Annotated in this window: 50 protein-coding genes (2 of these 50 cut by a window edge); 23 read left to right on the forward strand and 27 right to left on the reverse strand. The window is 40.0% G+C overall.

The features are described from left to right. Nucleotides 1–1,532, forward strand: partial view of a phosphoenolpyruvate synthase gene (ppsA, locus tag AC2IOM_RS14470; protein ID WP_336436871.1) — the 3' portion only. Its footprint begins 841 nt before the window's first position; the window shows 1,532 of its 2,373 coding nt (coding positions 842–2,373); its start codon lies off the left edge, out of view; it ends in the stop codon at nt 1,530–1,532. Nucleotides 1,533–1,625: 93 nt separating this feature from the next. On the opposite strand, the gene ykgO is transcribed toward ppsA, so the two are convergent. Further along, nucleotides 1,626–1,769, reverse strand: a complete 144-nt coding sequence (gene ykgO / locus AC2IOM_RS14475) for a type B 50S ribosomal protein L36 (RefSeq protein WP_010559268.1) — start codon at nt 1,767–1,769, stop codon at nt 1,626–1,628. Continuing rightward, nucleotides 1,769–2,020 (reverse strand): type B 50S ribosomal protein L31, encoded by a 252-nt coding sequence (locus AC2IOM_RS14480; protein WP_010559267.1) that lies wholly within the window; start codon nt 2,018–2,020, stop codon nt 1,769–1,771. The genes ykgO and AC2IOM_RS14480 overlap by 1 nt, the downstream gene beginning before the upstream one ends. Before the next feature lie 193 nt (nt 2,021–2,213). Between AC2IOM_RS14480 and AC2IOM_RS14485 the strand changes: the two genes are divergently transcribed. Further along, nucleotides 2,214–2,789 (forward strand): HAD family hydrolase, encoded by a 576-nt coding sequence (locus AC2IOM_RS14485; RefSeq protein ID WP_486360178.1) that lies wholly within the window; start codon nt 2,214–2,216, stop codon nt 2,787–2,789. Between the two features lie 111 nt (nt 2,790–2,900). Here AC2IOM_RS14485 and AC2IOM_RS14490 read toward each other — a convergent pair whose 3' ends face one another. Continuing rightward, on the reverse strand, nt 2,901–3,113 hold the full coding sequence (locus AC2IOM_RS14490; protein WP_486360179.1) for a PGPGW domain-containing protein: 213 nt from the start codon (nt 3,111–3,113) through the stop codon (nt 2,901–2,903). Nucleotides 3,114–3,287: 174 nt separating this feature from the next. Between AC2IOM_RS14490 and ydiJ the strand changes: the two genes are divergently transcribed. The 4 genes from ydiJ (at nt 3,288) to AC2IOM_RS14510 (ending at nt 10,281) form a co-directional block, all read left to right on the forward strand. Continuing rightward, nucleotides 3,288–6,329 (forward strand): D-2-hydroxyglutarate dehydrogenase YdiJ, encoded by a 3,042-nt coding sequence (gene ydiJ / locus AC2IOM_RS14495; protein ID WP_486360180.1) that lies wholly within the window; start codon nt 3,288–3,290, stop codon nt 6,327–6,329. Between the two features lie 31 nt (nt 6,330–6,360). Then, entirely contained in the window at nt 6,361–6,954 is a 594-nt protein-coding gene (locus AC2IOM_RS14500) for a GDSL-type esterase/lipase family protein (RefSeq protein WP_486360181.1), read from the forward strand. 101 nt (nt 6,955–7,055) lie between these two features. After that, nucleotides 7,056–8,030: an acetoacetate decarboxylase gene (locus AC2IOM_RS14505; RefSeq protein ID WP_486360182.1), complete on the forward strand. Its 975-nt coding sequence runs from the start codon at nt 7,056–7,058 to the stop codon at nt 8,028–8,030. Nucleotide 8,031: 1 nt separating this feature from the next. Further along, nucleotides 8,032–10,281 (forward strand): NAD(P)-binding protein, encoded by a 2,250-nt coding sequence (locus tag AC2IOM_RS14510; protein WP_486360183.1) that lies wholly within the window; start codon nt 8,032–8,034, stop codon nt 10,279–10,281. Between the two features lie 157 nt (nt 10,282–10,438). Here the strand turns inward: AC2IOM_RS14510 and AC2IOM_RS14515 are convergent, their stop codons facing one another. The 6 genes from AC2IOM_RS14515 to AC2IOM_RS14540 form a co-directional block, all read right to left on the reverse strand. After that, nucleotides 10,439–10,885: a hypothetical protein gene (locus AC2IOM_RS14515; RefSeq protein WP_486360184.1), complete on the reverse strand. Its 447-nt coding sequence runs from the start codon at nt 10,883–10,885 to the stop codon at nt 10,439–10,441. A gap of 110 nt (nt 10,886–10,995) precedes the next feature. Beyond that, a complete protein-coding gene (locus tag AC2IOM_RS14520; protein WP_486360185.1) occupies nt 10,996–11,547 on the reverse strand; it encodes a hypothetical protein in 552 nt (183 codons plus the stop codon). 880 nt (nt 11,548–12,427) lie between these two features. Further along, nucleotides 12,428–13,030 carry a response regulator transcription factor gene (locus tag AC2IOM_RS14525; RefSeq protein ID WP_486360186.1) on the reverse strand — a complete coding sequence of 201 codons (603 nt, stop codon included), beginning with the start codon at nt 13,028–13,030 and terminating at the stop codon, nt 12,428–12,430. Then, on the reverse strand, nt 13,027–14,106 hold the full coding sequence (locus AC2IOM_RS14530) for a sensor histidine kinase (protein WP_486360187.1): 1,080 nt from the start codon (nt 14,104–14,106) through the stop codon (nt 13,027–13,029). Before AC2IOM_RS14530 ends, AC2IOM_RS14525 begins: the two co-directional genes overlap by 4 nt. Next, nucleotides 14,099–14,683: a DUF7010 family protein gene (locus AC2IOM_RS14535; protein WP_486360188.1), complete on the reverse strand. Its 585-nt coding sequence runs from the start codon at nt 14,681–14,683 to the stop codon at nt 14,099–14,101. Before AC2IOM_RS14535 ends, AC2IOM_RS14530 begins: the two co-directional genes overlap by 8 nt. A gap of 57 nt (nt 14,684–14,740) precedes the next feature. After that, a complete protein-coding gene (locus AC2IOM_RS14540) occupies nt 14,741–15,445 on the reverse strand; it encodes a tetratricopeptide repeat protein (RefSeq protein WP_486360189.1) in 705 nt (234 codons plus the stop codon). 245 nt (nt 15,446–15,690) lie between these two features. Here AC2IOM_RS14540 and AC2IOM_RS14545 point away from each other — a divergent pair, with 245 nt between their 5' ends. Next, on the forward strand, nt 15,691–16,065 hold the full coding sequence (locus tag AC2IOM_RS14545) for a hypothetical protein (RefSeq protein WP_105172951.1): 375 nt from the start codon (nt 15,691–15,693) through the stop codon (nt 16,063–16,065). 3 nt (nt 16,066–16,068) lie between these two features. Next, nucleotides 16,069–17,448, forward strand: a complete 1,380-nt coding sequence (locus AC2IOM_RS14550) for a class II fumarate hydratase (protein WP_486360190.1) — start codon at nt 16,069–16,071, stop codon at nt 17,446–17,448. An 83-nt stretch (nt 17,449–17,531) separates the two neighbouring features. Here AC2IOM_RS14550 and AC2IOM_RS14555 read toward each other — a convergent pair whose 3' ends face one another. The 3 genes from AC2IOM_RS14555 to AC2IOM_RS14565 form a co-directional block, all read right to left on the reverse strand. Beyond that, nucleotides 17,532–20,297 (reverse strand): methyl-accepting chemotaxis protein, encoded by a 2,766-nt coding sequence (locus AC2IOM_RS14555; RefSeq protein WP_486360191.1) that lies wholly within the window; start codon nt 20,295–20,297, stop codon nt 17,532–17,534. Nucleotides 20,298–20,543: 246 nt separating this feature from the next. Then, nucleotides 20,544–21,647, reverse strand: coding sequence for a branched-chain amino acid aminotransferase (locus tag AC2IOM_RS14560; protein ID WP_486360192.1), 1,104 nt, complete (start codon nt 21,645–21,647; stop codon nt 20,544–20,546). 240 nt (nt 21,648–21,887) lie between these two features. After that, nucleotides 21,888–23,888 carry a S9 family peptidase gene (locus tag AC2IOM_RS14565; protein ID WP_486360685.1) on the reverse strand — a complete coding sequence of 667 codons (2,001 nt, stop codon included), beginning with the start codon at nt 23,886–23,888 and terminating at the stop codon, nt 21,888–21,890. Nucleotides 23,889–24,055: 167 nt separating this feature from the next. On the opposite strand from AC2IOM_RS14565, the gene AC2IOM_RS14570 reads away from it, so the two are divergent. The 3 genes from AC2IOM_RS14570 (at nt 24,056) to AC2IOM_RS14580 (ending at nt 25,744) form a co-directional block, all read left to right on the forward strand. After that, nucleotides 24,056–24,496 (forward strand): hypothetical protein, encoded by a 441-nt coding sequence (locus AC2IOM_RS14570; protein WP_486360193.1) that lies wholly within the window; start codon nt 24,056–24,058, stop codon nt 24,494–24,496. Nucleotides 24,497–24,662: 166 nt separating this feature from the next. Beyond that, the gene (locus tag AC2IOM_RS14575) at nt 24,663–25,061 is read left to right on the forward strand and encodes a YacL family protein (RefSeq protein WP_486360194.1); all 399 of its coding nucleotides are present in this window, start codon (nt 24,663–24,665) and stop codon (nt 25,059–25,061) included. 173 nt (nt 25,062–25,234) lie between these two features. Next, nucleotides 25,235–25,744, forward strand: coding sequence for a hypothetical protein (locus AC2IOM_RS14580; protein ID WP_486360195.1), 510 nt, complete (start codon nt 25,235–25,237; stop codon nt 25,742–25,744). Nucleotides 25,745–25,806: 62 nt separating this feature from the next. On the opposite strand, the gene AC2IOM_RS14585 is transcribed toward AC2IOM_RS14580, so the two are convergent. From AC2IOM_RS14585 to AC2IOM_RS14595, 3 genes are all read right to left on the reverse strand, one after another. Continuing rightward, nucleotides 25,807–28,083 (reverse strand): S8 family serine peptidase, encoded by a 2,277-nt coding sequence (locus tag AC2IOM_RS14585; protein WP_486360196.1) that lies wholly within the window; start codon nt 28,081–28,083, stop codon nt 25,807–25,809. A gap of 125 nt (nt 28,084–28,208) precedes the next feature. Beyond that, on the reverse strand, nt 28,209–29,381 hold the full coding sequence (locus tag AC2IOM_RS14590) for a cation:proton antiporter domain-containing protein (protein WP_486360197.1): 1,173 nt from the start codon (nt 29,379–29,381) through the stop codon (nt 28,209–28,211). A 2-nt stretch (nt 29,382–29,383) separates the two neighbouring features. Next, entirely contained in the window at nt 29,384–30,319 is a 936-nt protein-coding gene (locus AC2IOM_RS14595) for a hypothetical protein (RefSeq protein WP_486360198.1), read from the reverse strand. Nucleotides 30,320–30,367: 48 nt separating this feature from the next. Between AC2IOM_RS14595 and AC2IOM_RS14600 the strand changes: the two genes are divergently transcribed. Both AC2IOM_RS14600 and AC2IOM_RS14605 read left to right on the forward strand, forming a co-directional pair. Then, nucleotides 30,368–31,774 (forward strand): protein adenylyltransferase SelO family protein, encoded by a 1,407-nt coding sequence (locus AC2IOM_RS14600; RefSeq protein ID WP_486360199.1) that lies wholly within the window; start codon nt 30,368–30,370, stop codon nt 31,772–31,774. 74 nt (nt 31,775–31,848) lie between these two features. Further along, a complete protein-coding gene (locus AC2IOM_RS14605) occupies nt 31,849–32,538 on the forward strand; it encodes a diguanylate cyclase domain-containing protein (RefSeq protein ID WP_486360200.1) in 690 nt (229 codons plus the stop codon). Between the two features lie 58 nt (nt 32,539–32,596). Here AC2IOM_RS14605 and AC2IOM_RS14610 read toward each other — a convergent pair whose 3' ends face one another. Continuing rightward, nucleotides 32,597–32,836 (reverse strand): hypothetical protein, encoded by a 240-nt coding sequence (locus AC2IOM_RS14610; protein ID WP_486360201.1) that lies wholly within the window; start codon nt 32,834–32,836, stop codon nt 32,597–32,599. A 232-nt stretch (nt 32,837–33,068) separates the two neighbouring features. Between AC2IOM_RS14610 and bfr (AC2IOM_RS14615) the strand changes: the two genes are divergently transcribed. From bfr (AC2IOM_RS14615) to AC2IOM_RS14635, 5 genes are all read left to right on the forward strand, one after another. After that, nucleotides 33,069–33,539, forward strand: a complete 471-nt coding sequence (gene bfr / locus AC2IOM_RS14615; RefSeq protein WP_054979786.1) for a bacterioferritin — start codon at nt 33,069–33,071, stop codon at nt 33,537–33,539. Between the two features lie 3 nt (nt 33,540–33,542). Continuing rightward, nucleotides 33,543–34,025 (forward strand): bacterioferritin, encoded by a 483-nt coding sequence (gene bfr / locus AC2IOM_RS14620; RefSeq protein ID WP_475154553.1) that lies wholly within the window; start codon nt 33,543–33,545, stop codon nt 34,023–34,025. 270 nt (nt 34,026–34,295) lie between these two features. After that, nucleotides 34,296–36,536 (forward strand): acyl-CoA dehydrogenase, encoded by a 2,241-nt coding sequence (locus tag AC2IOM_RS14625; RefSeq protein ID WP_486360202.1) that lies wholly within the window; start codon nt 34,296–34,298, stop codon nt 36,534–36,536. A 299-nt stretch (nt 36,537–36,835) separates the two neighbouring features. Then, a complete protein-coding gene (locus AC2IOM_RS14630) occupies nt 36,836–37,213 on the forward strand; it encodes a cytochrome b562 (RefSeq protein WP_486360203.1) in 378 nt (125 codons plus the stop codon). A gap of 176 nt (nt 37,214–37,389) precedes the next feature. Further along, nucleotides 37,390–38,031 (forward strand): outer membrane beta-barrel protein, encoded by a 642-nt coding sequence (locus tag AC2IOM_RS14635; protein WP_486360204.1) that lies wholly within the window; start codon nt 37,390–37,392, stop codon nt 38,029–38,031. 42 nt (nt 38,032–38,073) lie between these two features. Here the strand turns inward: AC2IOM_RS14635 and AC2IOM_RS14640 are convergent, their stop codons facing one another. Next, entirely contained in the window at nt 38,074–38,676 is a 603-nt protein-coding gene (locus AC2IOM_RS14640) for a DUF6058 family natural product biosynthesis protein (protein ID WP_054979791.1), read from the reverse strand. Nucleotides 38,677–38,822: 146 nt separating this feature from the next. On the opposite strand from AC2IOM_RS14640, the gene dapA reads away from it, so the two are divergent. Together dapA and AC2IOM_RS14650 are read left to right on the forward strand one after the other, a co-directional pair. Then, nucleotides 38,823–39,737: a 4-hydroxy-tetrahydrodipicolinate synthase gene (gene dapA / locus AC2IOM_RS14645; protein ID WP_105172936.1), complete on the forward strand. Its 915-nt coding sequence runs from the start codon at nt 38,823–38,825 to the stop codon at nt 39,735–39,737. Nucleotides 39,738–39,843: 106 nt separating this feature from the next. Beyond that, nucleotides 39,844–41,109, forward strand: a complete 1,266-nt coding sequence (locus AC2IOM_RS14650; RefSeq protein ID WP_054979793.1) for a DEAD/DEAH box helicase — start codon at nt 39,844–39,846, stop codon at nt 41,107–41,109. A 136-nt stretch (nt 41,110–41,245) separates the two neighbouring features. Here AC2IOM_RS14650 and AC2IOM_RS14655 read toward each other — a convergent pair whose 3' ends face one another. Together AC2IOM_RS14655 and AC2IOM_RS14660 are read right to left on the reverse strand one after the other, a co-directional pair. Then, nucleotides 41,246–42,835 (reverse strand): AbgT family transporter, encoded by a 1,590-nt coding sequence (locus AC2IOM_RS14655; RefSeq protein WP_100915145.1) that lies wholly within the window; start codon nt 42,833–42,835, stop codon nt 41,246–41,248. A 104-nt stretch (nt 42,836–42,939) separates the two neighbouring features. After that, nucleotides 42,940–43,725 carry a Rossmann-like fold-containing protein gene (locus tag AC2IOM_RS14660; protein ID WP_486360205.1) on the reverse strand — a complete coding sequence of 262 codons (786 nt, stop codon included), beginning with the start codon at nt 43,723–43,725 and terminating at the stop codon, nt 42,940–42,942. 118 nt (nt 43,726–43,843) lie between these two features. On the opposite strand from AC2IOM_RS14660, the gene rluF reads away from it, so the two are divergent. Then, a complete protein-coding gene (gene rluF, locus AC2IOM_RS14665) occupies nt 43,844–44,725 on the forward strand; it encodes a 23S rRNA pseudouridine(2604) synthase RluF (protein ID WP_100915147.1) in 882 nt (293 codons plus the stop codon). Nucleotides 44,726–44,920: 195 nt separating this feature from the next. Continuing rightward, nucleotides 44,921–45,901, forward strand: a complete 981-nt coding sequence (locus AC2IOM_RS14670; RefSeq protein ID WP_486360206.1) for a hypothetical protein — start codon at nt 44,921–44,923, stop codon at nt 45,899–45,901. Here AC2IOM_RS14670 and AC2IOM_RS14675 read toward each other — a convergent pair. From AC2IOM_RS14675 to AC2IOM_RS14695, 5 genes are all read right to left on the reverse strand, one after another. Then, on the reverse strand, nt 45,898–46,263 hold the full coding sequence (locus AC2IOM_RS14675; RefSeq protein WP_486360207.1) for a hypothetical protein: 366 nt from the start codon (nt 46,261–46,263) through the stop codon (nt 45,898–45,900). The two genes, AC2IOM_RS14670 and AC2IOM_RS14675, sit on opposite strands and share 4 nt — an antisense overlap. Before the next feature lie 50 nt (nt 46,264–46,313). Beyond that, a complete protein-coding gene (locus AC2IOM_RS14680) occupies nt 46,314–47,057 on the reverse strand; it encodes a hypothetical protein (protein ID WP_486360208.1) in 744 nt (247 codons plus the stop codon). 127 nt (nt 47,058–47,184) lie between these two features. After that, nucleotides 47,185–47,988, reverse strand: a complete 804-nt coding sequence (locus AC2IOM_RS14685) for a 2-oxoadipate dioxygenase/decarboxylase family protein (protein WP_486360209.1) — start codon at nt 47,986–47,988, stop codon at nt 47,185–47,187. A gap of 74 nt (nt 47,989–48,062) precedes the next feature. Then, nucleotides 48,063–49,085 carry an arginine N-succinyltransferase gene (gene astA / locus AC2IOM_RS14690; protein ID WP_486360210.1) on the reverse strand — a complete coding sequence of 341 codons (1,023 nt, stop codon included), beginning with the start codon at nt 49,083–49,085 and terminating at the stop codon, nt 48,063–48,065. Nucleotides 49,086–49,099: 14 nt separating this feature from the next. Continuing rightward, nucleotides 49,100–50,305, reverse strand: a complete 1,206-nt coding sequence (locus tag AC2IOM_RS14695) for an aspartate aminotransferase family protein (protein ID WP_486360211.1) — start codon at nt 50,303–50,305, stop codon at nt 49,100–49,102. A gap of 138 nt (nt 50,306–50,443) precedes the next feature. On the opposite strand from AC2IOM_RS14695, the gene AC2IOM_RS14700 reads away from it, so the two are divergent. Continuing rightward, nucleotides 50,444–50,872: an Lrp/AsnC family transcriptional regulator gene (locus AC2IOM_RS14700; RefSeq protein WP_010559222.1), complete on the forward strand. Its 429-nt coding sequence runs from the start codon at nt 50,444–50,446 to the stop codon at nt 50,870–50,872. Nucleotides 50,873–50,911: 39 nt separating this feature from the next. Here the strand turns inward: AC2IOM_RS14700 and AC2IOM_RS14705 are convergent, their stop codons facing one another. The 3 genes from AC2IOM_RS14705 to AC2IOM_RS14715 all read right to left on the reverse strand — a co-directional run. Further along, nucleotides 50,912–54,214 (reverse strand): methyl-accepting chemotaxis protein, encoded by a 3,303-nt coding sequence (locus AC2IOM_RS14705; RefSeq protein ID WP_486360212.1) that lies wholly within the window; start codon nt 54,212–54,214, stop codon nt 50,912–50,914. A gap of 133 nt (nt 54,215–54,347) precedes the next feature. Further along, complete coding sequence (gene nudB, locus AC2IOM_RS14710; protein ID WP_486360213.1) at nt 54,348–54,803, reverse strand: dihydroneopterin triphosphate diphosphatase; 456 nt, start codon at nt 54,801–54,803, stop codon at nt 54,348–54,350. Nucleotides 54,804–54,951: 148 nt separating this feature from the next. Further along, on the reverse strand, nt 54,952–57,671 hold the 3' portion of the coding sequence (locus AC2IOM_RS14715; protein ID WP_486360214.1) for an efflux RND transporter permease subunit. It continues 358 nt past the right edge of the window; the window shows 2,720 of its 3,078 coding nt (coding positions 359–3,078); its start codon lies off the right edge, out of view — the gene reads right to left on this strand; its stop codon occupies nt 54,952–54,954.

A 57,671-nucleotide genomic window follows, 5' to 3' on the forward strand; every position in this document is an offset into this window, starting at 1 on the left:
AAACCCGCTCAAATCAATTCTCGATTACTGATGAAGAAGTAATGGAACTTGCTAAACAAGCAGTGATCATTGAAAAGCATTATGGTCGCCCAATGGATATTGAATGGGCTAAAGACGGTAATGACGGCAAGCTGTATATTGTACAAGCGCGTCCTGAAACTGTGCGTTCTAACGAAGACGCTAATGTAATGGAACGTTTTCAACTAAATGGTTCGTCAAACGTGTTATGCGAAGGCCGTGCTATTGGTCATAAAATTGGTAAAGGTGTAGTACGCGTACTTAACTCAATTGATGAAATGGATAAAGTACAGCAAGGTGATGTACTAGTAACCGACATGACCGACCCTGACTGGGAACCGATTATGAAGCGTGCCGCAGCGATTGTTACAAATCGTGGTGGCCGTACGTGTCACGCAGCAATTATTGCACGTGAGTTAGGTATTCCTGCAGTAGTTGGTTGTGGTAACGCAACTGACACCATTGAAAATAACGCAGAAGTGACAGTTTCTTGTGCTGAGGGCGACACTGGCTACATTTACCAAGGTTTACTTGATTATGAGGTATTAACATCTCGCGTTGATGAAATGCCTGAACTACCAATGAAAATTATGATGAATGTGGGTAACCCAGACAGAGCATTCGACTTTGCGCGATTACCACATGCAGGCATTGGTTTAGCGCGTGTTGAATTCATTATTAACCGCATGATTGGTGTACATCCGAAAGCACTACTTAACTATGATGCTCAGTCTGACGACGTAAAATCTGATATTGATTTTATGATGGCAGGTTACGAAAGTCCGGTTGAATTTTATATCAGCAAACTTGTTGAAGGTATTTCAACACTAGGTGCAGCATTTGCGCCAGAGCGTGTAATTGTGCGTATGTCTGATTTCAAATCAAACGAATACGCGAATTTAGTGGGTGGTGAGCAATATGAACCGGAAGAAGAAAACCCAATGATTGGTTTCCGCGGTGCATCACGCTATATCTCAGAAGATTTCCGCGATTGTTTTGCCCTTGAATGTGAAGCGATTAAACGTGTTCGCAACGATATGGGTCTGACCAATATCGAAATCATGATCCCATTTGTGCGTACGTTAGAAGAAGCAGCGCGCGTAATTGAGCTACTTGAAGAGCACGGGTTAAAGCGCGGTGAAAACGGCTTAAAAGTAATTATGATGTGTGAGCTGCCATCTAATGCATTATTAGCAGATGAGTTCTTAGAGTATTTCGATGGTTTCTCTATCGGTTCTAATGACTTAACTCAGTTAACGCTTGGCTTAGACCGTGACTCTGGATTAATTGCCCATTTATTTGACGAGCGTAATCCTGCGATTAAAAAGCTATTAGAAATGGCAATTCAAACAGCTAAAGCTAAAGGTAAATATGTCGGTATTTGTGGTCAAGGTCCATCAGATCACGAAGACTTTGCAGCTTGGCTTGTGGATCAAGGTATTGATTCTGTGTCGTTAAACCCAGACACAGTGCTTGAAACTTGGTTATACCTAGGTGAGAAGCACGCTAAATAAATTGTATTAACCAGTTCCTTTAACTGATATGTCATCAGTATAAAGCTGACAAAACAAAAGGCGCTCAATGCGCCTTTTTTTCGTTTCATAAAACTATTTTTTCTTTTTCCCTTTGCCTTGTACAGCTTTAAAGCGTGGGTTTGATTTACAAATTACAAATAATCGACCGCGACGCTTTACGATTTGGCAATCAGGGTGGCGTTTTTTCGCGCTTTTTAAAGAACTTAAAACTTGCATTATTTGCTTCCTAATTTACCAAAACGCTTATTGAACTTCGCAATACGGCCGTCAGATTGAGCAGCGCGTTGCTTACCTGTGTAAAACGGGTGCGATTCACTCGATACATCTATCGCCACATAAGGGTATGTTTTACCTTGATAATCGATTGTGCGATCGGTCTTGATGGTTGAACCAACTAAAAAATATGCATCTGCTGCTGTGTCGTGAAAAACCACTTTTCCGTAATCAGGGTGGATACCAGGTTTCATATAAGCTCCAATTGATATGTTACAACATCACACAATATAAAGTGTTATATTGTAACAATCAATATCAAATGATAATTATTATCAAAAAAAATAACAAATTAGTTAGCTAAGAATTTTAATTAATTCATTTACAACCTAATCTGTTAGCGTATTTTTGTTGTATAACGTTAAAAGCAAGTAACACAGAGGCAGTATGAAACACATCAAAGGCGTAATTTTCGATTTAGACAGTACATTGGTTACGTGCAAATTGTGTTTTAAAACTATGCGAACGGAAATTGGCTGCCCATTAGAGCAAGACATATTGCAGTTTGTTGATGCGTTAGATGAGCCTAAACAGGCTATCGCGAATCACACAATAAAGCGTTTAGAACTTGACGATGCCCACAGTGCAAAGTGGATTGAAGGGGCTGAGCACTTCGTGCAGTATTTAATTAATAAAAACTATCCCACCGCGATTATTACGCGAAACAGTGTTGAAGCAAGTTCTATAAAAATAGCCAACAATCAAATTCCAATAAATACTGTAATAACTCGCGAAGATGCACCGGCAAAACCCGACCCTACAGCGTTACTTATGCTGGCAGAAAAGTGGAATATTGCACCTGCTAACTTGTTATATATAGGGGATTATCTTCACGACATTAACATTGCTAAAAATGCAGGTGTAGAAAGTGCGCTGTTTTGCGAGTTCGAAACTCCAGATTATGCGCATCAAGCAGATTATGTATTTGAGACCTACGCTGAGTTACTGCAGCGTTTCGCTTAACTTATTTCTAAGTAGTGTAGGATGAGTTTAATCTTAGATGGATTACAGTGCGACCGTTACGCTGCTAGTTAAGCTAGCAGCATGAATGTATGTTTTAAAACCGATTTTAACTTAACGCCTTGCTAATTTTTTATCGATAAACTGGCAAGATGATTTAAGCGCTTTTTGAAAATGGCTTAAATAGCGTCTTGCCCAAGGATAGTAAAACGCCAATAACAGTAAACCTGCAATAAAAAAGATCAGTGATGGGCCTGGCACCACCATAAAAAGCAAGCCAAGCGCCAGAAACATTGCTGCAAACACATGGTTTATCATTTTTTTCATCTGTAGCATCCTAAACGCATAAATTTACGTATAAACACGATATTTATTCATAGTATAAAAAATTTGGTTTAGTGCGCGAATAAATGATGTTACAAACTGTAAATATGAAGCAAAACTCGCTGTATTTCTTTGATATAATGAGTGCAAACCCTGTTCCCCGTCACCGAGCAAGTAATGATTGAAGTAATAGATCAAAAAGATACCTTATCGCCCTTAGCTGATGCGTTTTTAGCTGAGTTAAAAACGACACACTACAGTGGCGAAATTGACACCAGCTATGCAACGCGCATTGTAACCGCAACTGATAACAGTATTTATCAGGCGTTACCGCAAGGTATTTTATTCCCAAAAACAAGCCAAGATATTCAACTGATTTTTTCTCTTGCAAATCAAAGCAAATATCAGCAAATCAAATTTACACCGCGTGGGGGCGGTACAGGCACCAATGGTCAATCGCTAACGCATAGCATGGTGATTGATTTATCGCGCCACATGCGTGAGATTTTAGAGATTAATGTTGAAGAAAAGTGGGTGCGTGTACAAACCGGTGTGATTAAAGATCAGCTTAATGATTTTCTACGTCCTTATGGTTTTTTCTTTGCGCCAGACCTTTCGACCAGTAACCGTGCAACGGTTGGCGGTATGATAAATACCGATGCGTCAGGTCAGGGCTCGCTTGTTTATGGTAAAACATCCGATCATGTACTTGGCTTAAAAACCATGCTGGTGGATGGCACTGAACTCGATACCGCACCCGTTGCTGTTAATACCGCTAAAACATACGCCGAAGAACAATCAACACGGGGAAAGATTTATGAGCAATTACTCGATACCGGCATAAATTTACGCGACCAAATTAAAGCGAAATTTCCCCGCTTAAACCGCTTTTTAACAGGTTATGATTTAGAAAATATTCTCAATGACGAACTAACAACATTAGATGCAAGCCGCATTATTACGGGCTCAGAAGGTTCGTTAGGGGTTGTTTGTGAAGCCAAACTCAATATTACGCCGATTGCCGAATTTAAAACGCTGATCAATATTAAATACGATAGCTTTGACTCAGCGCTTCGTAATTCCCCGTTTTTAGTGGACGCCAAAGCGACTTCGGTTGAAACCGTTGATAGCCGTGTACTTAATCTTGCCCGAGAAGACATAATTTGGCATTCAGTTTCAAGCTTGATTGAGGATGTGCCGGGTAAAGATATGCAGGGTCTCAACATGGTTGAGTTTAATGCGACAAATCAGGCGGATATCGATGATAAAGTAAATGGCTTATTGGCAAAGCTGGATAGCTTAATGGCAAATAACCAAGCTGGGATCATTGGTTATCAGGTAACCCATTCTAAGGCCGATATTCTAAAAATTTATGCCATGCGTAAAAAAGCGGTAGGCTTGCTTGGCAATGTAAAGGGCAAAGAAAAGCCATTGGCATTTGCCGAAGATACGGCAGTACCACCAGAAGCACTTGCAGACTTTATTGCTGAATTTAGGCAATTACTTGATTCACACAACTTAAACTACGGCATGTTCGGCCATGTCGACGCTGGTGTATTGCACGTAAGGCCTGCTCTTGATATGTGCGACCCAACTCAAGAAAAATTACTACGTCATATCTCCGATGAAGTGGTAAAACTAACCGCTAAATACGGTGGTTTAATGTGGGGTGAACACGGAAAAGGTTACCGTAGTGAATATGGCCCAGAATTCTTTGGCGATACCTTGTTTACTGAACTTAGAAAGATCAAAACAGCATTCGATCCGCTTAATCGGTTAAACCCAGGTAAAATTTGTACGCCACTCGACTCAAAAGAGCAGCTTGTTAGTGTTGACGATGCTAAGCGTGCACATTTCGATAAACAAATCCCGATCACCATTAAAGACAGCTTCGATAATGCCATGGGGTGTAATGGTAACGGTCTTTGTTATAACTATGATAGCCACTCACCTATGTGCCCATCGTATAAAGTAACAAAAGACAGACGTTATTCACCAAAAGGGCGTGCCAGTTTGATGCGTGAATGGATGCGTTTACAAAGTGAAAAGGGCATAGAACTACTCGAAAGCGAAAAAGCGATAGCGAAAGGCGAGACTAAGTCATGGTGGGAAAAACGCATTTTCGCAAAACAAAAAGCCAAAGGTGCGTACGATTTTTCGCATGAAGTGAAAGAATCGATGGATGAATGTTTGGCATGTAAAGCGTGTACTACGGCATGCCCAATTAAAGTGGATGTACCTACCTTCCGTGCGCGCTTTTTAAATTTATACCATGCCCGTTATAAACGCCCACTTAAAGATTACTTAGTGGCTAATATTGAATCGCAAGCGCCGCTTTTAAGCAAAATACACTTTCTAGTAAACCCTATTTTAAAATTAGGGTTTATAGAACGCTTTTTGAAAAACCAAATCGGTTATGTGGATTCACCATTATTAAGCGACAACGCCATTATAAAACGCGTGTCGAAGCAGTTTGCGTTTAATCTAAATCAGCTTAAAACACTGGATGAATCACAAAAAAAGCAAACTGTTTTAATTGTACAAGACCCATTTACTAGCTTTTATGAAGCTGAATTAGTGGAAGATTTTTGCCAGTTACTGGTAAAACTTGGAAAAACGCCAGTGCTATTGCCGTTTAAACCAAATGGTAAGCCACAGCATGTAAAAGGCTTTTTAAACGAGTTTGCAAAAACAGCGAAAAACAGTGCTGCATTTTTAAACCAGATAGCGGAACTGGATATTCCTATGGTAGGGTTAGATGCATCGCTTGTTATGTGTTATCGCGACGAATATAACCAAGCACTTGGCCAGCAGCGTGGCGATTTCCATGTGTTATTGGCCCACGAGTGGTTTGAAACGCAGCGCTTTGAGCAAAAAGAAGCAAACACTGATAATCATTTTGTGTTACTTAATCACTGCACTGAAACCACGGCAATGCCAAATGCCAGTAAGGTGTGGCAAAACCTGTTTGCTAATTTTGGTTTAACACTCAATGCTAAAGCTACGGGCTGTTGTGGTATGGCGGGCACTTATGGCCATGAAACGCAAAACTTAGATAAATCTCGTGCGCTTTATGAAATGAGCTGGCAACAAACGGTTGATAACACACCAATTGAACAGCTTGTTGCAACTGGGTTTTCGTGTCGCTCGCAAGTTAAACGTTTTAATAACGGCAACAAACCCAAACACCCAATACAATTGTTAAACAGTTTGCTTTAGCTAAACGGCTTAACGCACAGAGGCAAGTAATATGATACGCATCACCCTGTTAATGTTTATGGTAATTTGCCTTTATGGCTGCGGTGGCAACAATACCGTGCAAATTAGCCCATACGCTAACATCGTTGCGTTTGGCGATAGCCTTACGCAAGGGGTTGGGGTCGATAAATCAAATAGCTATCCTGCAAAACTGGCAAGCGAGTTGGGCATTGAAGTGATAAATAGCGGCATTTCAGGCCAAACCAGCAGCCAAGGGCTCGCGCGTTTAAACAATGTGTTAACAACACATATGCCGAGCCTTATTATTATTTGTTATGGCGGTAATGATGTGCTGCAAAATAAAAGTAAAACCCAGCTCGAAGCAAATTTAAGGCAAATGATTGTCCGCTCTAAGCAACACGGTGCGCAAGTGATATTAGTTGCCGTACCGCAATTTGGCTTGTTACTTTCACCGATGCCAGTGTATAAAAAACTGGCTGATGAATATGATCTGGTGCTTATTGAAGATACCTTGCCCGATTTATTGGGTGATGCCAGCAAAAAATCCGACCGAGTACACCTCAACGCGCAAGGCTATGCGTTATTAGCCAGTGAAATTGCTAAGCACATCGAAATTACCAATTAAAGCGTAAAAATAATAGAAACTAATTATTCCCTCTTTCTCAAGTTTGTACTATTTTCAAAGGGTTAAATACCTAATTTGAATTGCGATTTAGAGGGAAGACTATGGCGCAACCATCTTTACAACCCAACTTTATTCAATTTCCTGGCAATGTAATTGCCGAACCACCGTGTCGCATGTTGAATGCCAATCAATATGGCTTTTTCGTTAAAGGCTGTAGCGAAAAAATTCAAAACTATATCGATGTAACACTCAACGCGGTTAAATCAGATGAATTTCGCTTCAAGGCGCTAAGTGCGTACACCTTGCTTACCTTTACGGATATCGAAAACATCGCATCTAAAGTACCTCCATTTAGTGAACAAGGTTGGATGCAAGAGACCGACATTATATTTTGGTTACCAGTCGCCAAAATGGTGAACAAACGTGGTAAAGAAAAAGTTGACCATATTTATTGGTATCCTGCGTTTATTACCGTAAATAATATTTATGCATTGATTAACGGACGCGAGACCTGGGGTTACAACAAATATTTGTGTGACTATAAGATGCCAAACATTGGTGAATTACCTCAGTTTTTTGAAGTTAGTCTTGATGCCTTCCAGCCTTTTTCCCCGAATACCAAAATGGCAAAGCATACACTGCTTGAAGTCAATTTAGTTGAGCAAGGCGGCGAACACCCTGTGAGTGATTTTGTCGAATTGGTGAAAGAAGCGTTTGAAATTCTAAAGTCCGATACTGATTTTTTTGATCTTGATTTAAACGCTATAAAGCAGTTGCTTGATGGTTTTGTAAACCCGCAAATGGACCAGATCCTATTTAAGCAATTACCAAATGGTGATGGCAGTAAAGCAGTTTACCAAGGCGTTGTACATTCTCCGTCAATTATTAAGAAGGTACACAGCGCTAAAATCTATAAGCATGAATTTGATGTGACCGTGTATCAGCTAGATACGTTTCCGCTTGGTGAGATGTTTGGTATTTATCCCGGCACCCATCGCGCGCTATTACCATTTAATGTTGTAATGGATTTTGACCAAGAAAAAGCGTGTGAAATTATCGCTACAAAAGGACTTTAACATGGCAAAAGAAAAAATTGTGATACTTGGCGGTGGCGTGTCAGCGATGACCGCCGCGGTGTATTTAACAGACGATGAAAACTGGCAAGATAAGTACGATATCACAGTGTATCAGCAAGGTTGGCGCATTGGTGGTAAAGGCGCTAGTGGCCGCAATCCTTATTTGGGTCAACGTATCGAAGAGCACGGACTTCACGTATGGTTTGGCGCTTATGTAAATTCTTTTAAAACAATTCAATCAGTCTACGAAAAATTAGCACGCCCCGATAGCATGCCGCTAGCAACCTGGCAGGAGGCGTTTAAGCCTCACAGTTATGTTGTATTGCAAGAGCTGATTGATAACGAGTGGCAAACATGGCCTGTTGATTTTCCGCTAATTCCAGGCAACCCTGCGGATGGCACATTGGATTTACACTTTTGGGAAATCGCACGCTTATTATATTTTTGGATAAAAAAGTTTATTGGCGAATTAGAGCACAAAGCGAACTCATTGAATAAGGCGCGCGATATTAAAACGCCTGAAAACGACGAAGAGCAAAACCTTTTTGCCCACTTTATTGATGAAGTAAAAGAAAAAGTCGACGATATCAAAGACGAATGGCAAGAGTTTAAAGACGATGCCGAAGATTCGCTAGAAACGTTCTCAAAACATATTCAAGTTACGCTAAGCGAGCTTAGTTACTTTTTTGATAAGCGTGCTAGCGATAAAAATCTTTCTAATACAAAACACCCACCCGCGATTCAGTGGATCATCCGACGTTTTAAGCGTTGGTTAAACGAAGAATTTGAAGACTTACTTGAAGATAACGCAGATATTCGACGCCTTTATATTTGTGCTGATTTAGCACTTGCCATGATGGAAGGTCTAATTGAAGACAAAGTGTTTGAACGTGGCTTTGGCGCAATTAACAATCTTGATTTTAGAGCGTGGTTAGAAAAGCATGGGGCAAACACACAGTTTTCAGTAGATTCTGCGCCGGTGCGAGGTTTTTACGATCTTGTCTTTGCTTACCAAGATGGGGACTTTGCAAAACCCAATGTGGAAGCGGGTGTAGCGGCGTTGGCAATGCTGCGTTTATCGCTGTGTTATCACGGGGGGGTAATGTGGAAAATGCAAGCAGGTATGGGCGATACCATATTTAGTCCGATTTACGAGTTACTCATTAAACGCGGTGTTAAGTTTGAATATTTTCATCAAGTTACGCAACTTTTGCCAACGCAAAGCATTGAAGGCGAAAACAGTGTCGATGAGATTAAACTGATAAAGCAGGTTGCACTAAAATCAGGGCAATACAATCCGCTTGTTGATGTAAAAGGACTACCATGCTGGCCGTCATTTCCACTTTATGAGCAAATTGACGATGAGCAGGCAGCGCTAATAAAACAGCACAATATTAATTTAGAGAGCTTTTACAGTGATTGGCCAAGCGTTTATCAGCAACACTTTGGTGAAGCATTGCCAGAAGTGACGCTAAAACAGGGCGTTGATTTTGATAAAGTCATCTATGGTATATCAGTCGCCAGTTTGCCTCATTTATGTGAAAAGTTATTAGCAAAAGACCATAGGCTCAGTTTAACCTCACAAAAAGTAAAAGCCGTTGCAACACAAGCGTTTCAATTGTGGTTAGACAAACCACTCGATGAAACAGGTTGGGCGTATACACCCGCAAGTGGTGAGCAACCTATTTTAAGTGGCTTTAGCGAACCTTTTGATACCTGGGCCTCAATGGACCAGCTGATTAATAAAGAAGATTGGCAAGGTGATGTCGAGCCGAAAAATGTCGCCTATTTTTGTAGCGCATTTACGCAAGACAGTTTTCCACCAAGTACCCAGAGTGATTTTCAGGCCGTGTGTAATGCACGCGTAAAAGCCAATAGCGTTTTTAAACTTACCCAGCAAATGTATCCACTGTGGCCGGATATTGCCAAACAAGGTGAATTTGATTGGCAAGCACTTATGGATACAACAAATGCGGTAGGAGAGTCGCGTTTTGATAGCCAATATTGGCGCGCAAATGTCGATCCCAGTGAACGTTATGTAATGTCGGTGGTTGATTCTAGCCAATACCGTTTAGCAACGGATGGGACGCAATTTACTAATCTGTTGATTACCGGAGATTGGATTAAAACCGGTGTTAATGCAGGTTGTGTAGAAGCCGCAACCATGGCGGGTATGGCAACATCCCGTGCTATTTGTGGTTACCCAAATCATATTAGTGGCGAATTTGGTTTTGAGCCTGACGAGCAATAATGAATCAGTTTTAACGTGGTCTTTCAGATTCGATTAGTAAGATCCAATCAAATCTGAAAGTCACTTAAGTGCCATCAACTGTCATTCGTAACTATTAGCCTCACGGCGTGGCACCGCAACGCGGTGACACGTCAAAGAGAAGGCGCTTGTTAGAGCTTTATAACTCTTCTTGAAGTTGTGGTTCACATTCTTTAGCCCATTTGATTGCTTCTACAGCTGGAATAAAAGGGGGGGCGCTACCTTCTGCGAGCATGCCTTCGGTAATTGAGCATAAAACTGCAGATGCAATCATTGATGTCATATATTCTCTAAAATCAGAATGTGTTGTAAAAGTTACCATAAAGGTACGATTACCTAGTTCTTTAGCTTCTTCCGGGGTAAGTAATTCTTCTTCTAGAAACTCTTTAATATCTACTTCTTCCGTCCAGTATTCAAAACCTGCTTCTTCTCCTTGATATTTACAAGGGAGAAACCCTTCATGATCTACTACATCAAAATCAATATCCATGTCCATCTCAAATCCATTTGATTTGATGGCTTCTAACCATTGTTGTGGAGATGGTAAATTTTCTCTCAACATAAAAACGTTGTTTTCTACTGACATTCTTTTTCCATTTTTATAGCTCTAACGCCGCAAATAAACGGCTATAATTTGTGAGGTACGAACAAAGCCAACTGTTTTTTGTGCGCACTTTTTAATTTGCCTTGTTATATTTATGTTTCTTGAAGAATTTTCCCTTCATTACAAAGGGCATTATTTGAAAAATAATTAACAATTGAATCCTTCATTTTTTCAAATGAACAACCTTTAAAATAAACAATAGTTTCATCATTTGTGGCTCGGTGATTAGCCATTTCGCCTTTATCACCGAGAAGTTCATGAAACTTATCGATTACGTCATTTATATCATGCTTTTCATAAACTTCATCAGCTAATAAATTGCTAAAAACAACGGCCATTACCTCTTTATTTCCAAATTCAATTTCATCATTTTCAGAGATTAATTTTGATCCCTTTGGTATGCCTATTTCATTCAATACTTCGATGATGAATTCTTTAGTTTTTTCTATGTCTGAAGTTACGGCTATTTCAAGTTCACAGTATTCTACTTTGTAATCTTCATTTAACTGAGAACCAGCCCCTGTCACTTTCCCTAAGCTTTCTTTTTGAAGTGCATCATCAAGAGGGTCTTCATAAATATCACCTCTGTCAATTGGTTCACATTTATCATTAATTCGTACAATTAATAGTTCTTCTTTTGACATAACATTCCTTTTTCAGTTTATGTGTCCATTAAAATTATGATTCTATGTATATCTGCAATTACACCTTTCTAACGAATAAATATAACACTTGCACTTGCGGAAGGTGTGTAGCGCAGCGAAGGACCTGTCCGACAACCTGCACTGGTTATGTGGTTTTGCTATGAGCCACATGGTTTGAGTGAAAAAATGAAAAGCCCAAACCAAACATTAGCCATCAGAATTAGCAGTTTTATGGCGTCCCGAGTAAATGCAGGGATATCCCGATACCAGTACAAGTAACCAATGACTACCCATTGAGCAGCAAGCCACAAGACTGAGAAGTAGAGAAAGCCTTTGTGGCATTCCGTCTCAGGAAGCGTGTAATAGGCGTACCACCACGACTATACAGCGCCCGTAGATACCACCACCAGTATCGCGCAAGAAAGCAGATTACGCCATTGCGGATAATTTGCGCTCAAAAGCTTTGCTCTGGCTTCATCAAATTTATCAGTCATACATGCTCTCGGATTAACTGCCTCGGGTCACACTCACATAACATTTTAGTATTTATGCGACATGCAGTTTGTGTTGCATAATCGCGTGTTTTTTCTACCACAGCGTTGCTCGTTTTTCTGAATGACTCATTTGTAACAAACTTCATAACTATTTGCTAGTGCGCGTAAAATGCTGCAGTGATGGCTTTTATTTCAGGATAAAAACGAGCGGTTGGGTCGTTTTCCTGACTATGCAAGCAATGTACTTTGACGAAATAGAAAAGTACTTTTGAAAGGCCGCTGTTCACTCATAGTAGATCTAATCAATAGTACGATTTGAACGGACCAAAAATTTAAAAATGTCAGAATGGATATGAGCTACTAATAATATGTTTACAAAGGTTGGTTTATAACCAGCCTTTTTGCTGTGCGATACGCGCTGCATCTACACGATTTACTGCGTTTAATTTGCTGATAGCTTCTGATAGGTAATTACGCACTGTGCCTTCTGATAAAAATAACTTAGCGGCAATGTCGTGGGTTTTAAGGCCATCGCCTGCAAGTTTAAGTGCTTTACGCTCTTTATCGTTAAGTGGATCGGTATCTGATAGTGCGAGTAGGGCAAGTTCTGGGTCAATCACCTTTTTGCCTTGTTGCACCGATTTAATTGCATTAATGAGTTGCTCTGACGGGGCTTCTTTTAGGATAAAGGCATACACACCAGCGTTCATCGCGCGCTTTATGTAACCCGCTTTTGAGAAGGTCGTCATAATCATGGTTTTTAAATTAGCATTATTCTTTTGCAATGATTCCGCTAATTCAATTCCCGTCATATTTGGCATTTCAATATCTGATAGTACAATATCGACTGTGTTTTCATGTAAAAACGTGAGTGCTGCTTTGCCGTCTTGTGCTTGGCCAACAACATTAATAAATGGGTCTAAACCAACCAGTGCGCTAATTGCTTCTCTAACCATTTGCTGATCTTCAACAACAAGTAGATTTATCATGATAATTCCGTTTTAAAAGTCATGGCTAAATAAAAGCCATTTTTGTTGCTGACAAGGAGTTCGCCACCCAGTGCTTCAATACGCTGCTTTATACCGCTAAGGCCGTTGCCGTTGGTAAATGTATGCACTTTGCCATTATCAATTACTGAAATTTTGTTTTCGCTAATATCAATTGTAACCTTGTTACCTTTGCTATGGCGCAAAATATTAGTCGTTGCTTCAGTTAGCACAAGAGATATTGCATTTTGTAAGGCCGGTGAGGCATTGATCAGGTGATTATTGATATTTACCTGAAAACCGTTTTGCATTAGTTCACCTTTTAGGTGGTTTAACTGTTCGTCTAATTTAAATTGCTTCATATTGGTAACGGCTTGCCGAATGTCGCTTAATAATTCACGACTAAGGGTTGCCACTTGCTGTATTTCGCTTTGTGCTAACGATACTTGGTCGTGCGAGATAAATTTCTCTGCAAGCTCTGCCTTTAGGGCGATTGACGATAAGCTGTGACCTGCTAAATCATGTAAATCTCGGGCGATGCGCTCACGCTCTGCGACCATAGCTAATTGTTCTATTTGTTGCTGGCTTTGTTCTTCACTTAATCTATGTTGGCGTTCGCGGCGCTCAGCACGGCCCATAAAATATAAGCCAATACTGGTGATAAGGGCTGGCACTATGTAGTACAAATCCATCAGATTAAACAAATAGGCCGATAACGCAATGCCAAGTAATACGCCTATTAATCCCTGTAACCCTTTTTGTTGCCTAAAGTTAAAGCCACAAAAATAACAGGCAAAGCCAAACAATGCTTGTGTGCCGGGCGTAATATAAGCGCCGAAAGTAGCAAGGACTACGATTGTTAATACGGGTGCGAGTGCTTTTTCACCTTTCGCATTGACCGCTTTTACGTAGCACACAATAAATACGCAATACAGCATAAACATTGCGATAAGTTTAAATAGCGTAAACCGTTCAAAACTAAAAATAAGGGGTAAAAAATAAAAGCTAGAAAAGGCAAGTGGTCCCCACACCCAATATGACTTTCCTTCTACCGCGAGGCTCTGTTTAAAATTATCCATTTTGACCTACGTTTAATGCCGTTGAGTGTGTTTGCTTAAGTTGATTTTGCCAGCGTGAATACAATTGGTAAATACTAAATAAATAGATGAGTACAATAGCAAAAGGCAGTACTACAAATCTATCTTCCGGAAATAAATACCACAAAATAACAAGGGATACTGTGCGTGTGACTGTATGAATAACACCGACTGGGTGCTGCAACGTCCAAGAAAGCGGAAGCCACATTAACCCCGATATAATACCCACACTTAACGGTACGGTGGTGTGATCAAGTTGAGTCATTGGGATCACTAAGCCGTAACCCATCAAAGACATAAGAACTGTACTTAAAAACAAATTATCAAATGGGTTGCGCTCGGATTTTTTAACAAACAAGGCTTCATTCGTTAACTTGGCGACACCTAACGCGATGTAAAAAATCATTCCGGTACCAATAAAGGTGATAAGTCCCATATATTGGCTGTCGATAAAGGTACCTAAAATACCCAATACGGCCCATGTAAAACAGCCAGCGATTGGCATTGCGAGTAGTTTTTTCTGTTTATATTCTTCACGGTACTGTTCTAGTGTTTTCATGATATATCCTCAGTAGGGAGTGGGCAGCATGCTGCCCATTAGCTGTTTGTTGTGCGGTTAACCTTGATTATTGCTAATAAGCATTTGTGGCCAGGTGTAGCTTGGTGCAATGTCGAGTGATGCCTGCCAATCATCAAGCGCACTTTGTACATCGTTAAGTGCTAAGTGAGTAAGCCCACGCCAAACCAACGCTTCGGCCTGACCCCACTGATAACCCAGATTATCGTCGTTTTGATAGTGGTTAATTGAAGTATTGAGTGACTTAAGAGCTTGTTGTTTACTACCACCAAAAATATTTGGTGTGTTGTAAGCGATAATGCCCTTAATTAAATGCACACGCGGGTTTGTATCATCGCTTTCACTGGCGCTTTCAAGCGCGTTAGACGATTTAATGCCGTAGTACATGCCTGTAATTGGCTTTATCGAAATGCGATAGCCGTACACTTGGGCAAGTAATGCGTTAACCTCTGTTTCATCTTCGCTTAGTTTTTCATCCGTTAAAATCATCTGTGCGCTATCGAGTAAGCTTATCGCTTTTTCTTGCTCACCCATAATGTTATGCGCGATAGCTAATCGATAGTTAACGAGCGCTGCGTCATAGCCTTTGGCAGAGTTTGCGATTTGCGTAAGTTGAGCCACATTATTTTGCTGTGACGCCAATTCAATCTCATCAATCGTCGTTTGATCAGCGCTTGCATAGTTAGCTGTAAACGTTGCAGTAGCAATAAGTAACGCGTATATGTTTTTCGTAATTAGATACATAGTAATTTCCTTTATATGATTAATGACTGACCGTTTTTTCGGCGCAGTTATAGTGTTATTCAAAAGGAGCTTGGTGGTTAGAGACGTTTGTCAGCAATTGCATATGACAAATGTCATCTTGTGGTGTTTGGAAAAATCAGCAAATAGATCTTCGTGTCGATAATTTTGTGCAATTGATAATCGTTTGCATTTAATTTGCATCTATATTAAGCTCTCAATTAATTGATAATAACAATCATTTACAAATGAATGCGAGCGACACTCATAGCCACTATTCAGTGCTTTTAACTAAACTAAGCAAATGTTCGTCTGCATGTGCATATCAAACAGTGGATGAATTGGTTTCGACCGGTTTAGTACTTGCAAATTTCTATGGTGAGCGCCAACAATCGTTGCTACAAGAGCTTTTTTTAAGGCGTTTATTCTTTGATTTGCTGGGTAAAGTATGCGACCCACTTGTTGGTAGTGTGGTGCAACGCATCTGCCTTGATTTTACATATCAACCGTTGTTTGCACTTAAACGGTTTTATCGTACATATCATGGTAAGTTAGAGGCATATTATAAGTTGGAACGAGAGTTACGCATTTTAAGTAATGAATTTTTAGCGTGTAAAAGGTGAACTATGACACAGTACCGAATTGAAAAAGACAGCATGGGCGAATTAAAGGTACCAGCCAATGCCTTGTATCAAGCTCAAACGCAACGTGCAGTCGAAAATTTTGCAATTAGTGGCTTGACTATGCCTGTATGGTTTATTCAGGCATTAGCGTACGTAAAGTCTGCGGCAGCTAAAACAAACCAAGAACTCGGTCACTTACAGCCACATATCAGTGAAGCCATCGTTGATGCATGCGAAAAAGTACTGACAGGGGAATATGACAACCAATTCCCTGTGGATGTGTTTCAAACCGGCTCGGGTACCAGTTCAAATATGAATATGAACGAGGTACTTGCTACACTTGCTTCGAATTTCCTTGATGAAAACGTAAGCCCTAACGACCACGTGAATATGGGACAAAGTTCTAACGACGTTATTCCAACCAGTATTCAGGTGAGTTGTTGTATTGGTGTGTACTACCATTTACTGCCAGCGGCGAACCACTTAATTAATGCGTTAACACAAAAATCGAAAGAAGTAGGGCATATTTGTAAAACAGGCCGTACTCATTTAATGGACGCGATGCCAATCACGTTTGCACAAACCCTTGATAGCTGGAAAAGCCAAATTGAAAATGCTATTGCGGGTATTAACACATCGCTTGAACAAGTGAAGCCGCTTGCACAAGGTGGTACGGCAGTTGGTACGGGTATAAATGCGGACCCACAATTTGCCGGTAAATTTGCAAGTAACCTGAGTGCATCAGTTGGTATTAGCTTTAAACCAAGTGAAAACTTTTTCTATAACATTGGTTCGCAAGATGCCATTGTTGCTTTGTCAGGTCAGTTAAAAACGCTGGCAGTTGCCATTATTAAAATTGCAAACGATTTACGTTGGATGAACTCAGGCCCACTATCAGGTTTGGGGGAAATTGAACTTCAAGCATTACAACCTGGTTCGTCTATTATGCCTGGTAAAGTAAATCCAGTTATTCCTGAGGCTACAGCAATGGTGGGCGCGCAGGTTATAGGTAATGACGCGACAATTACGGTTGCTGGTCAGTCAGGTAATTTTGAGCTCAATGTTATGTTGCCTGTTATTGCCCATAACGTATTAGAAAGTATTAATCTTCTGACGAACACGTGTTACCACCTTGCGGATAAAGCAATTGCTACTTTTGTGGTAAAACAAGAGAACATTAATAAATCACTCAATAAGAACCCGATTTTAGTCACAGCGCTAAATCCGGTAATTGGTTATTTAAAGGCAGCAGATATTGCGAAAAAAGCCTACAAAGAAAATCGACCGATTATTGATGTTGCGCTAGAGGAAACTGACCTCTCACAACAAGAGCTTGAAAATTTACTCAACCCCGAAAAATTAACACAAGGCGGTATCGCGTAAACGATTAACGCTTGAGTTTATTTTGAAATAATAAAAGCCCGTTAAAAAACGGGCTTTTGGTTGTAAAGGTGATAATTGAACTGTTAGTGAGAAAAACGCGTCATCAAGTGCCGTAACTCGTTTGCTCGTTCGGCCATATTATTACTTGATGCATTTGCACGCTCTACTAAACCATTATTTTGCTGAATAATGCCATCCATTTGTTTAATGGCGGTGTTGATTTGATTTATCCCGTTGGCTTGTTCTGCACTGTCATCGGCTATTTTTGCCATATTGGCTGATAGTTCTTGAATGTTAGATACGATAGATGCAAGCGTATCACCCGATTGCGTTACAAGCGCCATGCCGTGTTCCACTTTTGTTGCGCTATCATTGAGTAAATCAGCAATATTTTTTGATGCATCGGCGCTTCGTTGTGCTAAAGAGCGTACTTCGGCTGCGACAACCGCAAACCCTTTCCCTTTTTCACCAGCTCTTGCCGCCTCAACAGCTGCATTTAATGCAAGCAAATTAGTTTGAAATGCAATTTCATTAATTACTTCAATTATGCTCGATATTTCACTTGAGCTTGTGCTTATTTCTTTCATCGCATCGACTGTATTGCCAACAAGGCGACCGCCTTCTTGCGCTTGTTCATCTGCTTGCGTCGCTAATTGATTTGCAACCTGCGCGTTTTCAGAGTTACGTTTAACTGTTTCAGTAATTTCGTGCATTGATGCGGTAGTTTCTTCAATAGATGCAGCTTGTGATTCGGTTCGGCTGCTTAAATCGTTGATGCCGTGTTTAATATCATCTGCAGAGTCAGTGATGTTAGAGGCGGTATCGGTAATTTGTTTTACCAATAGCGATAAGTTTTCAACGCTACGATTAACCGCTTGTTTTAATGTGTCAAACTCCCCTTGATAATGACCATTTACAGTTTTAGATAAATTACCATCGGCCAGTGCTTGCATTACATCTTGGCATTCGTTTAAAGGGTGGGTAATTGCATCTAAAGTGTCGTTAAAGCCAATAACTATTTTTGCAAAATCGCCACTGTGCTTAGTGCTGTCGGCGCGAGTTGATAATTGACCACTCGACGCAGCATCAACTAACAGGTTAGTATCTGATATTAAGCCTTCAATGGCACTACAACAGGTTTCAAGACTGCGCTTAACTTGTAAAAAGTCGCCCTTATAATCGTTACTAATGGTGTTTGGTATATCACCTTTAGCTATTTGGTCTAAATATAACGAGGTGTTGTTTATTGGTGTAACAATGGCATCAAGTGTTGCGTTAATGCCTTCGATAATCTTCTTATAATCACCGTTATGACTATCGGCGTCTGCCCGTTTTGATAATTCGCCAATAACAGCGCTTTGTACAATGGCGTTAGTGTCATTAATCAGTTTTGCAATTGCGCTGGTGGATTGCTCTAAGCTTTCTTTAATTAATAGAAAATCACCTTTATAGTCGCCTGATATGCTATTTGGGATTTGTCCGTTGCCAATTAAATTTAAATATTCTTGAGTTTGTTTTACGGGCTTTACGATGGCATCGAGCATTTGGTTAATGCCGTTTGCCAGTGTCAACATAAAGCCACCAAATTCACTTGCATCAATCCGTGTTGCCAGTTTGCCTTCTACTGCAGCTTGTATAATAGTTGCAACTTGCTGCTCTGCACGGCGTTGTTCTGATAAATCATTAAGTTCATAAACAATGCCTATTACGTCACCGGAACTATCTTTAACCGGTCCTGCAATTACAAATATAACGCTATCTTGGTAAGTTAATTCACATTCAACTTGTGTCGAAATGGCATTTTTCAATACATCAAATTCTGGCTGGTTATCAAACAACAGACTATCGGCATGGTCTATCAAGGCTGAACTGGTAAAGTGTGGCTGGGTAATTTGAATATTAGACTGGTGATTATTTAGCAGCGACTTGCATTGGTTATTACAATAAATAACCTTGTGCGAGCTGTCAGACATCATAACGGGGGCAGCAACGTTATCAAGTGCTTGTTTAATGCGCCCGTTAACTTTTGCGAGTTCCTTTTGTTTGTCCATCTGACTTGTTAAGTTTGCGTTTGCTTCATTTAAATTTTGTTGCATGCGAGACAGGGCGTTTAACAATAAGCCAATTTCATCTCGGTTATGACCGAAGATTTGGTTATTTAAATTTCCATTGGCAATTTCATTTGCGACATTAGACGCTTGGTTAATTGGCTTGGTGATTAAAATTCGTATGTATCTCAGCAATAAACCTATGGTTAATATAGTAATTACCGAAAGACCAAATAAGGTGTAATTAATTAAGCTGTCTTTTTGCTTTGTTAAATGAGAGGTTTGGTTTTGCGCAATTTGATTAATCTCTTCACTAAGCGCGTTTAGGGCTGCGACTACAGGGCGATCTATGCCTTTAACCGCTTTATCGCCAGCTTGTGTGTTAAATCCGGCATTTTCAAATTGCACCAAGCCCTCACGATATTGCTTACCAAGCTCTTTATGTTGTGCTTGCAGTTCAGATATCTGGGCTCGTAGCTTGGTTGGTAAATAATCTTTAGTTTGAAGCGATGCTAAGTCGTTTTGAATTTCAGTTTCTTTCTGTGTAAATCGCTCAACGTATTTTTTGTATTGCGTTGCATCGTGACCGCGGATCAAGATATTTTTCCACTCTTGCACTTGGATTTTGAAATTACTCAAAACCTTATTTACTTGCTCACGTGAATTCAGCTCTTGGTTTATAACACTGTCAAAGTCTTTGGCGAGCGAGCGTAAGATAAATACTGAGATAAGTGCGGCGATAAGAATTGAAAAAAGACCTATCAATACACTTGTCATTAGCTTGGCTTTGATACTTTTCATATTTCGTCCCTGAATGTGACAAAAGAAACATAATTCTAAACCCAACGTTGTTAATTATGCTGTTGAGTAATCTTTAAACTCATCGAAAAAATTAGAACAATTGGTATAACTACTCTAGTCAAAGAATCGAAAATCGGCAAAAAATGAGTGTTAATTCAGAGGCTTCAAGGAAGAAAGAGAAACGGTACAGAACCCATACGGCTTAGCTGAGTGGCGGAAAACCCAAGCTAAGCCATAGTTAACAGGTTATAAGGCGTTTGTTGCTACTTTTTGCAGCCAACCACTAGGTGCGTTGATACGACCTTGTTGCATATCACTGTAAAATTGGTGAAGTGCTAAGGTCAGCTTGCCAATCTCGCCGTTTCCAACCGTATAATGCTCGCCATTTTCTAATATGTAATGACCTACGGATGCAGTGACGGCAGCAGTACCAAATCCACCCGCTTCAATTATCTCACCCGATTTTATATCGTCTAAGAAATCTGTTAGCGCTATTTTTTGTTGTATCGGTTTTAGGCCAAGCTCATCAGATAGAGGTGCTGCCAACGCTAAAATGGATTGGGAGGTAATTGATTTCAAGATGGTGTCGGTAAATTCTGGAATGACTAAATGACCACTTTTAGTTATATGAAAGTGATTCATTGCGCCCACTTCTTCAAGATAAGTGTTGCTTGCATCAAGGTACAATACTTGATCTGCTGAGAAACTTGCAGCTTGTTTTTGCGCACGCAATGATGCCGCATAGTTACCTGCTGCTTTAGCTGCTCCCGTACCACCTGACACCGCTCGGTGATAAGTATTTGAAATAAGGAGCTTAAGCGAGGTTGTCATTCCTTTAGGGTAATAAGAACCGCTAGGACTTAACATGACCGCGTAGGTATAGCTGTTACTGGCTCTAACCGATAGGTTGTCTTCAGTAGCGAATAAAAATGGGCGAATATACATGGATGCGCCATTTGCACGTGGCATCCATAACCGCTCTACATCGAGCAGCGCGTGTATTGCCGACATTTGCATATCTTCGGGTACACTGGGCATCGATAATATACTGGCAGATACATTTAAACGCTGGCAATTTTTGTCGAGTCGAAAGGTATAAATCTCGTTGTCTTGGTGTAAAAACGCCTTGGCTCCTTCAAACACAGATTGGCCGTAATGTAATGCCATTGCGCCTGGGGCTAACTGCAGTGCTTGATAAGGTACAATGCGCGGCGCTATCCATTGGCCATCTTTATAGTCCATTAAGAAAATATGGTCGGTTCTTTGTTGGCCGAATCCGAGGTTGTCGCATTGTTCAAGCGGCGCTGTACGTCTTAGCTCTGGTGACAGTAGTTGATAGTCGATATTCATTATTATGTAATTCTGTTGGTGATGATTGCATAGTGAAGCTGTGCGTTTAAATAATCAAGGTGAAATTAATCAATTTAAAATTAAATCGTAAATAAATTTATCAAATTGTCTGACGCGAAAATTCGGGCATAAAAAAAAGCCAGTCGAAACTGGCTTAAAATGGTTGGGAAAACGGTTAATGTGTAATTGGCATTGAAGATGGGGTACCGTGATTGTTATTTGCCAATTTCCACTGTTAAATTATTTATATTTTTCAAACCACGCGAGCGTATGTTCAATTTTACTAATCATGCGTGAAGGTTTACTTGCAATACCGTGGTAAGCGCCTGGAATTTTCACCAAAACGCTATCTACTTTTCGTAGTTTAAGCGCTTGATAATATTGCTCAGTTTCTGCCATCGGCGTACGTAAATCTTTTTCACCTGTGATCAGCATGGTCGGTGTTGTTACATTACCAACTAGCGAGAGTGGCGAACGCTGCCAATAGTGTTCAACATTATCCCAAGGCATACCCGGGAATTGTGTTGGAATTTGGCGAAGGCCACTGTCGGCTGTGAGCACTTTACTTAGCCAGTTAATAACTGGTTTTACAACAACCGCAGCCTTAAAGCGATCGGTCAAACCAATGGCGTAGGCTGTTGCAATACCTCCTGCGGAACCACCTGCAATATAAACTCGGTCAGGATTAACAAAACCTTTCGCTATCATCGCATCAACGCCTGAATTGTGATCGGCAAAGTCTTCTTTTGACGAGTATTTATACTTTAAAAGCATCGCAAAGCGCTCGCCATATGAACTGCTGCCACGATGATTATCATAAAACACAACATAGCCTTCGGCAGCGAAACGCTGTAGCTCTGCCGAAAAATGCGGGCCATAGGCTAAATGCGGACCGCCATGGATTTCTAAAATCATTGGATATTGTTTGTTAGGATCAAAATTAGGTGGGGTGATGTACCAACCTTGAATTTGCTCCCCATCAAAAGACGATTTGTATTTAATCTCGTGAACTTCACCCAGTGTTTTATGGTTTAGTAAGTCGTTATTAAGCGCCGTGAGTTGGGTAACTTTACCTTTGGTTGAAACTATCGCTACATCGGCAGGTTTTGTTGCACTGCCGTGCGTAAATGCAATATCACCTTGGTAATTTGCACTAAATTCACCACTGATATACGGGCGACCTAGTGTGGTTCCTGACAAGGTATCAGTTAAGTCTTTTAACTTACCTTTAGTCGTAATAGTGGCGACTTTACGTTTACCAAAATCATCATAGCTAAATGCGATGGTGTTTTTACCAATCCAACTTGGCTGGTTAACTGAGCGGTCAAAGTCTGGCTTAATTTGGCTTGATTGCTTCGTTTGCCAATCCATCACATTCAAGATGTTATTGCGATATGGGTTTAGTGCATTAGAGCTTTGTAAATAAACGAGCTTGTTACCATTTTTTGAAAATTGTGGGCTGAACTCGCGTCCTGGCGCGTTTGTAAGCTGAGTTAACTCTAAGTTGTTTACGTCTACTTGAAATAAGTCGCCTTCCAACGTTTTGTATTCCCAGTCTGTTATACGGTTCGCAGAAAACACAATCGCTTTGCTATCTTGGCGCCACGCTAAACGGCCTTTGTGATGATAATTACCAGAAGTGATTTGGCGCGGTGTTCCGCCTTCTGAAGGAATTACAAACAGTTGATTATATCCGGGCTTTACTAAGCCACTGCCGTCAGCTTGATAATAGGCTTTATCGATGACAATTGCAGGCTTTGACCATTTAGCCCCTTTAGGTGCAGTAGGCATTTTTGCGATGACGCTAGGTTTTTCAGCCACTTTTTGGCTAAAAGCGAGCCATTTTCCATCGGGTGACCAGGTTAGGTTAGTAACGCCACTTTGCACATTACTAATTTTTGCTGTGCGGTTTTGTTTAAGGTAGTGGACGTGTACTTGTTTGTTTCCTGAGAGGTTACTAATAAATGCGATCCTATCGCCACTTGGTGACCAAATAGGCGAACTGTATTGCTTATCATCAGAAAAGAGCGGTGTTTGATCACCTGTTTCACTATTAACCAACCATAAGTGCTTATCAGTGGCGTCACGCATGATGTTGTTGCTATTTCTAACATACACAATGTGTTTGCCATTAGGTGAAACGCTAAGCGAATTTGCATACTCTAGCTGAAATACGTCATTTGCTTGAAATGTATTTGCGAAACTGGGTACTGCATACGACGTAAATGCACCGATTAGCATAATCGCTTTGGTTGGAGTAAACATAAAATGCCTTTTATTACTTTAGTTTGTAGAACCATATCTTAGTTAATTGGCTTTAACAGCGAAATCAGGACGAATGCAACAATTTAGTAGACAAACAACCGTGGTAACCGCAAGATGAGCCTTGTTTTTAAAAGGAGTACAAAGTGACAGAAGAACAAAAAATCGTTTTTTTAGAAAAGGAATACTTTCATTTACAAGCTCGTGTGGAAAGCTTTGATGCTAAGTCGCTAACCATTAAGGCGTGGAGTGTGTCATTGGCAATGGCTGTTTTAAGCTCGGGGGCATTTAGCAAAACGTATAATGTGTTGTTGTATGCGGCGATGGCGGCATTATTGTTTTGGCTAATCGAAGGGTACTGGAAAACATTTCAAAGCGCTAATTATCAACGTATCGCAGAGATAGAAGGGTATTTAAACGGCACAATTACTGAGATTGATTGTTTACAGATTAATGCATCTTGGAGTAGTGAATACAATAAGCAAGGCAGAACGTTGTTTTACAGAAGCTTGTTTTGGCCTCATGTGATGTTACCGCACGGTATTATGACCTTGGGCTTTGCAATTAGTTATTTCTATTTTATTTAAACAATCAAAAAGAACACATCATACTAGTTAATAGCTCATTGTAATCGACGCAGCGGTGTGCAGTTTAGGTAATGGTTTTGCAAGGGTAGGTGTTTATTTGGCAATAACACGAAATCGATGTCGTTGTTGTTACAACAAACGCGTACAATTAGCAGCATAGTTAGTTATGAGAGTTTTAGTAGTGGAATATCAGTTTATCAAAGATCCGATCGATGGATTTCGGCTATTGATTAGCGATGAACAAGCAAATATCGCCCGTTGGCTTGTCGACGAAACAGGCATTAGTAGTAGCGCGGTGAACGATTTGCTCGTTGAAATTAATCAAAAAACAAGCGCATTTACCCATGATGTGGAATTCCGAGGGAAAGAGATGGTGATGTCGATTGTCGATGGAGAAGTTGCTGTACGTGTGAACCAACATGGCGTTAGCGATTTTGAACAAGAGCGGTTTGACCAAGAAATGCTATCGGTTGATACAACAAATGATCTAAGTGAATGCGGCTTAGATGATTTTGTGTCTTTGTTACAAGACTGGTATCTTTTTCTTAAGGATAATCGTGTTTAAATAACTTGAATGTAAGATACAAAATTACGCCGTATCAAAGTCTTGAAAATATAAAAGTACTTATTCGTCCTAGCGAGTGATTTCTACTGAGTTAAAGACTTAGGCTCGCTTAAATGAAAGTTAGCAGCAAATGTGTAATTTATATTTGTGGTTAAATATTAGGAGTAGATCCAATGAAAAAAGTAATCGCGCTGTCGGCGCTTTTTATGTTAACTGCGTGTGGTGACAACGAAGTTAATAGCAATAACGACGTAAAACAAGACTTAAAACAAGAGTTGAAGCCTCAAGCACAGCAAAGCGTTAAAAAAGTAGAGACATCAGACAAGCTTAAAGATCTTGATAAAGAGGTGAGCATTGCAAAAACGGACAGCAAAACGCTAGACGGTTTTAAAGAACGTATTGAGCTTGCGCAATCGGACGTAAGTTGTGACACAAGTGCGCAATGTTATGTCGTGTCAACCGGTGTTAATCCCTGTGGTGGCGCAAGTGGTTATGCAGTTTTATCATCTAAAACCAGTAATAAAGATGAAATTGAAGCACTTACTGCTGAACTTATTCGCTTAGAAAAGAGTAAACATGCGTTAGAGGGGACAATGGGGATTTGTCAGCACCTATTTGAACCAAAAGGCATGTGTAAAAATGAAAAATGTGTAGCGGTTGACGGCCCGCAAGAGGTTTATTAATACAAAAAAGGAAAGTGGCTAGCCACTTTCCTTGCTTTCAAATGATTAAGATTTCGTGTTGCTTATGGGTTAGCTTGCACGTTTAGTGTAATACCACTTGCTGCGCGATAACCGTATACATCAATGTACCAAGTACCAGCCTGTGGTGTGCTGAATGAACAAGATTCATTGTTACCACTTTCATATGGACGACAATCATAACTGCTCGTTGTTGATTGAGCACCATACGTTACATATAAGTCCGCATCACCAGTACCGCCAGACATAGTTACATTAAAATCAGTGTAACCAGCTGCTAGGTCAATTGTATAACGCTGCCAGCTGCGACGTGAAACTGATACATCGTTTACGGTATCGTTAATTGGCGTAAGTTCACCTGTGCCACCGTCGTTACCTTCAGTATAGCTTGCAGTAAGGCTTACATTTGCAAAGCTGCTGTAAGCTTTTAAGCGCACATAATAAGTACCACCAGATTGCGTTAGGTTACACGTTTCGTTATTACCTGACTGGTATGGACGACACTCATAACTGCTGTCTGTTGGTGCTGAATTAAATTGCGTATATAAATCAGCGTCACCAGAGCCACCGCTCATTGATACGGTTACATCAGTCGCACCTGCTGGTACTTCAAATGTGTACAGGATCTCTTCATTAGTATTTGCACTAATACCTGATACCGTCTGACCGTTAACAAGGACATTTTCACCTGGGTTAGGTGGTGTTGTATCGCCTGAACAGCCATTTGCTTGTAAATAGTCAATTGCGTCTTTCGCTTGTACTAAACCGTGACCGAATTTCACGTCACGACCTGCTGCGCCTAAATCTTCTGCCGTTGCATTTAGTGCGCTACGAATATCGTCTGCGCTACAACTTGGGTGATGGCTCCATACTAACGCTGCTACACCCGCTACATGTGGTGATGCCATTGAAGTACCACTCATCATGCCGTAGTTACCAGTACCAATATCAATTGTCGTTGATAGACCAGTTTGAGACAGCATTGCTGCACCGTCAGTGTCGGTAGCTGTTACAGCTGGAATTGATGTTTGGTTTGTATCGCCTAATGTACCGCCGAAACTACCTGCTGCATTGTTATAGATTACCGCGCCAACGCCGCCGCTGTCTTGACAATTTTTAACTTTGTCGTGGAATGAGATGTTACCGCGCTGAATTAGACATACTTTACCGTTCGCGCCTGCATCAGTAGATTCACCTGTAGCAAAATCATAAAGTGGTGCAGTAACTGAGCCGCTGTTTTCCATTGCGTTAACGCTGTATGCATTGTTGCCAACAGATAACGAAACAACTTGGCCTGTACCTTCAGGGTAAGTTGAGTACACATCTACACCTGGTGCTGCAATTTCAACTTGGCTATTCTTTTGTGAGAAATCAGCCAGTGCTTTTGCACTGTCAATCGCTGCTACAGACATTACTGAATCATATGATGCAGGGAAGCTTTCAATATCAGTGGTATTTGATGGGTTACCATCGTTACCAGCAGCCGCAATGAGTAATAAACCAGCGTCAGCGATTGCTTGAATACCGTTACGCTCTGATGTGCTTGAACCTGAGCCACCAAGACTCATGTTAATAACGTCGCTGCCTGCGTTTTTACATTCATTCATTGCCGCAACAAGATCAGATGAGTAACCCCAACCGCTTGCATTGAATACTTTAATAATATGAAGTGATGGATCTGAACCAATTACACCACGTACACCAACACCATTATCAATGGCTGCAATTGTACCCGCTACGTGTGTACCGTGAGGACCACCTTCTTGGTACCAGTTGCCAGTACCACTGTTGTTTGTGCCAGTTACGGTACCGCCATTAGTGCCCATATCTTCATGTGGAAGATCTAAACCAGAGTCGATTACACAGATTTTTTTACCGTTATTTGCAGCTGATGCAACTGAATCATCAACCTGATCAGCTTGTACCATTGCAATGCCGTAAGGCTGTGTTTGTGCCATTAATCGACGCGGTAAATCTTCTTCAATGTATTCTACGTTAGGGTCGTTTTGTAATTGCTTTAATTGTGAATCTGATAAGCGTGCAATATTCGCATTAATAGATGCATTGAATTGTGCGTTATTAACGCCCATTTTTGATAAACGATCATTAGTTGCGAACTCAACATTTGTTGAGTGTGCGAAGTTCATAAACGCTGAATTGTTTTTATATTTAATGATATAGCGCTTTGGTAAAGGTGATTTTACGGCTGCACGGTCTGATAAGTTAACTGTTAATAAGCCTTCCGCTTCAGTCGCTACTGCGGTGTTTACTGCAAGCGCTACCGCTGCCAGTGAACAAAGCTTAAGAGGTTTGTTTGTCATAATAGTTCCCAGGTTGTTGTCGTTATAGGAACTTGAAATGTAACAGTGAGTTACATGTGGTTACAACTATTTAACATTTTCGAGTGTAAACGATTGTTAATGTATATTGTTTTTAAATCGCTTAATTACTTGACTCTAGAGCTTATTCCATGAAGAAAGACACTTAATATTATTGTTAAAATAGCAATATCTATTAGCTGTTCTGAGACTCCACCTAATTGCTGCAATAAAATCAATGTAAAAACAACGGAAGCTAAACCGCGAGGGCCAAACCATGCCAGTAAAAATCGTTGTTTAAGGTTAAGTTGCGTAAATAACAGAGACAACAACACGGGAATGATGCGCATAACAGTTAACGCGCATAATGCATAAAGTAAAACTAATAATGACACACCATCAATCAAATAATTAAAGGCAAAGTTACCAAAAATAAACCAGATTATGAGTGCACAGGTGTTAGCTAAGGCATGGGCGTTACTGAGTCGCTGAGGTTTAAACGCTTTTTTAAATTTAAAATCAAACAGTAAGCCTGCGGTGAAGGCGGCAAAAAAACCACTACCGCCAAATAGTTGTGCAACTAAAAAGATTAAAATAGCGATAGCAACACAAATGAATACTTCATTTTGTTTGTTGTAAAGTCGGTATTTTTCAGAAAATATCACAAGCTTAAAGATGAGTATTGAAACAACAACAGCAACGATAACCGCAACGCCAATTTCTTTGACTGCAATCATAAGTGTATTTGTAAGGTTTATGGTTTGTTGAGTGCTAGCGGAATATAAAAGCAATAAAAATACGGGTACCGCTAAACCATCATTTAATCCGCTTTCAACGTTTACCGCCTCACGTGTTTGCGCCGGAATTTTTTGATTGTCGATAAAGTTGCTGCTGAGCGCTGCGTCTGTTGGTGTTAAAATAATCGCTAACAAAGCTAAATGGATAAAGGGCTCGTCAGGAAATAAAATAGTGCCAATATAGGTGCCAAATAAAAAGGTTAACGGCATTGCTATAACTAACAGTAAAAGCGGATAGGCGTAGCTGTGCGTTAACACTGAGATCTTGGCTTTCGCCGCATCGCCAAATAAGATGAGTGCCAAGGTAAGTTCGATATAAATTTGAAATGCGGAAACATCAAATTCTAAGTGGTTAGGTGCTCTAAAAAAATACGCAAAACAAAAGCCAAAAAACAGCATAAACATTGGGCCTGTGATGCTTAGTTGTCCGATGCGTTTGGCAAAAAGCGAATAGACAATAACTAAGCTCGTAATTGCGACGAAAATTGCGTATTCATTTTCCATAACTAGCTAATCTCTTTTTCCATGGCGGTGATTAAACGTCGCAACTGCCTGACTTCATAACTGCCATTACCCCTTTCTCTGTGAAGTAAGGGAGCATCTTGCGTAAGCGCACTTCCGCGAAGTTGCTTGTAACATGTCGCGACTTGTAACCCAATCTCACACAAACGATGCGGGGTTAACTGATTATTATCGAAAACATAAAGTACCTGTTCGGTAAGGTCTAGGTGGGCCAATAGTGGGGCGGAACCAGCGTTTTGTTGTGAAAATGCTTGCAGCGGTAATTGCGCTTTCTTAACTAGGTAAAGCAAGAACAAGTTGCGCATTTTATGAATGTCGTTTTTGTAGCGCGCAAACGCATCGCGCAACATGCTTTCGTCAATCGCTTTTGAGCGCGTTATAGGTTTATTTTTATTGTTTAAGATTACGTCGTTTTTTCTTAGCGTTTTCACTGGATTGCTTTTAATAATAGCAGCTTGTGTTAAGGCATCGCAGAAGTGGTTAAGCACAGTAAACATAGACGCGCGAGATTCATAACTCATTACCGCTGATTTAAAAGGGCGCCAGTTTTCATTAACATGTCGCTCGCCGTTACGTAGTTTAAAGCGCGCATTATGCTGTAATGTACACCAAGTGGCGTCCGGGGATTGGCAAAACAATGTATATTTGGTTAATAACTCTTTATTAATCGACGCCAAGCCGCAATTATGCTTGAACCAAAGCCATAGCAATAATTTCTCTATTTCATTACGAAAACGATTAAAACTGTTTTCACTTTTTATACCTACCTTTTGTAAGTACTTTAAACAAAACGTTAAGTCGTCTAATTGCGCCTGCGTTAACCTACTTAAATGTGTATAATTTCCAACATTAAAATGATGTTGTGCGTAATCGATTTGATAAGGCAGTTGAGCAAAAGTGTCGAATAACGGTTTAATCATTACACACGTCTTTTCCATGTTGGCGCTAAATTATTCTGGGGATCGTTTATGTCTTTAATTCAATACTATAGTGAACTACCTGACGCGTTATTTCAATCGATTAAACCAGAGTCGCTGGCACAGCCTAAAACCATTGTGTTTAACGATAAGTTAGCGTCAAGTTTAACCCTGCCTATTGGTTTTAATTCGAAAAACCCAGCGATTTTAGCGGGTAATGAATTGATTGATTCGTGCAATCCTCTTGCGCTTGGTTATGCGGGGCATCAATTTGGCAATTTAACCCCGCAGCTTGGTGATGGCCGTGCGCATTTATTGGGTCAAGTGAGCGCAGAGAATGGGTTACATTATGATTTGCAACTTAAAGGCAGTGGACGTACGCGATATTCGCGAGGTGGCGATGGTCGTTCAACACTTAGAGCTGCCCTTCGAGAATATGTCGTAAGTGAATATCTGCATATACTTGGGATTGATACAACGCGCAGTCTGTACGTGGTTGCAGGCGACGATAAAATTATGCGCGATGATCTTGAGCAAGCCGCAGTGGTATGCCGAGTTGCAAAAAGTCACTTACGCATTGGCTCGTTCCAATACGCGGCGATGCATCAAGATAGCAATGTATTAAAAACACTTTCCGATTTCACGATAAAGCAACTGTACCCAGAACTTATTGACCATGAAAATCCATACCTCTCATTGTTTGATGTTGTAAGTGACCGATTAGCAGCTCTAGTAGCAAGTTGGATGGCTAATGGCTTTATTCACGGGGTTATGAATACCGATAATGTTTTATTAAGCGCAGAGAGTATTGATTTTGGACCATGCGCATTTATGGGAGTTTATAAACCTGAGCAAGTGTTTAGCAGTATTGATAGGCAAGGGCGCTACGCGTACCGCAATCAACCAGGCATAATGCACTGGAATCTTGCGCGCTTAGCCGAGAGTCTCATTGGACTTGTCGCACAAGATGAAGACAAGTCGATATCGTTACTTTCAAATGTATTGAATTTGTTCCCGCAAAAATATGAAAGCTATTTCCACCAGCGAATGTGTGAAAAGCTTGCCCTTGACCCTAAAGAACAGCAATCGAAACCAGTTGTTCAAGCATTATTGAAGTATCTCGAACAGGAACAAAAAGATTTTAATGGTGCGTTTAGTCAATTGGCAATGTCTGAAAAAAACATACATGGGGATTACGATATTGCTAAATCAGAATGGTTTAAGTTATGGCAATCACAGCGAAAATTGGACTTAATACCACGAATGTGTCATGTTATACAAAATGCATATTTTTCCAACAGCGACATTGAAACCTTGCTTGATAAGTGTGTAACTAATCCCGAGCAGGCACCTCAAATCATTTCGCATTATTTTGCATTATTAAACAATCAAAGCGCTAACGAACTTCACGCTAACCACCATTTTGATACAAGTTATCGTACGTTTTGCGGCACATAAGCACGTTAACCCATTGCACACTGCTATACTCAGAGGAAAACCCAATTAGCAGTTAAGTAGAGCCGAGAGCAGTTATGATAGACGTAATAAAACAACAAATAAGAAAGCGTATGTTTTGGGACTTAATTGCGCTGATTCTGTTATTTGTTGTGAGTTACTTTCTATTCTTGTTGTTCAACGTGATTGATTGGCTTCATCATATTAGCCACGAAGTAGGGGTTAGGGGGATTGCGGAAGTCATTCCTACGTTGTGTGTGTTGTCGTTAGGATTTTCGGCGTATGCCTACAGACGTTGGCAAGATACAAAAGCGTTTTCGCTTTATGCCGAAGAGTTGTCAATGATTGACCCAATGACAAATTTGCCTAACCGACGTGCCGTGCAACGCATATTAAATCAAGTAAACGAAAATAAAGAATACCCAGTAGGGGTGCTGTTGGTAGATATCGAAGGACTTGAAAATATTCGCTCGTTACTCGGTCAGACCGTTATCGAACATGTTTTAATTGAAATTTTATACCATATCTCGAAAGAGCTAACAGGCGATCAACTTGTTGCATATTGGCAAGCAGGACAGTTTATTTGTGTATGCCCTGGGCTTGAACACGGTGATGTAGAAACGCTTAAAAAACGCTTTGAAGCAATTTCAATCAATAAAGACAAATTACTTGGACAGCCGTTAAAATTCAGCTGCGCAGCAAGCTCTGTGTACAACAAAGCTGAATTAGAAAACCTATTTACTGAGCTTGAAGACCAATTGATTTAGGCTTTTCACTAGGTTTTATTGACCTAATTTTGATGAGCAATACATGTTAATTCTCAGGTTAGTTTAGTACCAACACGATAATATCGTTGTTGTTAATGCCGTTGCATTGATGCTGATGTATATCGCTTTTACTCGTTTTTAACACACATGACTCAAACCCGAGTGTTTCACATTTGTCATAACATGCTAATTTTTTAGTCCAGCCAGTGTATTCTGTCATAAGAATATTGAGTAATAGCGTGCTTGTGATAACAAACAATAATGTAACTGCAATGGCTTTATTAAATACAATTTTCATAGCGCTTTACCTTTACCACTCAATATTCCAAGTTTAGTACATTGTTAAAAATTGCATAGTTCAAACTTGGTTAATAAACCAATTAACAATCATTTTCAATAGCCTTTAAAATTGCTTAAACATTTTAGCTAGGTTATTGAATTTTTAATATAAAAACAGTCTTTTAGAACCCTTGTTTCTCATTTTATATGCGCTAGAGTTATTACATCTAGTATCGCGTAGAGTAATCGTAATGAAAGGAAATAAAGACGTACTGGTAACGTTAAATCAAGTGCTTACACATGAATTAACGTCAATTAATCAGTTTTTTTTACACGCACGTATGTTCAAAAATTGGGGCCTAGAGGAACTAAATGAAAAGGCCTATAAAAAATCAATTAAAGACATGAAACAAGCGGATGATTTAATTGAACGCATTTTATTCTTAGAAGGTTTACCAAACCTTCAGCATTTAGAGCGTTTGCGTATAGGCGAAAACGCTACTGAAATGCTTGAATGTGACCTCGCTATGCAAATGGACCAAGTTCCTTTATTAAAACAAGCAATCGCACTGTGTGAAGACAAACAAGATTATGTTAGCCGAGAATTGCTCGAAGATATTTTAGAGTATGAAGAAGATTATATTGATTGGTTAGAAACACAGCTCTCACTGATCGGTAACATCGGTATTGAAAATTACCTACAAAGCCAAATTGAGGAGTAAGTGATGAAAGGCAATCAGAAGATAATTGATTTACTCAACCGCCAGCTTACACTTGAGTTAACGTCAATGGATCAGTATTTGGCGCACGGTAAAATTTACGAAGATTTAGGCATTGAAAAACTACACAAGCAATTAGCCCACGAATATGAGGAAGAGCTAGAGCACGCCAACAAATTGATTGAACGTATTCTATTTTTAGAAGGTTCACCGGACACAGCGTCACGTAAACCAATTAACGTTGGCAGTAATGTGCAAGAAATGCTCGAAAACGACTTAGCAGCAGAACACACAGTTCAGCAAAGTCTTATCGAAATCATTAAAGTATGTGAAGACGAAAAAGACTATGTGACACGGGAAATACTCGAAACCTTACTTGATGATACTGAAATGGATCATATCTACTGGTTAGAACAGCATCTGAACTTAATTAAACTGATTGGATTACCAAATTATATTCAGTCACAAATGAAAAGTGATACCCCCTAAAAAAGGCCTTTATGGCCTTTTTTATTATCGCGCGGTTTTATAGTCTTGTTTAAATTACAGCCTGCGCTTTGCTCTGCTGCGCAAATTTACCCCACAAAAACATGCTCAAATAACGTTTCAGCGTACATGTGTGTCTATTTAAAAATTGCATTAAATCAAATGGATAGTTGTTAAATGTAATAAATTTATTAATTTTTTTAACTAGAGTAATTGATCTAAACAAAATTTTATGACGTAATGTATAAAAATTATCTGGTCGGATGAGTAGCCGTGAGTTTAAGAACAAGTTTGAAAAAAGTATTACCAAGTATCTCTGTAACAGAGCAAGAAGCCTTAGATGCAGGCGATGTTTGGTTAGAAGGTTCTATCTATCAAGGTAAGCCTGATTTTGATGCGTTACGTGCAGTGCCTGAAGCAAAACTAAGCGATGAAGAGCAAGCATTCCTAGATGGTCCAGTAGCGCAATTGTTAGACATGATTGATGAAACTGAGATCCAAAGTTCAAATCATTTACCTGACAATATTCTAGAGTTTATTAAATCAAATCGCTTCTTTTCACTGATTATTCCTAAACAGTATGGCGGTTTAGAGTTTAGCCCATATGCGAATTCAACGATTGTTGCGACTATCGCCACCAAAAGTACAGCTGTAGCAGTAACCGTAATGGTACCAAACTCACTTGGTCCGGGTGAGCTATTAATGCACTATGGTACAGAAGAGCAACGTCAGCACTACTTGCCTAAATTAGCTATCGGCCAAGATATTCCATGTTTTGCCCTAACAAGCCCTGAAGCGGGTTCTGATGCTGGCGGTATTCCAGACCAAGGTATCGTAACTATGGGCGAATACCAAGGTAAACAAGTACTTGGTTTAGAGCTAACCTGGGATAAGCGTTATATCACGCTTGCACCAATTGCAACGGTACTTGGTCTTGCGGTTAAAGTAAAAGATCCACAAGGTTTACTTGGCGGCGAAGAAGATTTAGGCATTACTTGTGCGCTAATTCCAAAAGATCATCCAGGTGTTGAACTGGGTAATCGCCACAACCCAATGGGCATTAAATTCTACAATGGTACAACACGTGGTCAGAGTGTTTTTGTACCGATGGAATTTATCATTGGTGGTCAAAAGAACATTGGTCGCGGTTGGCAAATGCTTGTAAGTTGTTTGGGCGCGGGCCGTGGTATCTCATTACCAGCGTTAGGTTGTTCAACTGCCCACGTAGCACTTAAATCAGCGTCAGAATACGCAGCAGTGCGTGAGCAATTTGGTTTAAGCATTGGCTTATTTGAAGGTATTCAAGAAAAATTGGCAGATATTGCGGGCAAAACGTACTTACAAGAAGCAATGCGTGTATTAACAACAGAAGGCTTGGGCTTAGGCTTAAAACCATCAGTAGTAACCGCAATTGCAAAATATCATATGACAGAGCTTGGCCGTGATGTACTAAATTCTGCGATGGATATTCAAGCCGGTAAAGCAATTCAATGCGGTCCGCAAAATACCTTAGCGCAAGGCTACCTTGGTCAACCAGTTGCAATCACAGTAGAAGGTGCAAACATTCTTACGCGTAACCTAATGATCTTTGGTCAAGGTGTAATGCGTTGTCACCCACATCTACAAAGCATGGTTGAATCAATTCACAGTACTGAAAAAAATGCAGACGCTACGTTCCGCGGCTTGTTAACTAAAACAATTGGTTACAGTGTTGGTAACAGTTTAAGTGCATTTACTAAAGGTTTACTGCCATTTACTGCAGGCGCGAAGTCAAAACTGTCTGAAGTGCGTCAGTACGAAAAAGCGGTCAATAAACTTTCAGCAAAACTTGCGGTATACGCAGACTTCTCATTACTTGTACTTGGCGGCAAACTTAAGCAAGCTGAACTACTATCAGCGCGCTTAGGTGATGTAATGAGTTATTTATACGCAGCAATGGCATCAATTCGTTACTATGAGCAAAAAGTATCTGCTGAAGATCGTGCTCAAGCAGCACCATACTTCCATTACGCAACGCGTTGGGCGATTGCACAAGCTGAAAACGCTATCAGCGATTTCTTAGCAAACTTCCCATCTGGTGCAACACGTAAGTTTATGCGCTTGATCACAGTAACTTACTCAGAAAGCTCAATGCGTATCAATGATGATTTGGTAAGAGAACTTGCGCATCAGTGTCAGTTAAATACCAAATTTAAAAAGCAATTAACGCATTTAGTGCATGCTTCGAATGGCGATGGACACGACATTAATCAACAAGCGTATCTCGCTAAACTAGAGTGTTTAGATATGCTAGCTAAGATTAAAAAGTCGCTACGCAAGAAAGAAATCAAAGCTGGCGTACGCTTCGCTGAAACACTGGATAACGCCTTGGTAGCAAACGTTATTACGGCAGATGAGTATAAAATGCTGGTCGACTACAACGTAAAACGTGAGCTTGCAATACGCGTTGATGAATTCGACTTTGATATGAATTTACTAAAGCCTGAACAGGCAAAGCTAAAACAAGTTAGCTAATTAGAATCCTAACGTACTTGCAAAGCCAATCCATGTGATTGGCTTTTTTTATGTTCTTGTTACAATAGGCGCGATTTTTAATACCAATTCTGCTGAGTGTGAGACTAGGGATAGCGCTGGATAAAAGAAGTGATACCAAGGCGGAATATCTCTTATGTAGCTGTTTCGCATTGATACATTCTAACGCCGTTAGCATGATATATATTCCGCTATGATGAGCGGCTACTTAAGTGAATTGGTATTAGTATCACGGCACTATTAATTAGAATACTTAGCGATTTAGCTAATAAGAGAGCAGTATGAAAAAAACCTTCCTTTTATCGATTTTTATAATGTGTTTTTCACTCTCAGCTGAACAATCAGAGCTAGCGTTAGTGATGAAAGAAATGGCACTAAGTTACAAACAAGCCAAAACGGCACAAACATCAGATGAGTTGCTTACTCATTTAACTGATATTGAAAAGGCCTTGCGTAAGTCGCAACACATTGGCTTTAACCGTGAATCGCAAAAATCGAACCAAGGAATCGAGCGTGTACTTAAACACGTTGCGTTAATTAAGCAAAACGTAAATGACTTACCAACTGCTAAAAAGCGATTGACCGAAATTGATAAATTACGCAAGCAATATCACAAGATTCATGAGCCCAGTTTCTGGCAGCTATTATTTGGTAACTAACTGTTAATAATTGTAATTTGACTTGATAAATCATTTTTCAATTTGCATTATATTGCGCCGTTATTCGGCGTTTCTTTTATAACCTTGATAACGTCTTAGCGTTTATCTAACAGATAAGAGCGTTTTAATCGGTTCTGGTGTGCGATCACCGTTTTATTTTCATTTTAAGGACAATAATGAAACCCTTAACTTATTTACTTTTTCTCATTGTCAGTGTGTTTTCACTTAATTCATATGCAAAAAACCATAATCAATTTGCATATTACGGTTTGAGTTTACAACAGCAAAAATTTAAATCGCTTGATTTTAAACCATCAGTTGTGGACGAAAACCTAGGTGAATATAAGTATAAATCCAACGATAGCGGTTTGGGTGCACGGGTTTTAGTTGGCTTTCAATTTAACCGATTTGTTGCTTTAGAAGGCGGTGTGTCGCGTTTTGGGGTAGCCGATTTCAAAGTGACAGAGCAAAGCACCGATAGCAAAGGCAAAAAAACAAGTACGACAAAGCATAAAGGCGAATTTGAAACGTTAGCGGCAGATTTACGTTTGGTCGGTACATTGCCTATAAATGATAAGCTATTTTTAAAAGCGCAAGTGGGTGTAATCGGTTGGGACAATAAAATGGAGCAACTGATATATCAAGATAGCGCATTAGCCACGCAAAAAGTTGACGACCGCGGCACGTCTGTAGTAAGTGGGCTGGGAATCGGTTACGGCATCAGCAAATCAATGGCGCTTACCCTAGATTATGAGAAAACTGAAATCGCTGAAATTAAAACCGATACCTTAAGTGTGTCGTTACTGTTCCGATTTTAGATTTGGTACTTAGCGATATTTTTAATATCGCTAAGTACTCGACTATAAATCTTTCAGGCGCTTGAGTAATTTATGGGCATTTGACACACAATTTAGCTGCTGTGGTGGGTAGCTTAAAGTGCGCTCAAGTAGACGCAAACATTTACTTAACTGTTCGTCGCCTATTTCACAGTTATTAACTAAGTAATCTACCGCTTCTAGCGCAACAATTTCATGTATAAAGCCATTTGCTGTAATAACGCCATATTTACCTGCCAAAAATAATTGCCAATGGTTTTGAATTTGCTCTTCAAGATTTTCAAAGTATTCGGCGTTAAGTTCAAAGCCTTTTGCGGCCAAATCGTTTACTGATTTTGCATATTGCTGATAGAACAAGGTATATGCTTGCGCTGAGCTCAGCTCTGAGTGATTTTTTAACAAATCTATCCATTTAGTATAGCCTCGGGCGTAATACTCTTGCTCTTCATTGAAATCACAAATGCCAAAAAACGAGCTCGACTGCACTTGATTTTTTAAGTGATAGGCGGCGCTTGGCAAAATACAGGCGTCTTGCCACTCATTTAAGGTGTGCTCTTTTACCCCTGTGTGTAGAGAAAGCTGTTTTAACGAGTAGAAATAATCTTCGAAGTATTCGGATATAGCCATTGCAAAATAATTAACTGTATATTTGTACAGTTATCTTATCGTAACTAATAAAAATAACAACAAATTTTAACTAAGACTTGTTACCTACTTACGTGACACCTTGTTTATGGTTAAAATAGTGCAAATTTTTATAATGATAAGTAGCTATGACAAACGTTGCCACAATTAAACAAGCGAGTCTAATCACCGCAATTAAAACGCCTTACCACAGCAATGGCGAAATTGATTTACCCACTTACGACATGCTAGTTGAAAAGCAAATCGAAGCTGGTGTAGATGGCATTATTGTCGGTGGTACAACGGGCGAAGGCCAGTTAATGAACTGGGAAGAGCATTTAATGCTTATCGCCCACAGCGTTAACAAATTTAAAGGCCAATTACTTATTATTGGTAACACCGGCAGTAACAATACTAAAGAAGCAATTAAAGCCACAGAATATGGTTTTGCTACAGGTATGGATGCAGCACTGCAGATTAATCCTTACTACGGACGCACGTCAAATCAAGGGGTTATTGCTCACTTTGAACGTGTATTAGCGATTGGCCCTGCATTTATTTACAACGTACCTGGGCGTACGGGTCAAGATTTAACACCTGATATTATTGAACAGCTTGCTCAGTCAGAAAACTTTATTGGTGTAAAAGAATGCGCCGGTAATGAGCGAATTGAATATTATGAAAGCAAAGGCATTGCATGTTGGTCTGGTAACGACGACGAAGCCCATGAAAGTCGCCATAAAGCCAAATCACATGGTGTGATTTCAGTTACGTCAAATTTAATTCCGAGCGTATTTCGTGAATTAATGGACCGTGAAAATAATGAACTTAATGATCAATGCCAGCAATTAATGGCGTGGTTGTTTTGTGAGCCAAATCCAATTGCGATTAATACCGCATTGGCGTTATCGGGCGCGGTAAAACCTGTATTCCGCTTACCGTACGTGCCGCTTAACGATCAGCAAATCGAAACAGGCATGGGGTTAATGCGCCAGTTTGAAGATAAGCTGGTTGGGGATTCGCTTAATCAACTCGCACAAAGCGATTTTATCGTTACCCCATAACGCCCGTTTTTATAAGAGCGATCTGTTAAACGATCGCTTTTAGCTATTCTGCACAGTACTTTCCTTGTTATAATCAATACAATTCCCTCAATAGGTTTCCAATATTATGAATTTCAAATCCTTTAGCTTTGCTGACTCGATTTTATCAGCACTAGAGAAAATGGGTTATGAATCACTAACGCCAGTACAGAAAATGGCGATACCACATGTGCGTCGTGGTCACGACGTACTTGCAAGTGCGCAAACAGGCACAGGTAAAACAGCAGCGTTTGCGCTGCCGATTATTCAAAAATTACTTGATAGCAACGCTAATGGTGAGTCAATTCGCGCTGTGATTTTAGCGCCGACGCGTGAACTAGTTGACCAAATTGATCACAACATTAAGCAATTTACGGCGTTTAACAATTTAAAGTCGGTTGCAATTTTCGGTGGTGTAGAGCACGACAAACAAATTAACCGTGTTAATAAAGGCTGCGATATTCTTGTTGCAACGCCAGGGCGTTTAATTGAACACTTACGTAAAGGCAATTTTGCGCTTAATAACGCGTGTCATGTAGTACTTGACGAAGCAGACCGTATGCTAGACATGGGCTTTCGCTCTGATATTGAAACCATCTTAGAGCAATGTGACAAAAATAAACAAACATTGTTGTTTTCAGCAACGTATCCGTCGGCAGTTAAACAATTTGCGACAAAAGCACTTAAAAACCCGAAAATTGTTCAGGTAAGTAGAGACAACGAAACGGCGAGTACAATCACCCACGTTGCATATCCCGTATCAAACGACAGAAAATTAGAGCTATTGTCAGAGCTTATTTGTCGTAAAGGATGGAAGCAAGTACTGGTTTTCGTCAACATGAAAGAAGATGTACAGTTAATTGTTGATGAACTTACACAATACGGCGTTACCGTTGGTGTGATGCATGGCGATAAAAGCCAAGGTAATCGTCGCCGCGCCTTACGTGAATTTAAAGACGGGAAAACCACTATTTTAGTGGGTACGGAAGTCGCGGCTCGCGGCTTGGATATTGCCGGACTACCACGCGTAATTAACTTTGATTTGCCGTACCTTGCTGAAGATTATGTTCACCGTATCGGGCGTACAGGTCGCGCGGGGCAAAAGGGCTTTGCTATTTCATTAGTTAGCCGTGAAGAAGAGCACGTACTAGCGCAAATTGAAGACTTAATTCAAGACAAAGTTAAGCGCATTTATTACCCTGGCTTTGAAGTAAGTAACCGCGACGGCTTAATTAAGAAAATCGGCAAGAAAACCTCGCTGCAAAAGCGTATTCGTTCTAACAGAGCAACGCAATACGGTGCAGAAGCTAAAATGCAAAATCGTCAGAAAATCAGAAAAGCATTTAAAAAGTAACAACCAATTTAATATTTCGTTGTTCTTGAGTAGCTGATAAAGCGAAAATTAAATACAAAAAAGGAGCATTTATTGCTCCTTTTTTTATTTCAAATTGTAATAGCTTACGCCAATGGCGCTTAGCAAGCTTAACCTTCTACGGCGTATAGTAGATTGGTGAGTTAGGGCCAACTGGCATACCTAGTACGAATACCCACAAGTAGAATAAACATACCCAGCCTACAAAGAAGAACATTGAATATGGCAGCATGGTTGCGACAAGTGTTCCTATGCCCATATCTTTTTTGTATTTGGTTGCCACCGCGAGTATTAAGCCGAAATAGCTCATCATTGGCGTGATAAGGTTAGTTACCGAATCACCAATACGGTAGGCCGCTTGAATTGTTTCAGGCGCATAACCGATAAGCATTAACATAGGTACAAATATTGGCGCGGTGATTGCCCACTGTGCCGACGATGAACCTAAACTCAAGTTAACCACTGCACACATAAAAATAAACAGTACAAATACTTCAGGGCCAGTTAAGTTTAAGGCGGTTAACATAGCTGCGCCCTTAACCGCTAAGATAGTACCTAAATTGGTCCATTTAAAGAATGCAACAAATTGCGCAGCGAAGAATACCAACACAATATACATACCCATAGAGCTCATACTTTTAGACATGGCATCAATGATATCGCGGTCATTTTTCATTGAACCAACAACGCGACCATACACAAAACCAGGAATAGCAAAGGTTACAAAGATAAATACAACAATCCCTTTTAAGAAAGGTGAACCAGCTACTAATCCGGTTTCTGGGTGACGTAGAATACCGTTTTCAGGCACGATTGTTGTAGCAAGTACGGCACATGTCGCTAAAAATGCAAGACCAGCGTAACGTAAACCTTTACGCTCAACGTCAGTTAAATGGTCGATTTTGTTATCTGCTAAATCAATGCTTGCTTCGTCATTGTTGTATTTACCTAAGCGAGGCTCAACAATTTTTTCTGTTACCCAGGTACCGACAAAGGCGATTAATACAACAGAAACCGCCATAAAGTAATAGTTTGCTTCTGGGCCTACTTCATATGTTGGGTCAATCATTTGTGCTGCTGGCGTTGTAATACCCGCAAGTAATGGGTCAATTGTACCCAGCAACAGGTTGGCACTGTAACCACCAGAAACACCAGCAAACGCGGCAGCAAGGCCTGCTAACGGGTGGCGACCGAGGCTGTGGAAGATCATTGCAGCTAACGGAATAAGTACTACATAACCAAGTTCTGATGCTGTGTTAGACAAAATCGCGGCAAACACCACCATAAACGTTACTAGGCGCTTTGGCGCACCCATTACCATGCCGCGCATTGCCGCTGATAACATACCTGAATGCTCTGCAACACTTACACCTAATAATGCAACGAGTACCGTGCCAAGTGGCGCAAAACCGGTGAAGTTAGTAACAAGTCCAGTCACGATACGTTGTAAACCTTCAGCGCTCATAAGCGATACAACTTCAATCACACCATCTGGTGCACGGCCTTTAGCACCTTCTGGGCGTGGATCAATGGCGCTAACTCCCATCCAATCTGCAATACCACTGAAAATAACAATAGCAACACAGAACATTGCAAATAGGGTGATTGGGTGAGGCAGTAAATTACCGAGGAATTCGACGGTTGCTAAAAAGCGATTAAACAACCCTTTATTTTGGTTATCTTGAGAGTTTACTTCTATCGTTGACATGAATAATAACGGTTAATATAAAAATGCCCGCAACATACCATAATACGTAGATATAACCAAGGCTGATGCGGTTAACCGCGCGTTACTCCGCCAAGCCATGGTGATTATTGCTCTGATAAGAAGCTAAACCACTGTTGTTGATATGAGGCTAGTTTAATGTGTTTTTTTGAAGCGAAATGGCGTTGCTTGTTTTCTTCAGATGTAAACGGGCCCACACGACATAGCGGGCAATAACCAGTGTTATTAAAAGCAAACGGTGTAAATTGATTCATCACCGATTCTGGCTGTGATACATCGGAGTAACAATAAATAAAGCCTTTAGTGTCTTTAACCTGTTTATCTCGGTCAACATTACGAATTTGATAGTCAGGAAAAAGTGAATAGTTAAACGCTTGTTTACCCAAGTAAGCGATAGATGTGTCGCTGACAAGATCAGTTTCAATCTGCCAATGGCTATAAGGTTTAACCTCTTTTGAAGTGATGTAACTGAGACGCGCACCGTTTTTATCTAAAAAGTAGTCAAAACATGCAAGTAAATAATTACGTAGCAAGTTACGATTTACAATATTTTGATTTGGGGCCTGATCAAACGCATCTTTTGACTTAACTGCAGGAACAAGCGGAAATTGAAAAATCACTAAGTCAAACGCACCACAAAGGGTATTTGGCCAAGTTTTAGCGTTCGTTATATCAAGTTCATAATGAACATTCGCATTTAATCGGTTTAATCCGTTAATGCCGTTCTTACTATATTTATTCATGAGGGTTGCTTTCGCATCCAACACTGACGCAGATAAATGTGTTATTTGATGATGAGCAAGTAACGAATACGAAAAGGTGAGGTCGCCATCGCCAATGGTAAGAATACGCCAGTTGGGTTTTAAGAACATAAAATCAAAGTGCTAAAACAAAAACGCTATTCTAACATGTGCATTTACCTGAGAAAACGCAAGCGTTTTAAATGTGGCTGAATTACAATAGCGCCATAGATTATTTAGTTGTTTAGATATGAGTGAATTAAAGCGCTTAAACAAATATATTAGTGAAACAGGTATTTGTTCACGTCGAGAAGCCGATACGTTAATCGCAGAGGGTAAAGTTACGGTTAACGGAACAGTTGCCGAAATGGGCTTAAAAGTATCTGATGCTGATAACATTACGGTTAACGGTAAGTCATTAAAGGCAAAACCAAAACGCGTTTATATTGCATACAACAAGCCTGTGGGTGTTACCTGCACAACCGAAAAGAAAATTAAAAGTAATATTGTCTCTGCGATCAATTACAAAGATCGAATTTTCCCAATTGGACGCCTAGATAGACCGTCAGAAGGGCTAATCTTTTTGACCAACGAAGGCGATATCGTCAACAAAATATTGCGCGCAGGCAATAATCACGAGAAAGAATACATAGTCACAGTCGATAAGGAAATTGACCAGCGTTTTGTTGAAAAGATGGCGTCAGGTATTCCTATTCTAGATACCATTACAAAACCGTGTAAAGTTAAACAACTTGGCAAGAAACGCTTTAATATTATTTTAACTCAAGGGCTTAATCGGCAGATCCGTCGTATGTGTGAATACTTAGGGTTTGAAGTAACTAAGCTCAAACGTGTTCGTATTATGAATGTATCGTTAAATGATTTAGCGGTGGGGCAATGGCGCTTTTTAAGCGACAGTGAAATGGCGCAAATTAATGCATCAATCGCCGATTCAAGTAAAACGCAAGAACGTTCAACGGACCATAATAAAAAAGCGAAGAAAACGTTTAAACCTGTGCTAAACGAAGCCTCAAAAGCCAGCGAAAAACCGCGTGATAAGCGTAAACGACAAGAGCAATCCAGAAAACCTGCAAAGCGCCTTTCAGGCACGTTAAGTTTAAAACGCAAATAAACTATGGGTGCGTGCCACCCATTTTTGCATTGAAATTCCTTTAATAACGCATTTATGTATAAGATTTAGTTATCTTGTCTGCGATTTATTGCACTTTAACCAAGCTGCTATCTTCATAACATATCAACAAAAATTAAGCATAAATGATTACATTAGACTACGCTTTTAACATTAAGTTAAAACCCGAGATAACCTGTGCGTATACTGATTTTATTAGCTTTGTTTGTTGTTTTTTTAGGGCAATTAACGCCACGCTTTGAAATCATCAAATCGATTTATCAAATTGATTTGATAGCCAGTCTACAAACCCAATTTGCGATGCTGTCAATCGCACTAAGTCTACTGTTGGGCTTTTGGAATCGTACCGTAATGGTAATTTTTCTGCTCATTAGTGGATTATTGATTGCTGCAAATTTTAATGCCTATCTTAACAGCACATTGTTTATTAGCAAAACAGAAGAGTTAGTTAACCAACGTGAGGGCGATGCGATACAAGTGTTGCAATACACGTTTGATGATTCACTCGACTTGGCGCTTTCACCGATTTATCAAGAAATAACACAACACAATGCCGGGTTAATAATTCTTTTCAATGTCAATGAATTGCATATCAATCAATTAAAAGTCTTAAGTGAAGGGCGCTTTAATTACGGTATACGCAAAAAAGAAAGCCTGCCGAGTAATATTGCAATTATCAGTAAGTACCCAATCAGTAAAAAGCAAAAAACATCCTTTTTAGATGAAAGAGGGGATTTGGTGTCACTTGGTATAACATTTAACAAGCAAACGCTCGATGTATTTGCAATGCACCCACCAAGACCGACAACAGAGGTTAATTGGCGACGTCGCAATTTAATGTTGAATACATTAGAGGCGCGATTAAATAATGGTGATAATACGTCGCCTTACTCTTTGGTTGTTACCGAGCTGTATACAACGGTGTGGTCTAAGTATTTTCCAAATTTAACGAACTTACGCTCATGTGCTTATACAATGGGACTTTATGGCACTTGGTATGCAAAGCCTTGGTTAAAATCATTGGGTGGGCTAGGTGCAATCAATACAAGTCATTGCTTTTTTAGTTATCGATTAAAAACAAATAACTTAGAGACCCACCAAGTGGCACATTCAGATAATAATATTGTTACGTACTCGGTAACAATACCAACAACTTAGTGACTAAAAATTTTTTGGTATACAAACATCAGGCTAATTAAGATTGCGCTCGCGAGCGGCAGCAAACTAAACATAAGCCATACATCATAACTGACTAAACTACTTGCGCTGAATATATTGCGCACGTTACCAGAGAAAATTAATGACACTGGAAACCAACTTAATGCGGCGTATAGTCCAATATTGGCAATGCTCTGTTGAAAAAATGTTGAATGTGCGATTAATTTTGCAGAGCTGGCAACGGCAACTAGGCATAGCATGATGACAAAGGAGCGGTAGGGAACATGCCAAAATATCTCATTAGAATGTTGAAGAAAATCAACATCTAAAAGAATAAAACACCCGCTGACAAGCGCTGTCATAAATGAAGCTAGCAGACAATATTTATGTGACATGTGAGAGAAATAAAATACTAATGAACAGGCATAGTATAATTTAGTAGGCGTTGTTTCCAGTGTTTCGTAAAGTCTTCACAGATTAAAATTGAATTTAACGTTAAATATAAGCTGTTATTTTGGCTTTTAGGCAACATGATATGGCGAGTAAATGTATCGTGATGTTTTTCTGCAATGTAGAAGTCGTTGTGGTCTTGTTTACTTAAATAAAGAAAGGTGTAATAGCTCAATATCGCAGTATCGATACGCTCTTTTTTCAACATATCAAATAATTGCGTTTCGCTTTGTGTATTTACGCGGGTTAATTTTTGCTGATTTGCTAACGAATCTATCCCTACGTATTTAAAGCCGTGAATGCCACCAACTCGTTTGTTTTCAAGATCTGATAGTTCGTTCACAATCACAGGGTGCTTACTTAAGCTCACAAATATATCTTGATCGGACATCATTTTCGGCGTCCAATGATAGCGTGATTGAGTCGGATCTCTAAACCATTTGGGATTTACACCTATGACTACACCGTTTAGTTTGTTTTGTTTCAAACGATGGTCGATGCGTTTTCTCGGCATGTACACCAATTTAAACTGATAGCCAGAATTCATTTGGTTGAGTAAATCGACGAACTCAAAATATAATCCTGATTTTTGCTCCAAGTCGATAACGTAAGGCGGCATATTATGATAGGTATATACCTCAACTTGGTTTTGTCTTGCGGTTAGTTGCAACGGTAAAATAAATAAAAGCAGTAAAATATATTTCATCAATCGGTATTAAGGCTCTCGATAAACACGCTTTCTAAATAATAGCGGCAGTTACAACACAGTTTATTAAGTATAGTGAGCGAATAATAAAAAACGAGCCATTGGCTCGTTTTTTATTATCTACCAATTAGCGTGCGTTGGTACTTTCAAAAATTTTGTCTGCCGATGCAGCAACAAAACCGGTGTAAATATCGCCGTCTGGTTTTGCGTAGCGCAGGGCAAATTCGTAAAAACAGCTAGGGATCGCTTTAACACCGTCGCTAAATGTTACGTCTGCTTTGTCAGCAAGCGTTGAAGACTGCTCTAGCAGTACTTCTGGTGAACCTTTGATCTCGCCACCTGAACTGTTTAGTTCAAAACCGGCATCTTTAAGTGCTGTGTTTACAGCTTCAATTGTTTCAAAATTAGCGAGGTGATTAATGCTAACCGTAAAGTGATTTGCACGGTAACCCCAAGCAGCAGTCCAAGCAGCGTATTCAGATTCTTCTAATAGTTTTGCATAGGTCGCTGAGTCAATTTGCCAATGCGCACCTGAGTATAAGAAATTATCAGCAGTAATTGCGTCTTCGTCGATTTGCTCAACTAATGCGTGAATTGTTTTTTGTAGCTCAGGCGAAAACTTTTCAACAAGTAATTCTGAAATAAACACTTTTGGTTTAGTCGGATCACTGTGCTCAAAATGCTTTGCATACAGTTTTTTAGCTTCAAAATGATACTCGCCACACTCTGTGTAGCCAACAGCTAAAAAGTGTTGCGCAAGTTTTTCAAGGCCCACTTTTTCGATATTAAATGTACGTAATGCAATGTGGTCATTAATCACGTCTGTTTGCTGAGTATCACCTAATAATTTGTGAACTTTAACTGCCGATGGCGTTACGTCTAAATAGCTTTGCCATAAGTTTTCAAATAATGTATCTACATTGTTGTGCATAATGTTACCTTTGTATTAGTGAACAGGGCGACCTGAACACTTTAATTGTGTATTAAAGTAGGTTTAAGCACGACCTAACTTAATTTTAAAATTCGTATTGAATCGCCACACTTAACGTTAAGCGCTGATGCTAATTCGCTGTCGATGATTGCCGTATCATCATTATCATCAATTGAAATATCACAGCTAAATACGGCTTTAAATGCATTGACTTCAAGGTTTGCAATCGCATAGGTATCAACACTTTGGCCTTTACCAATTTTCACCGTAAGCAAACGGCTTTCTCGTACACTTTTAATGTTATCCATTTGCGCTTCAACCGTTGGCCCTGCATCAAATAAATCAACATAACCGCGAAATTCAAAGCCTTCTTTTTCTAGCAATCTTAACGCGGGTTTTGTTTTATCATGAACATTACCGATGACGGCCTGAGCATCTTTGCTGAGCAAATTGGCGTAAATAGGGTATTTAGGCATCAGTTCGGAGATAAATACCTTATTGCCCGTACCAATTAAATGATCAGCAGTTGGAAAGTCAATTGAAAAGAAGTGTTCTTGTAACCATTGCCAAAATGGTGAATGGCCATTTTTATCAGAAACACCACGCATTTCTGCGATTACACGGTTTGAAAAACGTGCTTGATGCTGAGCCATAAATAAAAAGCGAATACGCGATAGAAAACGACCAGCTAAACCACTGCGGTGTGATTCTTTCAAGAACAAGGTACAGATTTCAGTGGCACCTGTGTAATCGTTACACATGGTGAGAATGTCAACTGTGTTGTAAACACCTAGTGTACTTGAGTGGTGAACTGTCTTACCCATATGATAATGGTAAAGTGGTACATCGAGTCCAACAGCAGCTTCAATTGCAGTAGTGCCAACAATTTCACCTGTATTGGTGTCTTCTAATACGAATAAGTAGCCTTCATCGCGTGGTGCACTTACGTCTTTTTCAAAGCTCTCCACTGCGCGATTAATTTTACTTTCGAGTAAATCATCGCAAACAGGGAGCGATGTAAAGCCGTGGCCAGACGCTTTTGCTACTTCTTTCAAAGCAGCAAAGTCGTGTTTTGTAATTGGTCTAAGTACTAACATAGCCAGCTTGGTTATTAACCGTTAACAACCGCCGCTACGGCTTTTTCAAAACGTGCTAAACCTTCAGCAATATCTTCATTTGGAATAACTAATGAAGGCGTGAAACGTACTACGTCAGCACCTGCTACAAGCGCCATAAGGCCGTTATCTGCAGACGCTACTAGGAAATCGCGAGCACGACCTTTGTAACTATCGTTAAGAACTGCACCGATTAATAAACCTTTACCACGTACTTCACTAAATACATTATATTTCGCGTTAATAGCATCTAACCCTTCACGGAAAAGCGTTTCTTTTTGGCTAACACCGTCAAGTACATCTGCTTGGTTAACGGTATCGAACGCAGCTTCTGCAACTGCACACGCTAGTGGGTTACCGCCGTATGTTGAGCCATGAGTACCAATTTTAAGGTGCTTAGCGATTTCAGTCGTGGTGATCATCGCACCAATTGGGAAACCGCCACCTAATGCTTTCGCTGTTGTAAGGATATCTGGCGTTACACCTAAACCTTCATACGCATAAAGTGTGCCTGTACGGCCAACACCTGTTTGCACTTCATCAAAAATAAGTAGTGCATTGTGTTTATCACATAGCTCGCGAACACCTTGGATAAATTCAGGCGTTGGTGAAATGATACCACCTTCACCTTGCAGTGGTTCAAGCATTACAGCACATGTGTTGTCATCGATTAGTTTCGCAAATGAATCTAGGTCGTTGTAATCACAGTGAACAATATCACCAGGCTTAGGACCAAAACCGTCAGAATAGGCCGCTTGGCCACCCACCGTTACGGTAAAGAACGTTCTGCCGTGGAAGCCTTTGTTAAATGCGATAATTTTTGATTTTTCTGCACCGAAGTTATCAAGGGCAAAACGACGTGCAAGTTTAAGCGCCGCTTCGTTTGATTCAGCACCTGAGTTTGCAAAGTAAACTTTGTCAGCGAAAGTAGCATCTACTAACTTCTTAGCAAGACGAAGTGCTGGTTCGTTTGTCCATACGTTCGATAAATGCCAAATTTTTTCTGATTGTTCTTTTAACGCATTTACCAAAGCAGGATGACAATGGCCTAAACAGTTTACCGCGATGCCGCCTGCAAAATCGATAAACTCTTTATCGTTTTGATCCCATACACGTGAACCTTCACCTTTAACTGGAATTACCGCTGAAGGGGCATAGTTAGGTACCATTACATCATCAAATAAAGCACGATTTACAGCCATTATTCTTTCCTCAATCTTGTTGTCTAATTACTTAAAATTTAATTATTTCAATTATTGAATCTATTAAGGCCATTTTGTAGTGTAAAAATAACCATATTAACGATATTATTTAGCAAATTGTTTATACTTTTGGTCAATATGATTAGTGATACAGATAAAAGTTTAATTAATGCGCTAAAAGAAAACGCCCGTTTGAGCGTTTCAGACTTAGCGAGAAAGCTATCTTTGAGCCGCTCAACCATACAAAACAGACTTGCCCGACTGGAGTCTACTGGTGTGATTACTGGTTACAGCGTAAAGCTTGGTGAAGATTATTTAAAAAATAGGGTGAGCGCCCATGTATCCATTAAGGTTAAACAAAAATTAACAACACAAACTAATGTCGAATTAAAGCGATTCACCGCTATTTCCCAGCTCTATGCAATAAGCGGTGAATACGACTTAATAGCAGTGGTAGAAGAAAGCTCGTTAGAGCAACTGAGTCATACGCTGGACGAAATCGGTAATTTAGATGGCGTAGAGCGCACTACATCTTCTGTTATTCTAGAAACCAAGTTTAAGCGCTAATTGCAAAAACTTGGTTTAGAATATAACGCCACGTAATGTTTATGCGCGTCTACTGGCTGGGATCAGCTCACCTGAAATCATTGGTGTCGGCTCAGTGGGGCTGCTAGTTTTAAAGTACTCCAGTAAATGATTCATATTGTTCGCACGCTCAGCCATTAAGTTAGCGGCTGCCATGGTTTCTTCTGTTACCGCTGAATTTTGTTGTACGATAGTCGCTAATCGCTGCACAACCACATCGACTTCTTTTAAGCTATGACTTTGATTGTTTGAGCTTTCACTGATTTTATGAATACTTTGATTTACTTCTTCAACGCGCTCCACAATTTGTAATAGCTTCTCACCCGATGCAACTGATAACTGACTACCTAAATGGACTTTATCGTTACTGTCAGAAATAATATCGCGAATTTGCTTTGCCGATTTGGCACTGCGACTTGCAAGTTCACGCACTTCATTTGCAACCACCGCAAAACCACGTCCATTTTCACCAGCACGCGCAGCTTCCACCGCGGCATTTAGTGCTAACAGGTTAGTTTGAAAGGCAAGTCCGTCAATTACTTCAACAATTTCATTAATACTCTTACTGGACTTTTCAACTTCTTCAATGGATTGCTGGGTTTCAAGCGACAGTGACTTGCCTTGTTTGGCACTTTCTGTGGCAATGTTACTTTGTGATACCGCACGCTTTGATTGTTCTACAACGCCGTATACTTCTTCGAGTAATGTTTTAGTACTGGCGCTTGCTTGTTCTAGGCTTGCAGCTTGTTCTTCCGTGCGTTCGCTTATTTCCGTATTACTGACCGAGATTTCTTTCGCACACTGTTTTACTTCTTCGGCAGACGCTTGAATATTGCCGATTACATCGATTAGTTGTTTTGTTGTGCGATTAATATTCTGCTGTAGCTGCGAAAAAATACCGTGGAAGTTACCTTGCATCTGCTTGCTCAAATCACCGTTCGCTAATGCCTCTAAACTGGTAGAAACCTCGTTAATGGCTGTGGCTGTTGCAGTAACAGAGCTATTGATATCTGTTTTCAGCTGCGCTAAATCACCTTTAAACTCAAGTTCAATAAACTGCGTAAAGTCACCTTTTTTCATCGCTTCGGCGACATCGCTAAGCGATGCGATAACTTCTTTAACACTGTTGACTGAACTATTAATATTGGTTTTTAACGCATCTAACTGTCCTTTCATAGTTGCGTCTATTTGTTGGCGATAATCGCCTTGGCTAATACCATTCATTACTGCGCTAATATCGTTGATGGCGTGATTTACCGATTTGATACTGATATTGACATCATCTTTAAGGCGCGCGAACTGACCTGTCATTTCACTTTCAACCTGAGAGCTAAAATTACCTTCACTGACGTTTGCCATAACAAATGAAATGTCGTTAATAACAGTAGAAATATTTAGAATGGTTTGGTTAATTTTTTGTTTTAACAGATCTAATTGGCCATTGAGTGGCACACTAATTTGCGCGTCAAGGTTACCATCACTAAGTTCTGCCATAGTATAATCTATGGTATTTATGGCGTTGTTAATGCTTGAAATAGTTTGGTTAATGCCTTGCTTTAGTTCATCTAACTTACCGTTACAGTCAACCGTCACTTGTTGTTCAAAGTCGCCTTGAGCCATAGATTGCATGACATTAACAATGTCACTTATTGCTAAATCTAACGTTGTTAACGTTGAATTAATATTGTCTTTTAATGTATTTAAATCGCCTGCCATAGGTGAATTGATGGTTTTATCAAACTTACCTTGAGACATTGCGTTTACAACGGAGTTTAACTCTGACATCGCTAAGCTTATGGATTCTGCGCTATCGTTGGTTGCTTGTTTTAGCAATGCCAGTTCGCCTTTACATTCTGTGGTTATGCGAGCGTCAAAATCACCTTTAGCAAGTTGTTGCATAACGCGATTGGTGTCCATAATTGATGCTTGTAAACTCGCAAGCAAGTTGTTGAAAGCACCCGCCGTATCGCCAATCTCATCGTTATTCATTTCAGTCGTACGTTTCGAAAAATCGCCGGTATTTTCAACGCTTTTCATTAATTCAGATAAATGTTTAATCGGTGCTGCTAAAAATGCAGCAAACTTAGGTGCTGTGTATGCAACAGCTGCAATCACTAATAACAGCACTAAGGTAAGAATAAGTGCAAGTCTATCAACTGCGGCAAAAGCTTCACTTTCATCAATTTCGGCTAGTAAGCTCCAGGTAATATCGAACACCTCAAGTGGTTGATATGTTGAAAGTACGGGGTTACCGTTGTAGTCATCAATAATTTTTTGCCCAGCTACGCCTTGTAATGATTGTTCTATGGCGTAGGTATTTACACTGCCTTTTTCAGGGTTTTTAAATGAATTAATTACCGAGTGATTTACTGGGTCAAGATATGAATCAGAGCGCATTAATTTATCAGGGCCAACAAGATAGGTTTCACCGGTTTCACCTAGACCATCTCGATTGCTCATAATGTTATTAAGCGCATTAATCGAAAGCTGAAAAATTAAGGTAGTTTCGCCATCGATCGACATTGCGATAAAACTTGCTGGATTGTTATATGAGGGGAAATAAGGTTGATAATCAATAAACGCAACGTCATTTCCTGTTTTTATGCTCTGTGACTTTTTGAAAACACTGGCGATGTTGCTGTTTGCATAAGGGCCATCAAGTAGCGATGTCGCAAAATCTAACTCTTTATAAACAGAGTAAATAATATTGCCAGTGCGATTATCAACAATAAACAAGTCATAAAACTCATAATATTCCGTTAGATTGGTAAAATAGTCATGATACCGGCTGTGCACATTATCGTACGAATCACCTATACCGCTAGTACTTAGCTGTTGTTTACTACCGATTGGATTAGCATTGTCTAAAATGTAACGGGTTTGTAGCGCAACAGCCGTTGAACTTAAGGCATCAAAATTAACGTTAAGCTGTTGAATATTCGGGTTTGTTTTTTTAAATTCATCAAAAAAAACATTATTGTAATAGTTTTTGAGGGCAGGTTTTGAGGTGTTATCGGTATTAACTTCATCAAACGCTTGTCTAAATTCGATGGCGGCTGACTTTGTCGTGGGGCTCAGTGCGGTAGTCACTAGCTTGAGCTCTACTTGTTTAAAGTAGCGTTCGAGGCCGCTTTTTTTGATACTGCTTATTGCAGATAATTGATTATAAACTTGTGATTTAATTGCGTTTGACGAGTTGTAATAGGCAATAATAAACACGATCAGCAGCGGAACGACTGCAACAACTAAAAACGAAAGAGTTAACTTTTTAGATAAGTTAATATTTGCAAAGTATTGGCGTAAAGTTAGCGGTAACCTAGTCATAACCTTCCTTAGTGCTAATCCATGAATTAATTAATCAGTATTAAGTTCTAATTAAGTCTAAAACATAAATTGACTATCGCAATTTTGCTGCTATCGAAAATGGTTTTTTAGGTTTTATTTTTTGTAAAAATGGCTAAATAAGTTTACACATTGTTTGTTCATAACAAGACGTTATCGCTTGTTTGTTCGAATCGGACCATAAAATTTCTAAGGTGTCTTGGTAATTAAGCCATTTATAAGCTAAGTGTTCATTGGGATGCAAAACGATAGATTGTGTCACTGGTACCAACAAATGAAATACAAACTCAGTGTTAATAGTACAGTTAGGTTTATAACGACTACGCCACTGTGGTCTAATTTCATAGCGATTTGTAATATTTAGGTCTTTGATTGTTAGGTCTTGCTTATGGCAATTAATGCCTGTTTCCTCAAGCACTTCGCGATATGCACAGGCAAGGGCGGTTTCGTTTTGTTCAATGCCACCAGTAACCGATTGCCAAAAGGATGGGTCGTCTGCACGTTGCATCACCAAAAATTGATTTTGAGTATTTTGAATAACCACAAGCACCGAATAGGGATCACGAAGCATAATTGAGCAAACCGTTTTTTATCCACAGTATACCGATAACAATAGTGAGTTAAACTAATGTGTTAATAAACTTAGTATTTACGTTTAAAGTAACGTGCAGGTAAGTGGGTGTCCCACGCTAAGGCGCTTTAACGTGGGACAGGTGTCGCTAGGCTTTGTTGTTTTCTGGTTTAACGCCAAATACTAAAGTATACAGCGCAGGAATTACCAGCAAAGTAAGAATGGTTGCAAACCCTAAACCAAACATAATGGTCACTGCCATCGATTTAAAAAACACATCGAATAGTAGCGGGATCATACCCAGAATCGTTGTAATGGCGGCCATAGACACCGGTCTCAAACGACTCAGTGCAGAATGATAAACGGCGGTGTATGGGTGTTTATTTTCACTCAGCTCGAGTTCAATTTGATCCATAAGCACAATGCCATTTTTAATCAGCATACCCGATAAGCTCAACAAACCAAGTAAGGCCATAAAGCTAAATGGGCTGCTCATGGTAAACAAACCAATGGTAACGCCAATTACCGCAAGCGGTACAGTAGCCCAAATAATTAACGGTTTTTTAATCGAGTTAAATAGTAGCACCGTAATAATAAACATCACTAGGTAGCCAAGCGGTAATGAGCCAAAAATGGCTTTTTGTGCCTTAGATGCAGATTCAAACTCGCCGCCCCAATCTAATTGATAACCTTGCGGCAGTTTTATCGCTTCAATTTGTGGTTTTACACGCTTTAATAAATTTGCCGCGGTTTCATCACCTAGAATATCCGGATCGGCCATAACCGTTATGGTGCGTTTACGGTCGCGACGCAATATTAAGTTATTTTCCCATTCGGTATTAAAGCCATCGACGATTTGTTCGATTGATACGTAAACACCAAGCGTTGGGCTGAAAATTTGTAAGTCATAAAGCGAGTCTACATTAAGACGCTCTGATGCAGGTGAGCGCGCGATGATCGGCAACATGCGTGTACCATCACGGTATAGACCAACCTGGCGTCCCGATAGGGTCGTTAATAACACATTGTCTAAATCGGCTTTACTAATGCCTAATCGACGGGCTTTTTGTTCATTAAACTGCGGACGGATAACTTTTGTTAATTCGCGCCAATCATGTTTAATGTTATACGCCGCGCCATCAGCATTTAATATTTCAATGGCTTGGTTAGCTAAATCGCGCAGCACTTTAGGGTCGTGCCCTTGAAAACGCGCTTCAATCTTTGCATCGGTTGATGGACCAATCTCCATGCGTTTTAGTTTAATAACCGCATTATGTAAATTTTCATCGGCATAATCGCGTACATCAGCTAACAATTCATTAAGTGATTCTAGATCCGTCGTTCTGATAATTAATTGACCAAACGCAGGGTGAATTTTTTCTGGCGCGTAGGTCAGCATAAAACGAGGAGCACCTTGCCCAATTGTACTGGTTACTTCAACAACTTGTGGTTTGGCAAGTAAGTACTCTTCTAACGCAGAAATATCTTTTTCCGTTGCTCTAATATCAGACCCTTGATAACGCCAATAGTCTAAGTAGAACATCGGCGTGTTTGATGGTGGGAAAAATGACTGTTTAACATTACCGAACAGTACTAATGCACCAAGTAACGATACGAACATAATTGCAAGTGTACTTTTTGGCCACGCTAAAACGGTTTTAAGTACTTTGCCGTAAAAAACGAATAATGCCCCTTTATAAAGTTCATCAGCATCAAGTTCATTGTCAGGGTTATGTTCAATTTCACTTTGTTTAAACAGCACACTGGCTAAAAACGGAGTAATTGTAATAGCTGTTACCCAGCTCAATAAAAGTGAAATTAGTAAGACATAAAATAGGCTTCCAGCAAATTCACCTGTTGCGTCAGAACTTAGGCCTATTGGGGCAAAAGCAGTGATAGCGATAATCGTTGCGCCTAATAATGGCCATTTAGTTTGATTAACAATGCTGTTAGCCGCTTTTACTTTGCTGTAACCTTTTTTAAGGCCAACCAAAATACCTTCTGTTATAACAATGGCGTTATCAACGAGCATACCTAACGCAATGATCAAAGCACCTAAAGAAATACGTTGCAGGTCAATTTCTTGAACCAACATAAAGATAAAGGTACCAAAAACGGTAATAAGTAGTACCGCGCCAATCAGTAAGCCACTGCGAAACCCCATAAATAGCAACAGTACCGCAATTACAATTGCAACCGCTTGTGCCAGCGACATAATGAAATCATCAACTGACTTCTCAACTTCTTTAGGCTGGTTGTAAAGTGTGTTAATTTCAATGCCATACGGTCTTTGATATTCAAGTGATGCAAGGTGGTTAGACAAACGCTCGCCCACATCAACCACGTTAACGCCTGATGCGAACGACACGCCTAATAGCAGAGTTTGTTTACCTGCATAATGAGTTGGATTATTAGGTATTTCTGGGTATTCACGTTTTACTGTGGCAACATCACCTAAGTAGATAATTTCTTTTGCGCCTGGTTTTGAGATCAGCAGATCTTCAAGTTCCGACACATCTTTAAATTCGCCAGTAGGGTGGAGACGAATTGATTCGCCTTCTACGGTTACTTTACCCGCGTTTGATACGGTATTCTGATTTTGCAATAACTGGTATATCACGTTGGCGGAAATACCAAGTTGCGCCAGTTTATGACTCGAAATCTCGACGGTCACTTGCGGTTTTTGTTCGCCAGCAACGGTGACTTTACCAACGCCGTCTACTAGTACTAATTCACGGCGTAAGTAATCAACGTAATTTTCAAGTTCTTCATAAGAGTAATCATCGCCGTTAATTGCGTAAAGCACACCATAAACGTCGCCAAAATCATCCATTACACTTGGCGGATAAATACCCGAAGGTAAGCGCG

The sequence above is a fragment of the Pseudoalteromonas sp. NS-SX12 genome (assembly GCF_057367955.1).

Bases quoted from the DNA above. Each gene is read 5' to 3' on its own strand.
- AC2IOM_RS14550 (WP_486360190.1), top strand. From the start codon at position 16,069: ATGACACAGTACCGAATTGAAAAAGACAGCATGGGCGAATTAAAGGTA.
- AC2IOM_RS14585 (WP_486360196.1), bottom strand. From the start codon at position 28,083: ATGACAAACAAACCTCTTAAGCTTTGTTCACTGGCAGCGGTAGCGCTT.
- AC2IOM_RS14535 (WP_486360188.1), bottom strand. From the start codon at position 14,683: ATGAAAACACTAGAACAGTACCGTGAAGAATATAAACAGAAAAAACTA.
- AC2IOM_RS14580 (WP_486360195.1), top strand. From the start codon at position 25,235: ATGAAAAAAGTAATCGCGCTGTCGGCGCTTTTTATGTTAACTGCGTGT.
- ydiJ (WP_486360180.1), top strand. From the start codon at position 3,288: ATGATTGAAGTAATAGATCAAAAAGATACCTTATCGCCCTTAGCTGAT.
- AC2IOM_RS14655 (WP_100915145.1), bottom strand. From the start codon at position 42,835: ATGTCAACGATAGAAGTAAACTCTCAAGATAACCAAAATAAAGGGTTG.
- AC2IOM_RS14505 (WP_486360182.1), top strand. From the start codon at position 7,056: ATGGCGCAACCATCTTTACAACCCAACTTTATTCAATTTCCTGGCAAT.
- AC2IOM_RS14520 (WP_486360185.1), bottom strand. From the start codon at position 11,547: ATGTCAAAAGAAGAACTATTAATTGTACGAATTAATGATAAATGTGAA.
- AC2IOM_RS14660 (WP_486360205.1), bottom strand. From the start codon at position 43,725: ATGTTCTTAAAACCCAACTGGCGTATTCTTACCATTGGCGATGGCGAC.
- AC2IOM_RS14555 (WP_486360191.1), bottom strand. From the start codon at position 20,297: ATGAAAAGTATCAAAGCCAAGCTAATGACAAGTGTATTGATAGGTCTT.
- AC2IOM_RS14610 (WP_486360201.1), bottom strand. From the start codon at position 32,836: ATGAAAATTGTATTTAATAAAGCCATTGCAGTTACATTATTGTTTGTT.
- AC2IOM_RS14605 (WP_486360200.1), top strand. From the start codon at position 31,849: ATGATAGACGTAATAAAACAACAAATAAGAAAGCGTATGTTTTGGGAC.
- AC2IOM_RS14490 (WP_486360179.1), bottom strand. From the start codon at position 3,113: ATGAAAAAAATGATAAACCATGTGTTTGCAGCAATGTTTCTGGCGCTT.
- AC2IOM_RS14525 (WP_486360186.1), bottom strand. From the start codon at position 13,030: ATGATAAATCTACTTGTTGTTGAAGATCAGCAAATGGTTAGAGAAGCA.
- AC2IOM_RS14675 (WP_486360207.1), bottom strand. From the start codon at position 46,263: ATGACAGCGCTTGTCAGCGGGTGTTTTATTCTTTTAGATGTTGATTTT.
- AC2IOM_RS14565 (WP_486360685.1), bottom strand. From the start codon at position 23,888: ATGCTAATCGGTGCATTTACGTCGTATGCAGTACCCAGTTTCGCAAAT.
- AC2IOM_RS14685 (WP_486360209.1), bottom strand. From the start codon at position 47,988: ATGCACAACAATGTAGATACATTATTTGAAAACTTATGGCAAAGCTAT.
- AC2IOM_RS14695 (WP_486360211.1), bottom strand. From the start codon at position 50,305: ATGGCTGTAAATCGTGCTTTATTTGATGATGTAATGGTACCTAACTAT.
- AC2IOM_RS14500 (WP_486360181.1), top strand. From the start codon at position 6,361: ATGATACGCATCACCCTGTTAATGTTTATGGTAATTTGCCTTTATGGC.
- rluF (WP_100915147.1), top strand. From the start codon at position 43,844: ATGAGTGAATTAAAGCGCTTAAACAAATATATTAGTGAAACAGGTATT.
- AC2IOM_RS14590 (WP_486360197.1), bottom strand. From the start codon at position 29,381: ATGGAAAATGAATACGCAATTTTCGTCGCAATTACGAGCTTAGTTATT.
- AC2IOM_RS14530 (WP_486360187.1), bottom strand. From the start codon at position 14,106: ATGGATAATTTTAAACAGAGCCTCGCGGTAGAAGGAAAGTCATATTGG.
- AC2IOM_RS14630 (WP_486360203.1), top strand. From the start codon at position 36,836: ATGAAAAAAACCTTCCTTTTATCGATTTTTATAATGTGTTTTTCACTC.
- nudB (WP_486360213.1), bottom strand. From the start codon at position 54,803: ATGCTTCGTGATCCCTATTCGGTGCTTGTGGTTATTCAAAATACTCAA.
- AC2IOM_RS14480 (WP_010559267.1), bottom strand. From the start codon at position 2,020: ATGAAACCTGGTATCCACCCTGATTACGGAAAAGTGGTTTTTCACGAC.
- AC2IOM_RS14650 (WP_054979793.1), top strand. From the start codon at position 39,844: ATGAATTTCAAATCCTTTAGCTTTGCTGACTCGATTTTATCAGCACTA.
- AC2IOM_RS14510 (WP_486360183.1), top strand. From the start codon at position 8,032: ATGGCAAAAGAAAAAATTGTGATACTTGGCGGTGGCGTGTCAGCGATG.
- AC2IOM_RS14680 (WP_486360208.1), bottom strand. From the start codon at position 47,057: ATGAAATATATTTTACTGCTTTTATTTATTTTACCGTTGCAACTAACC.
- AC2IOM_RS14515 (WP_486360184.1), bottom strand. From the start codon at position 10,885: ATGTCAGTAGAAAACAACGTTTTTATGTTGAGAGAAAATTTACCATCT.
- bfr (WP_475154553.1), top strand. From the start codon at position 33,543: ATGAAAGGCAATCAGAAGATAATTGATTTACTCAACCGCCAGCTTACA.
- astA (WP_486360210.1), bottom strand. From the start codon at position 49,085: ATGTTAGTACTTAGACCAATTACAAAACACGACTTTGCTGCTTTGAAA.
- AC2IOM_RS14575 (WP_486360194.1), top strand. From the start codon at position 24,663: ATGAGAGTTTTAGTAGTGGAATATCAGTTTATCAAAGATCCGATCGAT.
- AC2IOM_RS14700 (WP_010559222.1), top strand. From the start codon at position 50,444: ATGATTAGTGATACAGATAAAAGTTTAATTAATGCGCTAAAAGAAAAC.
- ykgO (WP_010559268.1), bottom strand. From the start codon at position 1,769: ATGCAAGTTTTAAGTTCTTTAAAAAGCGCGAAAAAACGCCACCCTGAT.
- dapA (WP_105172936.1), top strand. From the start codon at position 38,823: ATGACAAACGTTGCCACAATTAAACAAGCGAGTCTAATCACCGCAATT.
- AC2IOM_RS14640 (WP_054979791.1), bottom strand. From the start codon at position 38,676: ATGGCTATATCCGAATACTTCGAAGATTATTTCTACTCGTTAAAACAG.
- AC2IOM_RS14485 (WP_486360178.1), top strand. From the start codon at position 2,214: ATGAAACACATCAAAGGCGTAATTTTCGATTTAGACAGTACATTGGTT.
- AC2IOM_RS14560 (WP_486360192.1), bottom strand. From the start codon at position 21,647: ATGAATATCGACTATCAACTACTGTCACCAGAGCTAAGACGTACAGCG.
- AC2IOM_RS14595 (WP_486360198.1), bottom strand. From the start codon at position 30,319: ATGATTAAACCGTTATTCGACACTTTTGCTCAACTGCCTTATCAAATC.
- AC2IOM_RS14600 (WP_486360199.1), top strand. From the start codon at position 30,368: ATGTCTTTAATTCAATACTATAGTGAACTACCTGACGCGTTATTTCAA.
- AC2IOM_RS14545 (WP_105172951.1), top strand. From the start codon at position 15,691: ATGAATGCGAGCGACACTCATAGCCACTATTCAGTGCTTTTAACTAAA.
- AC2IOM_RS14705 (WP_486360212.1), bottom strand. From the start codon at position 54,214: ATGACTAGGTTACCGCTAACTTTACGCCAATACTTTGCAAATATTAAC.
- AC2IOM_RS14635 (WP_486360204.1), top strand. From the start codon at position 37,390: ATGAAACCCTTAACTTATTTACTTTTTCTCATTGTCAGTGTGTTTTCA.
- bfr (WP_054979786.1), top strand. From the start codon at position 33,069: ATGAAAGGAAATAAAGACGTACTGGTAACGTTAAATCAAGTGCTTACA.
- AC2IOM_RS14540 (WP_486360189.1), bottom strand. From the start codon at position 15,445: ATGTATCTAATTACGAAAAACATATACGCGTTACTTATTGCTACTGCA.